The following is a 55,205-nucleotide window of genomic DNA, read 5'->3' on the forward strand; positions in this document are numbered from 1 at the left end:
GGTAGCTCGTCGGGCTCATAACCCGAAGGTCGTCGGTTCAAATCCGGCTCCCGCAACCAAACATCAAAAAAGGCTACTCGAAAGAGTGGCCTTTTTTGTATCTGTGGAAAAAGTCCTTTCGCAACAATGATCTGTCATCGTGCAGTGAACCGTCCAGGATCTCAGGCCCACCAAGTTGCGACTATGCTTCAGGTCGCGGACAAGACGCCTGCAATCCAAGACTGCCCTCGCCGACACCCGGTGAGAGGCGTAATATTTTGTGATTATTTTTTTCTACAGGGATTGGTAACTTGGCTGGATACCTCCATCCTGTCGCGCACAATCCAAGAGGTGATTGATGCGCGCCAACTCGTCTGATCCACAAGACACCGTTACAGCAGAACAACCGATCAAACCCGAGCGTTTACGCTGGCTGGATCGGTTAAGCAAATACCGCCAGCCGATCGGTCTGGCCGTGACGTTGCTGCTGTTTGCCATTGCGCTGATTGCCTGTCGCCATCTGCTCGCCGAGCTTGATCTCGACGCGCTGCACGACTCGATTCTCGACGTGCCGAAACCGGCGCTGCTCGGTGCCATCGGGGCGACCGTGGTCGGCTTCATCATTCTGCTCGGCTATGAATGGTCGGCCAGCCGCTACGCTGGCGTGACATTGCCACCGCGCATGCTCGCCCTCGGCGGCTTCACTGCGTTTGCGATCGGTAATGCGATTGGCCTGTCGCTGCTGTCGGGTGGCTCGGTCCGCTATCGTTTATATGCGCGGCTGGGCGTCGGTGCGTCGGAAGTCGCGCACATGACCTTGTTCGCCAGCCTGTCGCTGGGCTGCGCCTTGCCGCCGCTGGCAGCGCTGGCCACGTTGAGCAACCTGCCCGCCGCATCGCAAGCACTTGGACTGTCCGAGGTGTTACTGGGGTGCGTCGCCGCCGCTGTGCTGATCCTCAGTGCCGTATTGGCGATCGGCATCTATCGCCGTCGTCTGCCGGAACAACCCTACCCCGACAATCTGTTGGTCAAGGCCGGGCGCCGCACCCTGCGTTTGCCCGGTCGGCGCCTGACCTTTCTGCAATTGGTGATCACTGCACTCGACGTCGCAGCTGCCGCCACCGTTCTCTATCTGTTGCTGCCGGAAGCGCCGCCCTTCGCGCCGTTCCTGCTGGTGTACCTGTTGGCGCTGGCCGCCGGTGTGCTCAGCCATGTGCCGGGCGGCGTTGGCGTGTTCGAAGCGATTTTGCTCGCCGCGTTCGCCGACAAACTCGGCGCGGCGCCACTGGCCGCGGCGCTGCTGCTGTATCGCCTGATCTATGTGGTACTGCCACTGCTGGTCGCCTGTGTGCTGCTGCTGATCAACGAAGGTCAGCGCCTGTTCCAGACCCAGACCATGCGTGCCGCGTCCGGTCTGGCCGCGCCGATTCTGGCGGTGCTGGTGTTTCTTTCGGGTGTGGTGTTGCTGTTTTCCGGCGCCACCCCTGAAATCGATACGCGTCTGGAGCACATCGGCTTTCTGATCCCCCATCGTCTGGTCGACGCCTCGCACTTCGGCGCCAGCCTGATCGGCGTGTTGTGCCTGCTGCTCGCGCAAGGCTTGCGCCGGCGTCTGTCGGCGGCGTGGATGCTGACCACCATCCTGTTGCTGGTCGGCGCCCTGCTCTCGCTGCTCAAGGGCTTCGACTGGGAAGAAGCCACGCTGATGACCCTGACGGCGGCACTGCTCGGCGTCTTCCGTCGCTCGTTCTATCGCCCGAGTCGCCTGACCGAGTTGCCGTTCTCGCCGCTGTATCTGGTCGCCAGCCTGTGCGTCCTTGGTGCGTCGACCTGGCTGCTGTTGTTCGCCTATCAGGACGTGCCGTATAGCCATCAGCTCTGGTGGCAGTTCACCCTTGATGCTGACGCCCCGCGCGGCCTGCGTTCGCTGCTCGGCGCTGCCGTGCTGTTGCTGGTGATTGCCCTGACCTGGCTGCTGCGTACCGCACGCCCGGTGATTCATCTGCCGACACCGGACGAACTCGATCGCGCGGTAAAAATCCTCATGGCGTCGTCGCAGCCCGACGGCGGCCTCGCGCTGACCGGTGACAAGGCGCTGCTGTTTCACCCCAACGACGAGGCGTTCCTGATGTACGCCCGCCGTGGCCGCAGTCTGGTGGCCCTGTACGACCCGATCGGGCCGAGCCAGCAACGCGCGGAAATGATCTGGCAGTTCCGTGATCTGTGCGACATCCATCACACCCGCCCCGTGTTCTACCAGGTACGCGCGGAGAACCTGCCGTACTACATGGACATCGGTCTGACGGCGATCAAACTGGGCGAAGAGGCCCGGGTCGATCTGCAGCGCTTTGATCTCGAAGCCAAAGGCAAGGAGATGAAGGATCTGCGCTACACCTGGAACCGTGGCACCCGCGATGGTCTGTCGCTGGAAATCCATGAGCCGGGTCAGGCGCCGATGGACGAGCTGAAGGTGATTTCCGATGCGTGGCTGACCGGCAAGAACGTGCGCGAGAAAGGCTTTTCCCTCGGCCGCTTCAGCGACGATTACCTCAAGCATTTCCGCATTGCGGTCATTCGCTTCGAAGGCCGCCCGGTCGCGTTCGCCAACCTGCTCGAGACTTTCAGCCACGATCTGGCAAGCCTCGACCTGATGCGCGCGCACCCGGACGCGCCGAAGCTGACCATGGAATTCATGATGGTCGGCCTGATTCAACATTATAAGAGTCACGGATACGCGCGCTTCAGCCTGGGCATGGTGCCGTTGTCGGGGTTGCAACCCCGCCGCGGTGCACCACTGACTCAGCGGCTGGGCTCGATGGTCTTCCGCCGTGGTGAGCAGTTGTACAACTTCCAAGGCTTGCGCCGCTTCAAAGACAAGTTCCAGCCTGACTGGGAACCCCGTTATATGGCCGTGCCCGCCGGACTCGATCCGTTGGTGGCGCTGGCCGATACTGCTGCCCTGATCGCGGGCGGCTTGACTGGATTGGTGAAACGCTGATGATTCAACGCTCCCTGAAGTACATCCTGGCTGCACTGATCGTGCTGGCCGTGATTGCCGGCGGCGGCTTCTGGTACCTCAAACGCCCGGCACCGGAACCGACCGTCGAACAACTCAAACCGGCCGACGGCACGACCATGACGCGCGTCATCCCGGGCAGCAAGCCGAAAGCCCAGGTGCTGGTGGCCGTCACCGACGAGCAGAAGCTCTCCGAGAAACAACTGACCACCCTGAGCCGCAGCGCCTCGGCGCAGATCGTTCAGGTGATTCTGCCCAAGGACTGCCTGCTGCAAAGCCGCGCGCTGCAATCGGGCCTGCGTGAACTGAACGGCCCGGCCACGCTGGTCAGCGGTATCGGCCCGGGCGCCGTATTGGCGTGGCGCTGGTTGGCCGAGCAGAAAAACGACAAGGCTCAAGCCATCTCTGTCGACCTCGCGCTGGAAAAACCCGGTTGCACCCACCTGCTGCCGAAGACCGCCGCTCACGGCCACTGGCTGGTGGCATGGAATGACAACCCGGACGACGCCAGCGCAGGTTTCGTGCGCGATCAACCGAACGCCGAAACCAGCATCAGCGACTACGACATCAACCTGCCGCAAGTGCTGAACAACGAACTGCGCAAGATCCTCGTCGGCGGCGACAAGGCCAACGGCGGTCTGGCGATCCCGGTAGTGGAAGTCCCGGCCGGTCAGGCTAACGACACCGTGACCCTGTTCCTCTCCGGCGACGGCGGCTGGCGCGACCTCGACCGTGATGTGGCCGGCGAAATGGCCAAGATCGGCTACCCGGTGGTCGGCATCGACACCCTGCGCTACTACTGGCAGCACAAGAGCCCGGAGCAAAGCGCGCTGGATCTCACCGAACTGATGCAGCACTACCGGCAGAAATGGGGCACCAAACGCTTCATCCTCACCGGTTACTCGTTCGGCGCTGACGTCCTGCCGGCGATCTACAACCGCCTGCCTGAGAACGAACAGCAACGCGTCGACGCCATCATCCTGCTCGCCTTCGCCCGCACCGGCAGCTTCGAAATCGAAGTTGAAGGCTGGCTCGGTAACGCCGGCAAAGAAGCCGCCACCGGGCCGGAAATGGCGAAGCTGCCTGCGGCCAAGGTGGTGTGCATCTACGGTGAAGAGGAAACCGATGAGAGTGGCTGCACGGACAAGACTGCAGTGGGTGAGCCGGTGAAATTGCCTGGCGGGCATCACTTCGACGAGAACTACCCGGCGCTGGCCAAGCGCTTGGTGGACTTGATCCAGAAGCGCCAGAGCAAGGACTCGGTGGCGGAAGAGTGATCTGAGCCCCCCACAAAAAGCCCCTGCAACTTCACGGTTGCAGGGGCTTTTTACATCTCGGACGATGAACACATTCCCCTGTAGGAGTGAGCCTGCTCGCGATAGCGGAGTGTCAGTTAGCAAATAGGTGGCTGACACTCCGCTATCGCGAGCAGGCTCACTCCTACATGGGATGGCGGTGAATTCAGAGTTTGTGCAGAGACCGCAAATTTCTTGACTCTGCACAAAGCAAGAAAAACCGAGTGTCCACATTCCATAAAACGTGGACACCTGCTTGATCGGCATTATCGAATCGTCAACCCCAAACTCTGTATGAACGCACCGCTTAACCCTGTGGGAGCTAGCCTGCTAGCGATGGCGGTGGATCTGGTAAAGATGTGCTGACTGACACTCAGCCATCGCTAGCAGGCTAGCTGCCCACAGGGGATTTGCAGTGGTTTTGAGAGTTGGGCAACAGACACAAAAAAGCCCCCACCAGCACAAGGCCGACGGGGGCTTTTCAGTTGAGGCCAGGCTTACATCTCGACCTGCGTCCCCAACTCAATCACCCGGTTCAACGGCAAATTAAAGAAGCGCAAATTACCATTGGCATTCTTCAACATGAATGCGAACAACGCCTCGCGCCAACGCGCCATGCCTTCGAGTTTCGAGGCGATCACCGTTTCCCGGCTGAGGAAGTAGGTGGTGCGCATCGGGCTGAAATCCAGTTCATCCAGATGACACAGCTTCAACGCCTGCGGCACGTCCGGTTCGTCGGTGAAGCCGAAGTGCAGGATGACCCGGAAGAAGCCTTCGCCGTGGGCCTCAACTTCGAAGCGTCGCGATGGCGGCACGCGCGGGATGTCTTCGTAGACCACGGTCAGCAACACCACCTGTTCGTGCAGCACCTGGTTATGCAGCAGGTTATGCAACAGCGCATGCGGCACGGCGTCGGAGCGGGCGGTGAGGAAAACGGCGGTGCCCTGCACGCGATGCGGCGTTTGCACGCGGATGCTGCTGATGAAGATCGGCAGCGGCAGCGCGCCTTCGTCGAGGCGATCGACCAACAGTTGCTTGCCGCGCTTCCAGGTGGTCATCAGCACGAACAAAGCGATACCGGCGATCACCGGGAAGGCACCGCCCTGAATGATCTTCGGCACGTTGGCGGCGAAGTACAGGCCATCGACCAGCAGGAAGCCCAGCAGTACCGGGACCGCGAGAATCGGCGGCCACTTCCACAGCAGCAGCATGACGGCAGAGACGAGGATGGTGGTCATCAGCATGGTGCCGGTCACTGCCACGCCGTAGGCCGAGGCCAGTGCGCCGGAGGATTCAAAACCGATCACCAGCAGGACCACGCCGACCATCAGCGCCCAGTTCACCGCGCCGATGTAGATCTGGCCCTGCTCGTCGCTGGAGGTGTGCTGGATGTACATGCGCGGGATGTAGCCGAGCTGAATCGCTTGGCGGGTAAGGGAGAACGCGCCGGAAATCACCGCTTGCGAGGCGATCACCGTGGCCAGGGTCGACAGGCCGACCAGCGGAATCAGCGCCCAGCTCGGCGCCAGCAGATAGAACGGGTTGCGCGCTGCGTCAGGGTTGTCGAGCAGCAAGGCGCCCTGCCCGAAATAGTTCAGCACCAGCGCCGGCAGCACCAGCAGAAACCAGGCGCGGGCGATCGGCTTGCGGCCGAAGTGGCCCATGTCGGCGTACAGCGCTTCAGCACCGGTCAGCGCCAGCACCACCGCGCCGAGAATCGCCACGCCCATGCCGGTGTGCACCATGAAGAACCGCACCGCCCACGCCGGGTTCAGCGCATGCAACACTTCCGGTGTGTGGCTGATGCCATACACACCGAGAGCGCCAAGGACCAGAAACCAAGTGACCATGATCGGCCCGAACAAAATGCCGATCCGCGCGGTACCGTGGCGCTGGATCAGGAACAAGGCAACCAGCACGACCAACGACAGCGGCACGACCCAGTGATCGATGCCATCGAAAGCCAGCCCCAGACCTTCAATTGCCGACAGTACCGAGATCGCCGGGGTGATCATGCTGTCGCCGTAAAACAGCGCCGCGCCGATCAGGCCGCAGACCACCAGCAATGAGCGCAACTTGCGCCGATGCCCCGCCGCTCGGCGTGCCAGCGCTGTGAGCGCCATGATCCCGCCTTCGCCCTGGTTGTCGGCGCGCAGCACGAACATCATGTACTTGATCGACACGACCCAGATCAGCGACCAGAAGATCAACGACAAAATGCCGAGCACGCCGTCGTGATTGACCGGTACGCCATAACCGCCGGAAAACACTTCCTTGAGGGTGTACAACGGGCTCGTGCCGATGTCGCCGTAAACTACCCCGACCGCCGCGACCAGCATGCTCAGCGGCCTGGAGGCCGAACCCTCGGCGCCTGCCGCATGACTACTTGCCTGACCCATCCAACACTCCTGATCTCAATACCGGCTTCTTCGAATGAAGCACTATGCTTTGTGGTGCAGCATGCGCTGTTTTACCTGTTGTTACAGACGTTTTGTTGACTGCAAGAAATCGGTAAAGCTCAACGGCGCGAAGCATAGCGCAGCACTCGTCGTATTTCCCTGCATAAAGCTGGTCAAGTGCGTTGCCCGCCGCTAGAATTGCGCACTTTTTGATCAGAGGCGCGCCCTAAGCGCCCATCCGTCGGTTTGCGCATCAAGCAAGCGACGTCACAAAACACCGAGGTTAGACATGTCCACCACTCCTGCGCCGGCCAATCCAAAGGTTGGCTTTGTATCTCTGGGTTGCCCGAAAGCACTGGTCGACTCCGAGCGCATCCTGACCCAGCTGCGCATGGAAGGCTATGACGTGGTGTCCACTTACCAGGACGCCGACGTGGTGGTGGTCAACACCTGCGGTTTCATCGACTCGGCCAAGGCGGAGTCGCTGGAAGTGATCGGTGAAGCGATCAAGGAAAACGGCAAGGTGATCGTCACCGGCTGCATGGGCGTGGAAGAAGGCAACATTCGCAACGTGCATCCCAGCGTGCTCGCCGTGACCGGTCCGCAGCAGTACGAGCAAGTGGTCAACGCCGTGCACGAAGTGGTGCCGCCGCGTCAGGATCACAACCCGCTGATCGATCTGGTGCCGCCGCAAGGCATCAAGCTGACCCCGCGTCACTACGCGTACCTGAAGATTTCCGAAGGCTGTAACCACAGCTGCTCGTTCTGCATCATCCCGTCGATGCGCGGCAAACTGGTCAGCCGCCCGGTTGGTGACGTGCTCGACGAAGCCCAGCGCCTGGTCAAGTCCGGCGTCAAAGAGCTGCTGGTGATCTCGCAGGACACCAGCGCCTACGGCGTCGATGTGAAATACCGCACCGGTTTCTGGAACGGCGCGCCGGTGAAAACCCGCATGACCGAGCTGTGCGAAGCCTTGAGCACGCTGGGCGTCTGGGTCCGCTTGCACTACGTTTACCCGTACCCGCACGTCGATGAGCTGATCCCGCTGATGGCCGCCAGCAAGATCCTGCCGTACCTGGACATCCCGTTCCAGCACGCCAGCCCGAAAGTGCTCAAGTCGATGAAACGCCCGGCGTTCGAAGACAAGACCCTGGCGCGGATCAAGAACTGGCGCGAGATCTGCCCGGACCTGATCATCCGTTCGACCTTCATCGTCGGCTTCCCGGGCGAAACCGAAGAAGACTTCCAGTACCTGTTGAACTGGCTGACCGAAGCGCAGCTCGACCGCGTCGGCTGCTTCCAGTACTCGCCGGTGGACGGTGCTCCGGCCAACGATCTGGACCTGGAAGTGGTGCCGGATGACGTCAAGCAGGACCGTTGGGAGCGTTTCATGGCGCACCAGCAAGCGATCAGCTCGGCACGCCTGCAAATGCGCATCGGTCGTGAAATCGAAGTGCTGGTGGACGAAGTCGACGAGCAAGGCGCGGTTGGCCGCTGCTTCTTCGATGCGCCGGAGATTGACGGTAACGTGTTTATCGACAATGGCAGCAACCTGAAGCCGGGCGACAAGGTCTGGTGCAAGGTGACGGATGCTGACGAATATGATCTGTGGGCTGAGCAGATCTGATCTGAACGTCAAAAGCCCCTCACCCTAACCCTCTCCCAGAGGGAGAGGGGACTGATCGAGGTGCTCTTCAGAATGAAGTCGACTTCAGATATCGAGTCGAACGCAGATTTTGAAAAGCATGCAGATCAGCTCGCTTCCCCCTCGCCCCCTCTGGGGGAGAGGGTTGGGGTGAGGGGGAGAGATCTTGCTGGCGACAAAAGCATCCAGCCAGACACCGCAACAAATACAAAAAGCCCCGCTCTTTTTATGAGATGCGGGGCTTTTTTGCGGCTATCGTTTAGCGGGGGACGGACTCCCTTGAAACGTACAAGAGGCTCACGCACATGCGTCACCATTCGGTCATCCACACGCCGAAACTCAGCGATTATCAGGAACTGACCCGGGTCTGGGAGGCCTCGGTCCGTGCGACCCATGATTTTCTGCCGGACAGCTACATCGAGCTGCTGCGCAATCTGGTGCTCACCCGTTATCTCGATGCGGTCATGCTGGTCTGCACAAAAGACGCTCAGCAGCGCATTACCGGTTTTGCCGGGGTGGCGGCGGGCAAGATCGAGATGCTGTTCATCGATCCGGATTATCGCGGTCAGGGCCTGGGCAAGAAACTGCTGAATTACGCCATGCAGCATTTGAACGCCGATGAACTCGACGTCAACGAACAGAATCCGCAGGCCCTGCGGTTCTATGAGAAGCAGGGTTTCGAGGTGATCGGCCGCTCGGAGGTCGATGGCATGGGCCAGCCGTATCCGCTATTGCACATGCGCCTACGGCAAAACCAGCAACGCTCAAGCCACGCCTGACACACCAAGGAACCCCTGTGGGAGCTGGCTTGCCAGCGATGCAGACGCCTCGGTCTGACAGATCCACCGAAGTGATGCCATCGCTGGCAAGCCAGCTCCCACAGGGAATACGGACACCGTGCAAATGGAACCGGGCTTAACCGGCGCCACACAGGTACAATGCTCACCCCTTTTTTGTTACGGCCCTGTCATGACTGACCCGATTCGCCTCTCCAAACGCCTCATCGAACTGGTCGGTTGCTCCCGCCGGGAGGCCGAGCTGTTCATCGAGGGCGGCTGGGTCACCGTGGACGGCGAAGTCATCGATGAGCCGCAATTCAAGGTCGGCGACCAGAAGGTCGAGCTCGACAAGGACGCCAAGGCCACCGCGCCGGAGCCCGTGACCATTCTGCTCAACGCACCGGCGGGCATGGACGTCGACACCGCCATGCAATCGCTCAGCGCCGAGACCCTCAGCGAAGAGCATCGCTACAGCAAACGTCCGCTTCGCGGGCACTTCCTGCGCCTGACCGCCAGCGCCGATCTGCAGCCCAGGGCCAGCGGCCTGCTGGTGTTCACCCAGGACTGGAAAATCCTGCGCAAGCTCACCGCCGACGCGGCGAAGATCGAGCAGGAATACGTGGTCGAAGTCGAAGGTGAGATGGTCGCCCACGGCCTGAACCGTTTGCAGCACGGCCTGACCCACAAGGGCAAGGAACTGCCGCCGGTCAAGGCCAGCTGGCAGAACGAAAATCGCCTGCGCTTCGCCATGAAAAACCCGCAACCGGGGATCATCGCGCAGTTCTGCGAAGCGGTCGGCCTGAAGGTCGTCGGCATCCGTCGCATCCGCATCGGCGGCGTATCGATCGGCAAGGTCCCGGTCGGCCAATGGCGCTACCTGTCCGGCAAAGAGAAGTTCTGACGCTTCCTCCGCCGCCACACATTTCGGTAGCGCCCGTGAGCGCTGCCCACAACGCATCAGGAATACCGACATGGTTCACAACGACGTACTGCGCAGCGTGCGCTACATGCTCGACATCAGCGACAAGAAAGTCGTCGAGATCATCAAACTCGGCGGCCTGGACGTGACCCTCGCCGACGTAGTGACCTGGCTCGACAAGAAAGAAGAAGACGAAGAAGGTTTCGTGCGCTGCCCGGACGAAGTCATCGCGCACTTCCTCGACGGCCTGGTGATCTTCAAGCGCGGCAAGGACGAAAGCCGTCCGCCGCAGCCAATCGAAGTGCCGGTGACCAACAACATCATCCTGAAAAAGCTGCGCGTGGCCTTCGAGCTGAAAGAAGACGACATGCATGCGATCCTCAAGGCCGCCGAATTTCCGGTATCCAAGCCTGAGCTGAGCGCGCTGTTCCGCAAGGTCGGCCACACCAACTACCGCCCGTGTGGCGACCAGTTGCTGCGCAACTTCCTCAAAGGGCTCACGCTGCGCGTGAGAGCTTAAAAGCAGCCTCAAGCTACAAGCTACAAGTAGCCACACCGCGTTAACTTGTAGCTTGCAGCTTGCCACTCGAAGCTGGCCGCATGGCCCCATATTCCCTCCGAAAATAGTGGCTCCGCTTTGCGCGGCTGACGACTAGGGTGTACTCAACCCCAATCTTCAGGATTTGCCATGCACCCCTACTTTTCCTTGCAAGGCCGCACCGCTCTGGTCACCGGCGGCACCCGTGGTATCGGCAAGATGATCGCCAAAGCCTTTGTCGAGGCTGGCGCCCGTGTCTACGTCTGCTCCCGCGACGCTGAAGCCTGTCATCAAACCGCTGAAGAACTTGCCGCCTTGGGCATCTGCCATGGCGTGGCGGCGAATCTGGCGACCGAAGAAGGTGTGCAGGAACTGGCTGCGCGCCTGGGCGAACAGATCACCCATCTGGATATTCTGGTGAACAATGCCGGCACCACCTGGGGCGCGCCGCTGGAGAGTTACCCGGTCAAGGGCTGGGAGAAGGTCATGCAACTCAACGTGACGTCGGTGTTCAGTTGCATCCAGCAGTTCCTGCCTTTGCTGCGCAAGGCCGGCTCGGCGGCGAATCCGGCGCGAATCATCAATATCGGTTCGGTGGCGGGGATTTCTTCGTTTGGTGAGCAGGCGTATGCCTACGGGCCGAGCAAAGCGGCGCTGCACCAGTTATCGCGAATTCTGGCGCGGGAACTGGTCAGCCAGCACATCAACGTCAACGTGATCGCGCCGGGGCGGTTTCCGAGCAAGATGACCCAGCATATCGGCAATGATGAGCAGGCGCTGGCCGAGGACACCGCCCTGATTCCGATGAAGCGCTGGGGACGAGAGGAAGAGATGGCGGCGTTGGCGATCAGCCTGGCGAGTACCGCCGGTGCTTACATGACCGGGAATATCATTCCGCTGGATGGTGGGTTCAGCCTCTGACATCGGCGGTGTATCTATCGCTGGCAAGCCAGCTCCCACAGGTTTTGTGGAGTACCCAGATGATGCGACCTCCCGCGAACCTTGTGGGAGCTGGCTTGCCAGCGATGGCGTCCGCCCGGACACCACCAGACTTGAAGCGAGCCGGGTTATCATGCCCGCCCTGCCCCGCTTCGATTTCAAACCATGACTTACAGCGTCTCCCCCATCGGCTTCGTGCGCTCCTGCTTCAAGGAGAAATTCGCCATCCCCCGCCAGCCACAGCTGGCCCCCGCCGCCCGTGGCGTGCTGGAACTGGTCGCGCCGTTCGATCAGGGTGACGCGGTGCAGGGGCTGGAACAGGTCAGCCACGTCTGGTTGCTGTTCCTCTTTCACCAAGCGCTGGAAGACAAACCGCGGCTGAAAGTCCGTCCGCCAAGGCTGGGCGGCAACAAGTCGATGGGCGTGTTTGCCACCCGCGCCACACACCGGCCAAACGGCATCGGCCAATCGGTAGTGAAACTCGACCGGGTCGAAGCCGATCGGCTGTTCATTTCCGGCATCGATCTGCTCGACGGCACGCCAGTGCTCGACATCAAACCCTATGTGCCTTACGCCGATATCATTCCCGGCGCCGCCAACAGCATCGCCAGCGCTGCGCCGCAGTTGATCGAAGTGCGGTGGACAGATTCAGCGCTACAACAGGCGCATACCCATGCGCAGCGCCTCGGCGAGCCGTTGGTTGAGCTGATCGAGCAATGCCTGGCGCAGGATCCGCGCCCGGCCTATCAGACCCCTGCGCCGGACCGAGAGTACGGTGCGCAGTTCTGGGATCTGGATGTACGCTGGCATTATCCAACGCCTGAGCGGATTTGCGTGCTCGAAGTCATTCCCGCCTCAGCGTAAAACCCGAAAACGAAAAAGCCCGCGCTGCCTTCTCAGGCAACGCGGGCTTTTTGCTTTTCTGTAGGCCTTCGCCTGCTCGCGATTGCGGTGGACCAGTCACGTCAGATGTCGACTGACAGGGCCCTATCGCGAGCAGGCTCACTCCTACAGGGATGTATTTACTTCTCGACGAACGCGCGTTCGATCAGGTAATCACCCGGCTCACGCATCCGCGCCGAGATCTTCAGGCCGAAGCTGTCGAGCACTTCGCTGGTCTCGTCGAGCATGCTCGGGCTGCCGCAGATCATTGCGCGGTCGTCCTGCGGGTTGATCGGTGGCAGGCCGATGTCGCTGAACAGCTTGCCGCTGCGCATCAAGTCAGTCAGACGGCCCTGATTCTCGAACGGCTCGCGGGTCACGGTCGGGTAGTAGATCAGCTTGTCACGCAGCGCTTCGCCGAAGAACTCGTTCTGCGGCAGGTGCTCGGTGATGAATTCGCGGTAGGCGACTTCGTTCACGTAACGCACGCCGTGAACCAGGATCACTTTTTCAAAGCGCTCGTAGGTTTCCGGGTCCTGAATCACGCTCATGAACGGCGCCAGGCCGGTGCCGGTGCTGAGCAGGTACAAGTGCTTGCCCGGATTCAGGTCATCAAGAACCAGGGTGCCGGTAGGCTTTTTCGAGATGATGATCTCGTCGCCTTCCTTCAGATGCTGCAATTGAGAGGTCAGCGGACCGTCCTGCACCTTGATGCTGAAGAACTCCAGATGCTCTTCCCAGTTCGGGCTGGCGATCGAGTAAGCGCGCATAAGCGGGCGGCCGTTGGGCTGCTGCAGGCCGATCATCACGAACTGACCGTTCTCGAAGCGCAGCCCCGGATCGCGGGTGCACTTGAAGCTGAACAGAGTGTCGTTCCAGTGATGAACACTGAGGACACGCTCGTGGTTGATGTTGCTCATGTACGTTTGACTCCTGGAGATTGGGTCTGCGCAGGCCCACCAAGGCCATAGCGCGCAATTGCATCGCATTCTAATAGCGACGACAATATCTGTTAACTGGATTATTAAGATAAGGGTTATCGGTTATATCGATATGCGATTTACTCTCCGTCAACTGCAAGTCTTCGTCGCCGTCGCCCAGCAGGAAAGCGTATCCCGTGCTGCGGGTCTGCTCAATCTCTCGCAGTCGGCGGCCAGCACGTCGATCACCGAACTGGAGCGCCAGTCCAGCTGCCAGCTGTTCGATCGTGCCGGCAAACGCCTGAGCCTCAACGCTCTCGGCAAACAGCTGTTGCCGCAAGCGGTGGCCCTGCTCGACCAGGCCAAGGAAATCGAGGATCTGCTCAACGGTAAATCCGGTTTCGGCTCTTTATCAGTGGGGGCGACGCTGACCATTGGCAACTACCTGGCCACCCTGCTGATCGGCAGCTTCATGCAGCGCCACCCGGAAAGCCAGGTGAAGCTGCATGTGCAGAACACTGCCAATATCGTGCAACAAGTTGCGCACTATGAAATTGATCTGGGTCTGATCGAAGGCGATTGCAGTCACCCGGACATCGAAGTACAGAGCTGGGTCGAGGATGAGCTGGTGGTGTTCTGCGCGCCGCAGCATCCGCTGGCTCAACGTGGCAGCGCGAGCATGGAAGATCTGACCCACGAGGCGTGGATTCTCCGTGAACAGGGCTCCGGCACACGCTTGACCTTCGATCAAGCCATGCGCCACCACCGCAGCGCGCTGAATATCCGTCTTGAGCTGGAGCACACCGAAGCGATCAAACGCGCGGTGGAATCGGGATTGGGGATTGGCTGCATTTCGCGGCTGGCGCTGCGTGATGCGTTTCGTCGCGGCAGCCTGGTGCCGGTGGAAACGCCGGACCTGGATCTGGCCCGGCAGTTTTACTTCATCTGGCACAAGCAGAAATACCAGACCTCGGCCATGCGCGAGTTTCTCGAACTGTGCCGCGCGTTTACCGCCGGGGTGCAGCGCAGCGACGAGATCGTTTTGCCGACCATCGCTTAAAGCAGAATCACCGCCCACACCAGCGCGATCATGCTCAAGGCCACGAACTGCGCGGCACTGCCCATGTCCTTGGCGTTTTTCGACAGCGGGTGCAGTTCCAGCGAGATGCGGTCAATGGCCGCTTCCACCGCCGAATTCAACAGCTCGACGATCAGCGCCAGCAGACACACGGCAATCAATACAGCTTGTTCGACACGGCTGACATTGAGAAAGAAGGTCAACGGGACCAGGACAACATTGAGCAACACCAATTGGCGAAACGCCGCTTCGCCGGTAAACGCCGCGCGCAGGCCGTCGAGCGAATAACCGGAGGCGTTGAGAATACGTTTCAGGCCGGTCTGGCCCTTGAAAGGTGACATATGGAAGAGACCAACCAAAAAGGAGTGGGGAAGCTAGATCAACGAAAGTCAAAAAAGCGTGAAACCGCCAGCGATCACTGGCTCGGAATTGACTCAAGTTGTTGCAGCAGTAACGCCGCTTGCGTGCGGGTGCGCACATTCAATTTGCGAAAGATCGCCGTGACGTGGGCCTTGATGGTCGCTTCCGACACACTCAGCTCATAGGCAATCTGCTTGTTCAGCAGGCCTTCGCAGACCATGGTCAATACGCGAAACTGCTGCGGTGTCAGGCTGGCGAGGCCATCGCTGGCGGCTTTGGCTTCGTCGGACACGCTCACCGCTTCGAACGCTTGCGGCGGCCAGAACACATCGCCGTCGAGGACCTTGCGCACGGCTTGCTGAATCACGCTCAGATCGCTGGACTTGGGGATAAAGCCGCTGGCGCCGAACTCGCGGGATTTGACCATCACCGAAGCCTCTTCCTGGGCCGAGACCATCACTACCGGAATCTGCGGGTATTGCCCGCGCAGCAAGACCAATCCGGAAAAACCGTAGGCGCCGGGCATGTTCAGGTCCAGCAGGACCAGATCCCAGTCGGCTTTTTCGGTCAGGCGGGTTTCCAGCTCGGCGATGCTTGCGACTTCCACCAGCCGCACGTCCGGGCCGAGGCCCAGCGTCACCGCTTGATGCAGGGCGCTGCGAAACAGCGGGTGATCATCGGCAATCAGGATGTCGTATGTGGCCATTTTTCAAATGATCCTGTTTTTGATGGCCGGCCGGGGCATTCCGACCAGACCAAAGCAACTCGAGATGCCGCTCGCAAGCGATATCCACAGGGGCACGTTCAACGCCAATCAACAGCAAACACGGCGTTTCAAACCTTGGCCGCACCCAGAACGGCGCCAAGCATGCCCAGCGAAGACAGGGTGGTCAAGCAGCGCGGCCGCTGGCTCGTACAGTATGGGCCACTATTGCGCCAACTCCGCCTGCGGCTTTGGTATATAGCGCTGCAACTCGGCATGAGCCGGCGTTGACTCGTTCTTGTCCAGTTGCTGTTTTGCGCCGAGGTAATGCTGGCTGAACACGTCGAAATACGCGTCCAGCGCCGAAGCGGCATCCGCGTCACCGGCCAGTTCCAGGCACAGCGCCGCCACTTCTGCGGTGCACAGATGCTCACTGCGGGTCGAGCGGCGCAAGCGGTAGCGCGAGAGTTTGTCGGGCAACAGGCTCAAGATCGGCAGCCGATCGAAATACGGACTCTTGCGAAAAATCTTCCGCGCTTCGGTCCAGGTCGCATCCAGCAGAATGAACAGCGGGCGCTTGCGGCTATCGGCGGCGACGGTGTTGGTCACTCGCGACGGCTCGACATACTCGCCCGGGAACACCAGATACGGCTGCCATTGCGGATCGTTGAGCAATGCCAGCAACTGCGGGTCTGGCTCGGTGCGCGACCAGATGAACGCATGGTTGTCGCGCACCACATCTGCAATCAGCCAACCGGTGTTGCTGGGTTTGAACACCTCTTTACCGGTCATGATCAGGCACACGCCCGAACGGGTTTCGACAGTCGGCCGCCAGGCGCACAGGCAATGGCTGATGATTACCCGGCAGTCGCGACAACGCTCGGAGCGAAAGCCCCGGGCCTGAATCGGCTTGATGCCTTCATCTTCACGCTGATCGCGCAGACGGGCTACGGCGTTGGGGGCATGGTTCATCGCAGGCGACGTCGGCAGGCAGGGAAACTCGACACGAACAACACTCGGCAGGGCAATAAAGGCCGGCAGTTTACCAGAGCGAGAGGCACAAGCCTGTACCCTCCCGACCGGCTCCCCTATAATTCGCCGCCACTGAACGCACAGTCACGTGACGGGTCGAACCACCAGTCACTGAACCAGGAGAGTTTCATGCTGCGCCTTATCGTTCCCACCGCTGCCATTCTGCTGGCGTCGTCCTTCACCGCTCAGGCAGCGTCCCTGAGTGAGCAGAATCTGAACAGAGAGCTGCGCAATGTCGCCGCCCAGAGCAGCGTCGGCACGCCTCGGGCAATCAATGAAGACATTCTCGATCAGGGCTACACCGTTGAAGGCACTCAGTTGATCAATCACCTGAGCGTGCAAAAGAGCCACGCCGATAAAATGCGCGCTGATCCTAAAGCTGTGTACTTTCAGTTGGGCGCGTCGGTGTGCAACAACCCGTCGTACCGCAAGCTGATGGCCAAGGGCGCGATCATGCGTTACGACTTCACTGAAGTGAAAACCAACAAGGCGATCGGCTCGGCGAGCTATCAGGAATCCGACTGCCCTAAAGCCGCTCCGGCAAAGAAGAAGTAATCACCGCGAATTGGCGCGCCGCTGTTCATCCTCGGCGCGCAATTCGGCAAGCAAGGCCTGCAGATATTGAGAACGGCACTCGCCGCCAGACCACGGCAACACTCCTCTTCGAGACTGGTCTGACTGGTCTCGGCCGCTGCCAATAACATTCGATACAGCTGCGTATCGATTTCCAGTACTACTCTGGCCATCTGTCCCGCCTCCTTGTCACCTGCAAATCCTTCAATAGCCTGTCACTTGCGTACTGATCGCCGCGAAGTTGTCGCATAACGCCTGTAAATCAGTTAATCAGAGGGCTGATTGCTCGGTAAGCGCTCGGACGAGCGGTAGCGCTTCGCACTGAGCCATTCTCGGTTGCTTACAAAAGAAGTCGCAGCGTAATGCCGCGCGACAGTCTAGATTCAGAGTATTCCCGATCATCTGTTGACGGCAGCCAAGGAACTGCCCAGAGGTGTGTTTTTGCAGCGCGGCACTGACGCCGCTCGTCAGGGCCACCCGCTCTGTGCACAAAGGAGACATTGAATGCCTTACCAACCGAATGACCTCTTGAGTCGTCATTTTCAGGAAAGCGGCCCCGACCTCATCAGCAAGGTCGAAGAACAACTCAACCGTGTTTCCCCCAACAGCCCGAACATTCCGATCTACCGCGACATGATCCTCACCGTGCTGCGCATGGCCCAGGACGACCACAACCGCTGGAACGCCAAGATCACTCTGCAGGCTCTGCGCGAACTGGAACAGGCTTTCCGCGTGCTCGAACAATTCAAGGGGCGACGCAAGGTCACGGTATTCGGCTCGGCCCGCACGCCGCTTGAACATCCTTTGTACGCAATGGCGCGTGAGCTCGGCGCCGCACTGGCGCGCTCCGACATGATGGTGATCACCGGCGCCGGTGGCGGCATCATGGCCGCGGCCCACGAAGGGGCCGGTCGTGACCACAGCCTCGGTTTCAACATTACCTTGCCCTTCGAACAACACGCCAACCCGACCGTGGACGGCACCGGCAATCTGCTGCCGTTCCACTTTTTCTTCACTCGTAAACTGTTCTTCGTCAAGGAAGCTGACGCGCTGGTTTTATGTCCGGGCGGTTTTGGCACACTGGATGAAGCACTGGAAGTGCTGACGCTGATCCAGACAGGCAAGAGCCCCTTGGTCCCAGTGGTATTGCTCGATACACCGGGCGGCACATTCTGGCAGGGCGCAATGGATTTCATTTGCCAGCAACTGGAGGCCAACCGATACATCCTGCCAACCGACATGAAGTTGATGCGGTTGGTCTTCAGCGTTGACGAGGCGGTGGAGCAGATCAATCAGTTCTACAGCAACTTCCACTCCAGCCGCTGGCTCAAGCGCCAGTTTGTGATCCGCATGAATCACAAACTCAGCGATCAGGCACTGGAACACATGCAGGACGCCTTTGCCGACCTGTGCCTGAGCGACCGGTTTCATCAACACGCCTATGCCGGCGAGGAACATGATGACGCTCAATTCAGCCATTTGGCGCGGCTGGCGTTCGCCTTCAACGCTCGCACCCATGGCCGTCTGAGGGAATTGATTGACTATATAAACCTGCCGGAAAACTGGGCTCATTCTCAACCACAAACCGCTCAGCGCAGCCGGGAGCCCTCAAAGGCAATTTGAAGGCAAAAAAAACGGCCCGCTATTTTCATAGCGGGCCGTTTTTTATTGAATCATTCTAATCGTCCATCCCTCGACCGCTGAACAAGCGGTTGATCATCTCCATCGAAAATCCCCGATAGGCCAGGAACCGGCCTTGTTTGGCCCGTTCTTTCACATCAATCGGTAAATGTCCGGAGAACTTGCGCCGCCAGGTTTCCTGAAGTTGCTCCTGCCAGTTGATACCGCTTTCGCGCAGGGCCAGTTCGATATCGGCACGCTGCAGACCGCGCTGGCTAAGCTCCTCACGAATCCGCAAAGGGCCATAGCCGGAACGGGCGCGATAGGAAACAAAGCTTTCGAGGTAACGGGCTTCAGAAAGCAGACCCTCTTCCGTCAGTCGGTCAAGGGCTGTTTCGATCATTTCCGCTTCAGCGCCGCGCTGGCGCAACTTGCGCGTCAGCTCGACTCGACCATGCTCGCGCCGTGCGAGCAGGTCCATGGCGGTTCGTCGCACTGCGACGAGTGTATCGAGTACGACGGTGGTCATCGCTGCTATCAGATATCAGCGTCAGCCAGATCGTCTTCGGTTTCCTTGACAGCGGAAGCCTTGGAGTCGGCAATCACTGCTGGCGACAGCAGCTTGTCACGCAGTTGCTTCTCGAGCTTCGCGGCGATTTCCGGGTTGTCCGCCAGGAACTTGGCCGAGTTGGCCTTGCCCTGACCGATCTTGGTGCCTTCGTAGGCATACCAGGCGCCGGATTTTTCAACGAAGCCGTGCAGTACGCCCAGGTCGATCATCTCGCCGTTGAGGTAGATGCCCTTGCCGTAAAGAATCTGGAATTCAGCCTGACGGAACGGCGAAGCGACCTTGTTCTTCACAACCTTGACGCGGGTTTCGCTGCCGACCACTTCGTCGCCTTCCTTCACCGCGCCAGTACGGCGGATGTCGAGACGAACCGAGGCGTAGAACTTCAGCGCGTTACCACCGGTGGTGGTTTCCGGGCTACCGAACATCACGCCGATCTTCATGCGGATCTGGTTGATGAAGATCACCAGGCAGTTGGCGTTCTTGATGTTACCGGTGATCTTACGCAGCGCCTGGGACATCAGACGGGCTTGCAGGCCCACATGCATGTCACCCATTTCGCCTTCGATTTCAGCCTTCGGCACCAGCGCAGCCACGGAGTCGACGATGATCACGTCAACGGCGTTGGAGCGCACCAGCATGTCGGTGATTTCCAGTGCCTGTTCGCCGGTGTCCGGCTGGGAAACCAGCAGGTCATCAACGTTGACGCCCAGCTTGCCGGCGTACTCTGGATCGAGGGCGTGTTCGGCGTCGACGAATGCGCAGGTCGCACCGGCTTTTTGCGCCTGGGCGATCACCGACAGCGTCAGCGTGGTTTTACCGGAAGATTCAGGGCCGTAGATTTCAACGATACGACCTTTTGGCAGGCCGCCGATGCCGAGTGCAATGTCCAGACCCAGAGAGCCAGTGGAGATGGCCGGGATCGCCTGACGGTCCTGATCGCCCATACGCATTACGGCACCCTTGCCGAATTGACGTTCGATCTGACCCAGGGCCGCAGCCAAGGCTTTCTTCTTGTTGTCGTCCATTAAAGTCCTCACGTAATCAATAAGGCCTGACGGCCAACACCTGTATAAGTAGCCAGTATTATTCCACAGCGTTCGAAGATCGCCTACCCCTGATTTTCGATTTCTCGTGCCGCTAGTCGCAACAGCCCCTCTAGCGCAGCCTTCACCGTTTGTCGGCGGACCTCGTCGCGGTTGCCGGGGAAGTGCTGAACCTCGCTGGAAATCGCATCGCCCACTCCCCATGCCAGCCACACCGTGCCGACCGGTTTGTTCGGCGAGCCGCCGTCCGGCCCGGCCACGCCGCTGACCGCCACGGCAAAACGCGCCAGGCTTTTATCCTGTGCACCACGCGCCATCGCCTCGACCACCTCGCGACTGACCGCGCCCACCGTCTCGAACAGCTCGGCCGGCACATTCAGCTGCTGGGTCTTCTGCCGGTTGGAGTAGGTCACGTAACCGGCCTCGAACCACGCCGAACTCCCTGGAACCCGGGTAATTGCTTCGGCGATACCGCCACCGGTACAGGACTCGGCAGTAGTTACATGAGCATTGAGCACTTGCAGACGACGGCCAAGTTCGGCGGCCAGTTGGGTGATCTCTTTCACGGCGCACTCCGGATCGTGTGGAATGCGTACCACCGTACACGAGCCGGTTGCATCTTCACTACACAGAATCATTCAAAATGTGCAGGCGCCAGCGCTCTGACATAGGCCTGACAGGCCTGCAAGGCAATCAATCCGCGGTCGCCGGTGTCGGTGATGGCGACAATTCGTTGAGCATGCGCCGGGTCAAGTCGGGCGCGTACGGCTGCATGATCCACGCGGCCGGGGCCGGCGGTGGCTGGCACGTTGCAGCCTGGGGCAACGTCGCCGGCGTCGAGAAGGACTGACAGGCGCACATCAGCAGTAGCAAGACGATCGCGCAGGCGATCCTGATCACGTTGGGCATCGCTCAGCGCTCGAAAATGGGTTTGTTCACTGCTCGCGAGCCGCTGCTCCAGTGCCAGGCGTTTATCCTGTTCAGCCTGTTGCGCGGTGGCGGCGGCGAGATTCTGTTGATTGACGGCTTCAGCGTTTAACCGTGACTGCTCCGCCAGTTGCCGCCCGTAACGCCAGTCCTGAAACTGCCAGGCCGCCGCAAAAGCACCGGCGGCCAGCCATACAATGCCAATCACTCGCCAAGGGATTGGCATAGCACCGCCCTCGCCCGCGCCCAGATTTCCAGTCGATCCTGCAAACCGTTCAACCCGCCGTTTATGCGTCGGGTGATGATGTTGAACTGATCACGATCGGCCAGCTCATTAAGGCCCTTCTGTTCCCAAAACCATGCCGCAGACTCGGCCGCCCACTGTGGCTGCTCTAGCAGTTCGGGCAGGGACAACAGGCGTTCATCGCCGAACAATCCAAGGCTGCACTGGCGATAGTTGCTGCGGCCGGTGATCTGGATCAGGCCGCGGCCGCGATACTTCTGCCCGTCACCGTCAGCCTCCGGCGTGTTGCCCAGACGCAATGCCAACGTACCCGTGTCGTATTTGCTCAGGTACTGGTTGTTGCCCAGTTCGCGCACGTAACGCAACTGTCCCGACTCGTGGCCGATCTGCGCAAGAAACGCGGCAATGCGCTTGGGCGAGTCGATGCGACGACGCGCCATGGCGTTGTTCAGTGCAGAAACAAAAACGCCCGCTTGGGAGCGGGCGTTGGGCATGATGTCGATAAGGTTGTTTTCGGTTATTTGCATAATGCTTGATCCTCCCTGGATTGCCCCGATTGAATCATGGCTGGCGGTTGCTGCGTGCCAACCATTTATTTGCCAGAGTTTTCAGGGTTCCGGTCGCGCCAGTTTCTGCGGGTACTCCATCCACCGGCAGCACCTGCCCCCCCGATAGCTGCCATTGTTGAAATTCCAGCCAGTCGCGATTGCCGGGTTCCTCGGGGATAAATGCACAGTCAGCCAGGCGCAGCACGCCGCAGGCGCTGAGTTGATAAGCCATGAATGTCGCTCCTAGATTTCAGCGTCCGCTGTCCATTCAAGTTGCAAGGTCTGCCCCGGTGCGCTGCCGACCGGCGTGACAGTAGCAAAAGAAACACTACGATCGGTTACGCCCTGAAGAAGCGTACCGGTGCAAGCCTTGCTGATTGTTTGATTCCATACCTGATTACTGCTGTCTGCCGGGCAATAGGCGGTAACAGTCGGCTGAACTCTTTTCTGCACCAGAAAGCCGATCGTCATCCCGTATTGGCCGGTGTTTCCTGCCGGGACCTGGGTGAAGGTCGAGATACAGGTATTGGTGCCATTGTTGGCTTTGACCGGCAGCCCGGACGCGAAAGACTTTTCGTAGTAGCGCTGACACAACGCCAGCTCTTGCGCGATGGACCGATGCTCAAAGGGAGTGGATACCGGTCCCTCCTCCAATTGAACCTGTGCCAGGTCCACCGTTTGCAGAACGTTGAGAGGCAAGTCGAACGCCAATATCAGGCAGTCGCCGCTGCCTTGCATCTTCCCGGCAATGGCAGGAACCTGGAACGTTGCGGTGTAGCGAGTCCATGCCGTGCTCAATTGAAACGCATCGACCAGCTTGCCAACGGGGGCCGATCCGCCCGCGCCGAATTGTTGCGCAATGGTTACTTGTAATGATCGCGCGGCATCGGATCGGGCCCAAAACGTCAACGTCGCGGTTTTACCCGCGAGCGTTCTGACCGACTCGATATTCTGGGAGATTTTGTGAACGGTCGCGCCCGCGCCCGCAGCAGTTTGCTGCCAGCGCAGGAAGCAGGCCGGCTCATCGGAGACCTCGCCTTGCCCGAGAGCAAAGTTCTGACGAGTGATGCTCACGCCCGCATTACCGTTCCAGTCGCAGCGAAATCGGTCCGCCACATAGCCGCCGGTATTGGGCCCCTGGTTGGTTGTGCCACGCTGCCAGATCCGGAAATCACCGTTGATCAACAAATTCCTGCGATAGACCTGCACCGGGAATTGTTGCAACGGGTCAGGCCTGGAAAGCTGTCGAATGGCGTGGGCCAATTGATCGGTCTGTTCTTCGTCAGGCGTCAGGCCAGCGGCTGTAATTGCATTGAGAATTTCCTGGGTAACACTGTTGCCCCAACTCGCCGGAATCAGCGACCCCGGCTTTCCTGCTATCGGGTCTTCGTCGACAAACCTGCCGTTTTCCAGACCTGAGCCCGGAATGCTTTTCGGATAATCCATATCACGTCCCTGATGATTTAAAGCGCGGCAGCCAGCCAGCGCGGTGCCACCGGCCGATGCTCACTGAATGGGAAGAATGAACCTTGCGGCCACTCGCGCAACGCCCGTCGATACGTTTGCAGTTCGGCGTATTGCTCAGTGGTCAATGTCGTGCCGCCGCCGTCCTCCAGTTCATCGCGGTCGCGTGCGACCAGGCCGTCGGTGGTGGCGAGTTGCGCTGTACGCCACAAGCGCTCGATGTCAGCAGCTTCATCCGGTGAAGGCGGCGGTGGATCGACCAGAACCGGATAGCCGGTATCGGCACGCACACCAATCACTTTCGGGATGACCGCCATCTGCTGCAGCAACGAGATCCAGTACCCCTGAGGAATTTCGATAACGTCGTCGGGAATGTCCGACGAATTGATACCCGGTACATAGGCGCCCCGGGTACTGGCGCTGAACAAAATATTGAACGGATTCATTCAGTAGCCCTTTGCAAGGTAAAAAACACCCCAGTTCGCACTGACGTCACCGGTGTAGCTTCGCACCTTCAGCCGGCAGCCCTGTTTCGTCGCAGAGTTGGAGTACATGGTAACCATCGCGCCATCGCCCCCCGAGTGGATGGCCACGATCGATGAAAACGCGTTGGGAAAAGAGATAGGAAAGCTGACATTAACGTCGCCTTTGGCATCCGTGGTGCCAACACCCCACTGGTCGATGTTACCGCTGGGATAGCGTTGATAACCGACGTTGCCTACGACACCGGAATGCGCTGTGGCGTACCTGTCGCTGACCGATCCCCCATACAATCGCCACTGATTGCTCAGCTTGATCAGATAAGCGGAATCACCAAGATCCAGCTTCAGCGGTCCGAATGTGCCGTTACAGGTTTCGATCTGTTCATTGGCTGCCGGACTGATCGTCAAGATACCGGTGCCCGCATTGATCACGTGAAGGGTACTGGCGTGAGCAATTCCGTTGGTTGAAGGCAACGTCGCTGTGATCGGCGAGTTATTCGCGAAGCTGGCGACTCCACCGATATTGGCAGCACTCAGAACGGTGCTCACTCCATAGGACACGAAACCGGAAAACTGCAAACCTGTTCGGGTTACGAATTCAGTCGTAGCAACCGATTTGCCACTGTCAAATTGCGGCGCAGTCACAAATAACTTGTTACTGCGTAAAGCCACTAACAGCTGATCATTGGCCGACTCTGTAGGCGTAAGACCGGCAGCCTGGATGACCTTCAGCAATTCCTGCGTGACGCCGTTCCCCCAACTCGCCGGAATCAACGATCCCGGTTTACCCGCTACCGGATCCTCATCGACAAACTTGCCGTCCATCAGGCCCGCACTGGGCACACTTTTTGGATAATCCATTACTCATCTCCTGATCTGAAAACACACAACCTGATGGCGTTAGCCAGCATCAGCGGCGAGCCAATCGGGGGCCGAGGGCCGGGAAACTGACGAAGGAAACTGGCTTGAATCAGGCCAGTCACGCAGTGCCTGGCGGTATTCCAGCAACTGCAGATACTGAGCGGGCTTGAGCGTTGTCCCACGCCCCAGCGCCTGCTCGTCGCGATGCCGCGCCACCCACCATTCCGTAGCCGACAGGCTGGACTGACGCCAGGTGCGTGCTGCTGTCAAAGGCTCTTGCTCCTCGACGACAGTTACAGGAATGACGACAGGGTTGCCCGTGACTGGTAACGGCTCGACCTCGTGGCGCAATTCACTGACGGGTGCGCCGATCTCAACGTGCATGCCCTCCGGCACCCGCACCATCGCCTCGACAAAAGCCGGTGCATACAGTTGAGTGATTGCGTACTCACCGGTATCGATCAGCTCGACCGCGACACCGTTTTCCAGCCGTGCATAACGGGCCATTACTCGTACTCCCAGATTTCACAGAAGGCATTACCGCCGACACCGCTAAGAACAGAGGCGGACGCACTGGTCGAACAAGAACCACTGCCACCCGAGCCTCGATTCCCTGAAGTGCCGGGGCCACTAAGGCCCATCAACGGGCCGCCGCCATCAAACGGACTCGCCCCACCGCCGCCGGCCAATACGCCCCAATTGGCGTTGTACATGGCATAACCACCGCCAATTCCACGTGCGTTAGCCAGGTTTCCACCCGTCACGGCTTGCCCTCCGGCGCCACCCTGGACGAAGCCGACTGCCGTGGCTGTCACGGGGAATGTCAGGATTTGCCCGCCCATGCCTCCCGCTGCGCTCATGTAGCTGCCAAAAGAAGCACCACCACCGGCCTGCCCCATCGCGTTACGTGAAGCGCCACCTGCTCCCAGTGAAACCGGTACGCCGGCCATCATTTCCGCGCTCACGTCATACAAACTCTCGCTATAGGCGCCACCGCCACCGCCACCGCCGATACTGTGATAACCCGCTACCACCGGTGCACAGCCGCCGCCCGAACCACCGGCACCTACCAGACGCACACGAATGCGCCTGGCCCTTGGGTTAGGCTTGTAAACCGTGATCCCAACCGTCTCGATCTGCCGGACTGCCAGCAACCGCCCCACCGCATCGGTGATGCCATAACCAGCCAACGTGGTTGGGGTATTTTTCAGTCTGGTGAAATCAACAAGGGCGCCGATGGCTGTGGCCAGTTGATCGGTTTTGGCTTCATCCGGCGTCAATCCGGCAGCCTTGATCGCGTTGAGAATTTCCTGCGTGACGCTGTTGCCCCACGCTGCGGGAATCAACGATCCCGGTGTTCCGGCGAGCGGGTTTTCATCGACGAAGCCGCCGTCGACGAGGCCCACGCCGGGAATAGTTCTTGGATAGTCCACGTCAGAACCTTTTTTCAGTTTTACAGGCAGCCGAATGCCGGCAGCACAAGGCCGCCTGTCAGTATTTCAGTGAGTAAGTCGCGTATTAAACGGTCGGCGAATTCACGAATCTGGCCGGTGCGGTCGGCCACTCAATGACCGATGGATAATCCGCTTGCAGCTCGATACGCGCCAGGTTCAGGGCGTAGCGTTTCCAGGCTTGCAGCGAAGCCGACTGCTCTGCGGTGGCCTCACCCACGTCATAGGCATATTGCAATGGTGCGACGCGAATGATCACCTCACGCAGACGGTTGTCGCGTTCACTATCGGCTTGCGCTGCCAAGCCTGCACGCTCGGCTTCGATGTCCAGTACCCAGTCGTCATCCTTCCAGAAGTAGTAGCTGTTTGGCCGTCCCTTGACCGTCAGATAATCAGGCAGCGGGCCCAGTTCGCTCCAGTAGACATAGTTGCCATTGTCCTTGCGATAGACGAACCGGTTGCGCAGGTCGATCAATTGCGAGGCCTGTGCATTACGCCAAACCCAGACATAACCGACCTCGGGAGTCGGCAACAGCTCCGTCAGCACAATCACATTACCGGGTATCTGAACGCCGATGCCCGGCGTCACTGGCAAGTCGATCGGGCCGGTGAGGATCTGGTTGGTTTCGTCTACTACGTAGTAGTAATCCATTGTTGAACTCCTTTGCTGATGAAAGAAGCCGCAAGCGGGCCTCAAATAATTTTTATCCGGCCTGGATAAGCCGTGTTGCGCGGACGGGTTTCAATTCCACCGGTGTTTTCGGTGAAGCCGAGACTGATGTTGGCTTGGTTGAACAAGGCATCAGGTGCCGCGTTCTGTGCCGACACCAGCGGTACGCCCAGCAAGTCGCTTTTGAGTTCATGGCGATGGGAGCGGAACATGTCTACCTGCCAACTGCCGATCGAACGACCGGCATCCACGCCTCGACCCTCGTCGCTCAATCGAATGAACTCACCGCGACCTTCCGGCCCGCGAAAGGTCAACGTGCCGTCGCCACTGGTCCAGCCTCCTTCGGCCCCGACTCTTGCGGCCTCGGCGGTCAGCGCGCCGGACTGCTGCGCGTGATCCCACAACCATGGCCAGTCGCTGCGACTGAACACCGCCCCGTTAAGCGGACCGTATCCGCCGGGGTTGAGCAGCGTAGTTGTCTCGAATACAGCCCGGCCCAATGGCGTGCCGTCGAACCGTCCGATCGGCCACCAGTTGCCCGCGCCGTCACTGCGCAGATGCCACCAGTCCCCCGAACCCATCAGCACGAAAAACGGATAGCCGGCAGCGACCAGATGGGTATGAAATCTGATTCTGTCGGTGCCCGAAGCTCGCACCACCAGGCGCGACGTCGAGTTGTCGACCCGACGCACAATGGCGTCACGGACCCCCAACGCGCGGTCCGATGGCGGCAGGCTGATGGTGGTCGCACCACTGCCCGCATTGACCAGTACCAGACCGAGCTCATTTGCCGCCAACGCGTGGGAGTCCGACACACTGATCACTGACGTGCCCATCGGACTGGCCAATGCCAAGAGGGCCTGCAAGGCTTTGAGCAACTGCCGATTGTCCCCTTCGGCAGGCGTCAGTCCCGCACCGGTGACAACGTTGAGCAGCTCCTCCGTGACCGCATTGCCCCAAACGGCGGGAATAAGTGAACCCGGCGTGCCCGCCACCGGGTTCTCATCAACGAAACGACCATCGACCAGGCCGACGCTGGGGACGCTTTTTGGATAGTCCATGGATTACTGGTTCTCTGGTAAATGACAAATGAACCGCGCCGGGCCGGTCGCCATGGCGGCCTGTGCGAAATAAAAAAAGCCCACGTTGAAGTGGGCTCGGTTGACGCAGAACTGAGTCGTGGGTCTAGCCGGAAACCCCGCTGACAAGGTCACGAATCGCCACCAAGGCATCATCGGCAGCGCTGCGCGCCAGATCGATCTTGCCCTTGCTCGCCTGTGCACGGATCTGCGCCTTGGCCTTCAGGCGCAAGGTGCGCAGGCTCAGCAAGTGGTCGGTGAGTTGATCGGCCTTGGCGAGAATCTGCTCCGCTGCCTGCTTGGCGGTGCGGCCCTTGACGACCCAGGCTGCGACCGACAACGGGACTTCCTTCTTCGGGTAGCCGGCATCCTGATAGGCCTGCGCGTCGGCGGCGGCCTGGGCGTATTCCATGGCCTTGAGCGGGTCGCCGGCCAGTGTGGCGCGGGTGTTGTCGGCGGCGGTGTCGACTTTCGCGCAAAGCCGCTCGACTTCTTGCGAATCCAGCACGACCTGTTTTTCCGCGTTCAATACCCACTTCTCGCCGTCCCAGTCATGGGCTGCCGAAGGTTGAGGCAGACGCATCTCGCCGTCGAACTGATGAAGTTCCTGAATAACGATCATCGAATAAGCTCCCAGGACAGTTGCACGTTCACCGCGTCGGCGAAGTTGACCGCGATGCCGACACTGTAATCGGTGATTGGATGCGCCTTGATGCCCATGCTCAGCAACAGCTCATCGCTGTCGGCGTTTGATTGGCCGAGGTTGTGTTCTGCCTGATAGCACTGCCAGAGCGAGCGAAGATTGGCATGGTCGAAACTGGCGACCAGCGTGGAAACCGTAACGTCATTAACGGTGTTATTGGTGAACAACACGCAAGGGGAGACGGTCGCCGGGCTCCAGCCAAGGGCATTATTCGAGACGCCAGTACTGACGGGCGACAGATAGCTGTAATTGCCCCCGGCCCATCCGGTTGATGGAAAAGCCACAGTCGTCACTGCCGTCGAGGACGGTGTCGGGTTACCCGCCACAAGGCGTGCCGAACGCGCATGAGGGTCCAGCGGCAGAAAAATTGCCCCGGTGCCGTTAACCGTTTGCGTCCAGGTCAAACGGGCGCGGTTGTAGATCGTGCGCACCGTCGGCACGGAGCCGGGCGCCCCGGTGATGACCCAGGCCAGGCACATGTCCAGTGCCGTTGACTGAAACCCGCCACCCGCTGCGGCGTTAGCCGTACCTTTCAACGACTCCGGGACAACGTCATGAATGTTGCCGCGCTGCACGTAAAAGGTCAGCGCACCACCCACGGCTTGTGCACGTAAAAAATAATGACTGTTGGGCAACAGATCGACGCTGCTCCAGGCGGATGTCACGAACGTACGCGAACGTCCCAACTGGCCGCTGACGATTTCCTGACCCAGGCTGATAAACGTACCTGCGGCAATCGAAACCCTGCCACCGCTGGTAGACGCTGCGGCCGGGCTGACGACCAGTCGGCCATCGGCGCTGGCCACGGTCGGCAGCGGCAAAGCCACCAACGGCAACGCCAGATCCTGATTCCAGCCCTTGGCCGTCACCGACTGAATCGCCTGCAACAACTGATCGTATTTCTTCTCGTCCGGCGTAATCCCGGCCGCATTGATCACGTTGAGAATTTCCAGCGTGACCCCATTACCCCAATCTGCCGGAATCAACGAGCCCGGTGTCCCCATCAAAGGGTTTTCATCGACAAACTTGCCATTCACCAGACCGGCGCTCGGCACACTGTTCGGATAATCCATCTCTCATTCCTTCCTAGTCATAATTGATGTGCACCTTGGTATGCGCCGGCGCGCTGCGGTGGATCAGGCATTCAAGCGCCGAGCCCGGGTTGACGCCGAAGCGCTCGCCCCAGTAGCTCGCGCCGTAACGCCGGCCGAGCAGCAGGCGGCCGCCGGTGTTGAGCGTCCACATGAATTGCGCTTCCCAGGTGCCCCAATGGGCCGAGCCGAACCGGGCACGGCCCATGCGCGGGGCTTCGTGTTCGGTGATGGTGGCGTTGGGGTAGCCCTGGCTTTTGGCGATGTCGAGGTAGTAGCCGACAGCCTGGCTGCCGACCGCGAGCAAGCGGCGGCGTACGGCGAGGCGACGGTCGTCGAACAGCGGCGTGGCGCCCAGGCACGGATCGGGCAGGTTCATCACCTGTTCCCAGTCCGGCACCAGTTCGCTGACGCCGGCCGGGTCCATCTCGTTGAGCAGGTCAGCGGCGCGCGCATCGAGGCGCGCCAGTTCGACGGCGACGCCTTGCAGCACGTCTTCGAGCTCCGGCACACGTTCCGGGTCCCACGCCGGGCCGCTGGGCAGCAAGGCGCGCAGTTGCGCCTGATATTGCGCGGCGGTTCTTATGCCCCCCATACGCAGCCCCCAAACGTCAGCAGCTCGCTGTCCTTGGCGGTGACGTTGGCGACCGGCGCGCTGAGCACGTGATCGGTTTCACCGGCAGCGCTGCTGATGGCTTCGCGAATGTGGCTGATCAGCAGGTCCTCGCCGAGGTCGGCCTCGCGGTTGTGCAGATCGCGCAACTGGGTTTCGACCGCCGCGCGTACGGCGCTGGTGTCCGGCGTGAGCTTCAGGCGGTAGGTCACCGGCACCTGAATCGGCGCACGCACATGCACTTCGGCGGTCACTGGGCGCAACGGCTCGATGTACGCCTGCACCTGCGCCAGTTGCTCGTCGTTGGGCACCGGTTGTGGATCGTCGTCACGCATGATGTACACACCGACGGTGCCGGGGCCGAGAAAGCCGCCTCGGCACCAGGCCCGGGTCACGCCGGGCACTTCCAGCGCCCAGGTTTCGTAATCGTCGGCCGAGCCGCCGTGGGGAATGATCCGGTACGAGCGAATCACCCGCGAACGCAGCGATTCGAGACTTTCCCGCGCGACGCCGCCGCTGAGACCCGGCGCCAGGACGACGAAGCTGTTGCCGACCACGCCGGCAATCGGCTGCACCGGCGTCAGCGCCAGCCCGGCGTCGGCATTGCCAAGGCTGCCGGCCTCCAGCGCTGCAATCGTCGTCGTGTTGCTGCCATTGATTGCAGTGCGTGCGCTGGTGACTTTGTAGGTGCGGCCATCGCTCGATTGCAGCAGCGTGTCGACGTCCAGCAGCGCGCCGGCCGTGGCGCTGAAACTGACGCTGCCGCTGGCGACTTGCGCGGGTTTGCGCGGCTGGTTCAAACGCAGTGCGGCGATGCGCTCCAGAGTCGACTCATCGGCGGTGTCCGGCAGGATCTGTTCGGCGATCCAGTCGAGGTAACCATACAGGCCATAAGCGGCGCCGCTGAGGGTGCGGGCCAGCACTTGCGCATCGGACTGGCGCAGCGAATCGCCGGCCAGGTCGCTTTGGGTGCGCTTGATCAGCACCGGCAGCGAAGGGGTTTCAAACGGCATAGATCACCTGCCAACTGTTATCGGGGTTGATGTCCAGACGTTCGCCGTCAGCCAGGGTCAGGACCGTGCGCAGGTTCAGGCGCTGGGCGTCGAGGCGTTCACTGAGGATGTCGATGACGCTGCAGTGGCCGTCGTCGATCAGCCATTGCAAGGCCTCGCGGGCATAGAATTCAGCGTCCATCTGGGTCTGTCGGGTCAGCTTGACCCGGCGCAGCAGCCACAACCGTGAACCGATGCGATCGTCGGCGACGGTGGGAAAGCTGTCGCCCCACCAGCCGAAACGTTCTTCGTCGTCGAGGGCGTCGTCATCGGCGGCGCGGCGCCAGGTGAACAGGCTGATCAGCACCGCGCGGGTCAGCGCGGCGTGCAGGTTCGGGCTGATGAGCATCACTTGCCTCCTGCCGGCACGCCGGTCTGACCGTTGCCGGCCTGAACGCCGAGGTGCACATGGTTGATCTGGCTGACGCCGCCGGCGAGCTGGTCGCCAGTGGAAACGATCTTGCCGGTCTGGTTGATGACGGGCGTATCGAAGTTCACCGCGCTGCTGGCGCGGATGTTCAGCGTGGCGGTTTCAATGTCGATGATCCGCCCGCGCTTGAAATGAATCCGGTCGCCCTCATCGGTGTAGATCGCCACTTCACCGGCGGCGAGCGATTGCAGGCGATAGCGGCGGTCGGCGATGACCAGGGCGATCGCATGGGAACGGTCACCGCCAATGAAAGTGACGACTCCTTCGGCGCCAGCCAGTGGATGGCTGGTGAAACCGTAGGGTTCGAAGTGTTCGAGGTCGTCGTTCACTTCGCCGGCGGTGAGGCGCATTTGCAGCGATTGCAGCTTGGAGGCCGAATTGGCGAGCACGACAGTGCCGCGCGCCAGCAGGCGTGTCAGTAGGCTCATGGGGGTGTCCTGAAGAGTTTGTCGACACGGATCCTGTGGGAGCGGGCTTGCCCGCGATGGCGGCGTGTCAGGCAAAGAAATGTTTGCAGTAACCACCGATATCGCGGGCAAGCCCGCTCCCACAGGGGCGGGTGGTGTCAGCCGGATTCGGTGTCAGGTCTGGGATTTTTTCGCTGGCGTTGGATCAGCATCGAAGGTATGCGGCGGTGCCACCTGCAAGGTGGTCACCGAGCCCTGCGCCGACAGCGAATAGGTGACTTTGGAAATCAGCATGTCGCCGTCGAACCCCAGTACCGGATCTTTCACCCGCACCAACGTGTTGTGCCGCCACAGATCGCCGTTGGCCTGACGCCAGCCCTGCACCTGATAGGTAGTGGTTTGCGCCCGGCCCATGCGGGTGGCGCTTTCCCATTGGGCACGCTGCTGCGCCAACTCAAAGGTCAGTTGCGTGCCTTCATTGATCACCGTGGTGCGCCGTCGTTTGAAGGTCAGGTCGGCGGCCGTCGATTCGACTTCGCTGACCGCCGCCCCGCTCTGCTTGTCCGAGCCTTTTTGCTGGCCGATCACCCGGTATTCGGAGAACACCTGGCTGTAATCCATCGGTGCATTGGCGGACAGAATGTTTTTACCCAGCTCGAGCACATCACTGGCCCGACCGCCGCTGCCGGGCTTGGCCAGCACCAGCCGGCCCTGCTCGTCATCGGTGGAAAACACCCGCAGCAGCGAGAGCAGCCGATCGATCGACTGAAACGCCGTTTCCCCCGGCACGATCGTGTGCTTGGCCAGCCGCGCGGTTTCGGGGATTTCATTAACCACCAACAACCCATATTCCCTGGCCAGATCCTGAACGATGTTCAGCAATGGCTGTTGCTGCCATTGGCTGGGCAGGTTGCGGGCGGCACAATCGACCAGATCCTGGGTTTTCGAGCTGCCTTCGATGGTCAGGCTGATCTGCCGGCCGTCATAGCGGATCGGCGCCTTGAACACGTAACCGGTCAGCACCAGATCCTGGCCGATTTTCACTTCGCACGGGTCACCCGGTTTGATCCGCTGATCCACCGTCTGCCCCGGCCACTGCCAGGTGATGTCGAGTTTGAAGGTGCGGAACTGGCGCTCCAGATCAGCGCTGATTTCCACGCTTTTCCAGCCGCCGTATTCCATGTTGTTGACGGTCAGCGTGACAGTGTTGTCCATCTCGCTCATGGCTTACTCCCTGGAGACTTTGACGTCGTTGGGGGCAAAGCCCGGATGGTTCATGGCGTTGCTCTGCGTCACTTCAGTCACCCGCGTGGCATCGGCAAATTGCTGATAAGCCACCACCAGCGCGGGCAAGCTTTCCTGAAACGATTTGCTGACCTGTCGCACACCGGAAGACGCCACGGCCTTGAGGTGCGCAATCAACGCTTCCTTCACGTCATTGATGGCCTGGTGGTGTTTGGGATCGGCCTTGTCGAGCATCGGGTCAATCGCCGCTCCGACCGCCTTCTGCAGCGCTTTCATTTCCTCGGTCACCGGCACTTCCTGACGGGTCACCGGCTGATCCGCCTGATGCGCCACCGAAGGGGTCGAAAGCAGTTTTACCGCAGGGCTGGCGACCGGCATCGACGCGACCCATTGCGCCACTTTCACCAGCAGCGTGTCCTGCACCAGATCGGCCATGGCTTGCGCCGCCGCGTTGGTGTCCTTGCCGGTGGTGATCTTTGGCGCATCGGCCTTGCGAATGGCTTCGAGTTGTTGCGACACGTCGGCAATCACGCCACGGTAGCCCTCCTTCGCGAATGCCTTCAGCTCCTTGATATCGCCAAGCAAGCCTTTGAACTCTGCCGCCACTTCCTTGGGCAACTCCTTCACGGCCTTGACCAGTTCGGTGATCTGTCGGTACTGCTCGATCAGCGGTTTGAGCTGTTCCTTGATCACCTCATAAACTCCGGTGAGGCTGTTGCGCAGATTGGCGATGCCGATCCGCGCAGCCTTGATCAGCGTCATCGCCTGTTCAAAGCGCGCCACGGCCGAACCCAGCAAGGTGTCGGCCTTGGTCAAGAGGACTTTCTGGGTACTGACCGTCGCGGTCGGAAACGGCAATGGTTTATCGGGATAGAACTTCAGCGCAAAGGTCACCAGCCCGCCGTCCTGGCGGGTGTGGGTCATGTCGCATTCGCCGACCTTGACCTGCAAGCGCCCGAGCCACGGATGCACCAGCTCGCCACTGCCCGCCTCTAATGCCTTGAGCAGCTTGTCGCGCTGCTCCAGGCAATCGGCGCCGACGATGAAGGCGGTGATGTCGTGAATCTTCGCCTGCTGGCCGAGGTCTTCGAAATACGGCAGGTCACGTTGCGGGTATTCGTGCAATTGCCCCTTGCGACCGACCGGGGTTTTCGCCTGGTCGATCCAGAAGCCGACACCGCGAAAGGATGCCGGCAACAAACGGTCACGCCAGTTCATTGAGAACCTCCCATCGACAGCGAGCGATAGCCGATGCGCGACGCCACGGCCAGGCCCGGTTGATTGGTTTGCGGTTGTTCGGTGCGCAACCCTGCCGGCGCATTCTCGAAGCGCACGGTCAGGCCGCCTTCGAGTTGCGTGCGGTTGTTGATTGCGCTTTGTTGGATCAGCGCGCCTGAACCTTGCTGCAACGAGCCGCTTTGCAAGGTGCCGTTGCCGGCAGCCATCGAGCTGGCCCCGAAGAACGCCGGTGCGAGTTCACCCTTGCCTTCGGCGTTGGTCTGGCGTTGCGCCTGGGTCAGCGTTTCAACCTTGCCGGTGACGTTGGCGATCAAGCCGGCAAAGCCACCGTCGAACAACTCCTTGATCGGCGCAATGACGGTTTGCAGCTTTTGCCACAACTCGCCGAACCACTCGGTGACCGGCCCCCAACTCTCGATGATCTGATCCAGAGGTTTCCATTCGAACAGGCCGTGCAGAAAATCCACGACCGGCGCGGACAGCGCCAACACAACACCCCAGATCGCCGAAAAAACCTCACCGATCGGCTGCCAGTACCGGGCAATCTGCTCCAGCGGCGACCACTCGAACAGGCTGGTGAAAAAGCCTTTGACCCGTTGCACCGACGTTTGCAACGCCATCCAGATCGGTTCGAAGAACCCGACAATTCCACCCCAGGCACTGGTGAGCATTTCCATCGGGAAAAAATCGAACAGCGTGCGCAAAATATCGCGGGTGCTTTGTATGGCCGACTGCAGCGCCGTCAATATCGGCTGGAAATACGCAATGACACCTCCCCAGGTGCTGGTAATCATCTGCATCGGCGAGAAGTCGAACAGCGACACGAGGAATTCTTTAGCCGGTTGCGCCACTTTTCGCAGGCCGCTGAACATCGGTTCGAAGAACGTGACGACACCACCCCACGCCTCGGTAATCATCTGCATCGGCGAGAAATCGAACAGGTTTCTGAGAAACGCCATCACCGGCACACTCAAGGCCTCGAGCAATTCCCAGATCGCCGAAAACAGGCTGGTCAGCGGCCCCCAATTTTCGATGATCATGCCGGCCGGGGACCAGGAAAACACCGATTGCAGGAAATCCGTCAGCGGCGCGGTGACGGCTTTGACCTTGTCCCAGACGCCCGCAAAGAACCCGCCGAGCGGTTCCCACAGCGCCGCCAATGTGGCTAGTGGTCGCCAGTCGAGCACCGAGCGCAACGTGGCCATTGCCCTCGCCCCGACGTTTTTGATGCCTTCCCACATCCCGGTAAAGAAAGCACTGATCGGCGTCCAGTTGGCGACAATCAAACCGGCCGCCACGGCAATGCCCATGGCAATCAGCATGATCGGGTTGGTCTTGAGCACCATGCTCATCACGTCGAACACCTGCGTGGCGCCGCTCACTGCGGTTTGCATCGCCGAAAAGGCGATGGCCCCCGCCGCCAGGCCTTCGACCAGTTGCGGATTGTCGGCGAGCAGGCTGCCGACCTGGGTCAGCACCGGTTCCAGACCGACCACCAGCGCCCCAACGGCCGGCACCAGGGCGGCGTCGACCGAGGCCGAGACCTTTTCCATCGAGGCACTGAACACGTTCATGTTCTGCGCAGCGGCTTTCGGCGCGGCGGGCAGCTCAACGGTTTTCGCCGTGTCGCTGACGTCGTTCAATTTGCCCTGAAACGCCGCCGCCGATTTGATCCCTTCCACGAACGGCGTAATCACACTGCCGCCCTTGAACAGACCACTGATGTCCAGTTTGCCAAGGCCAGTCTGTTCGAGATTGTTTTTGAAGCTCTCGACCTTCACGCGCAGGGCGCCGAGTTTGGGCGAGAGTTCATCGATGCCGGTGATCAGCACCGGTTTCGGGGTTTTCTTCTCTTCGTCTGCCATCACTGCACCTGCTGCATCGCATTGATCCGTTGCGCGTGCTCCAGCGATTCGCGGAGCACATCCAGTGGCCTGGCCATCATCTGTTCGGGGTCAACCTTCCAGAACCAGGCCAGGTCATAGGCGACGGCGATCAGGTCGGTGATGGCGCCGACGCCGCACTCATGAAAAAACTCGCAACGGCCCAGCTCAACGCGTTGAGGTCAGCCAGATCCAGCTGGTTGACCGACGACGGCGGAATGCCGGCGCAGACGGCGATGTATTTGGCCGCCACGTCCATGTCGAGGCTGACTTCTTCGCTCTTGTCGATCTTGTACGGCAGCGCCTTGATCGCTCGCACTTCCTGCACCGTCGGGCGGCGCAGGACGAGTTCGGTCAGGGGCTCGCCGTGAGCTTCGATCGCAACCTGAAGCTTCACGGCGCCGCTCATTGCCAGGTCCCCTTGATGCCTTCGAATTTCAGTTCGATGGTGGCGTCATCGCCTTTGGAGACCGGCTCTTCGACCAGGTAGGCACCGGCCAGTACGTAGACTTTGCCGTTGCTGAATTCGCAGGTGACGGTGATGTCGGTGCCTTCGATCAGCTTCTTCAGCGGAAAATCGGCGGTGTGCAGCGCAGTCACTTTGAACGACGGCGCGATGTCGGTTTCCTTGTAGAAACCGGGCACGACGGTTTCGCGTTTGACTGCCATCAGCGGGGCTTCGCAGCCGCCGTTGATCGTCAGTTGTGCGCCGTCGACCTTGACGTAGCAGGTGCCTGCAATCAGTTGACCCATGGTGTTACTCCCTTGAATGAAAAAGCCCACGCGAGGTGGGCTGAAAGCGTGGCGAAAATGACCGCGATCAAGCCGCGTCGTCGTATTGCAGGCGGAACTGGTTGAGCAGTGCGAACACGCGCAGACCGTTGATGTAATCCGGCGGGAACAGCACGTTCACGCGGCTCGGGTCCTGCACGTCACGCTCGACGATCAGGTGCTCGGCGAACAGTTCGGCGTTCTCCACGTGGCCTTCCAGCTCGAGCTTGGCGTACTGCGCAATCAGCTCGCCGCGAATGGTCGCCGGGGTGACGATCGGCTGGCCGGCGCCGAAACGGGTGCCGTCGGAGGCCAGTTTGTGCCGCCCGTATTTGCTGGTGATCACGCTTTGCAGACGGCGCACGATGAACGCCGACTGGTGCATGGTTTCGCTGTCCAGATAAGAGTTGTCGGCCTGGCCATAAGCGTTTTTCTGATAGGTGGTGATCGAGCGCTGGATGCGCACGTAACCGCCTTCGTAGTACGCGGTGGCGATGCCGTAGTTGAGCAGCGACTGCCGCTCGGTCAGTGTGAAACGCTCGCTGGCCGGCGCCGGATCGACACCCGGCAGGCTGCCGCTTTGCGTCGGACGGCTGGCGTCCGCCGAGATGAACACGGCGGTGCGCGCAGCCAGTGCCGCCGCTTGTACCCAGAACGGTTGCGGAACGCCCGGCTCCAGCGCCTGAATGGTCATGTGCTGGTCGTTGCGCGCCTGGCCTGCGGCGACCAGAGTGCCGACGGTGCCGCGCTTGGCGCTGTAGACATGACCGAACAGTTGCTTGGCCCACGACCAGCGACCGGTGCTGTCATCCATGACTGCTTGCCAGGTGTTGAGGGTCGACAGATCGGACCACGGCAGTGCGATGAACTCGAAGGGCTCGTCGCCCAGTGCCGCCACCGCAGCCACTTGATCCGGCACACCGGCGCCGCCGGTCATGGCGGTGATCGCAGTGGTCAGGCCGGCCGGGGTTTCTTCGCCGTTGCTCTTGCCCAGGCGATTGAATTGCAGGCTGATGTCGTTGCCGCTGTCGCCCGTCCATTTGGCGCTCAGGGTGACCACGCCTTCAGCGGCAGCAGCGCTGACCGGCAGATCGGCCGTGGCGTTGATTTTCTGCGCCAGGGCGGTGGCCGCTTGCGCCGCGGTGGCACCGTTGACCACGGTGGCCTGCACCCGCACGCCGCCGACATACAGGTTGAGCACTCCGGCCTGAGTAGCGGTACCGGTCAGGGTTAGCACGCCTTTGGCGATCGCGCCTTCAGCGTTGTGCAGCGGCAGGCACCAGATCTCACCGATCGGGTCGGCCTTGCGGAAAGTCTCGTACATCGAGGCGAGCATCGAGCCCTGACCACCGATGCTTTTTGCCAGCGCCACGCTGGACACCAGCACCAGCTTGCCGACTTCGCTCGGGGCGATGTTGTCATTGACCTGCGCAACAATGAGACGACGCATGGCCGAGGTTGCACTGTTGGCAGCCGAATTGTCCATTTCGGCATAGAACAGCGGTACACGAATGTCCGCCGGGATGTTGCTGAATCCGATCGCCATTATTTGGCTCCCTTTGGTTTGGCTGTTGCGGTTTTGAGGGTGATGTCGCCGTCAGCCAGACGGCGGCGCCACCAGGCGCTGTCCGGCACTTCACGGCCTTCAGGCGGCAGCAGGTCGCCGGCCTCCGGGTCAGGTACGACGCGGCCGGCGGCCGGCAGCACGGTGATGCGGTTGCTCATGGGGTTACGTCTCCAGAGAAAGTCATTTCCACGCGCCCATCGGGGCCCGGGCGTTGCAGGTTGGGGTCGGCCGGATCGATCGCATCGACCCGCACGGTGGCCCCGGTAAAGGACGACAAACCGTCCAGTTCGCGTTCATGCCAACTCTCCGCAGGCTGACTTGGCAGATTGCGGCCGAGCTGGAACTCGGCAAAAAAGCGCAGCCGATAAAACGCGCGGCTGCTGTTGAGCGAGACCAGTTCGCCGCCGTCATAAACGATGGCGCTGTAGTCGGAATCCACTTTGAAACCCACCAGTGCGCGCCACACTTCGGCGCGCAGCTCATGCAACAGATCCAGCGCTTTTGTCGCGTCGCTGGCGTCAAGCACGAGGACGATTTCGAAGCGGTCGCGGATCGGTTGGCTGGTGAGGTTTTGGGCGGTGCTGTTGCTGGCCAGATCGGCCAGTGCTGTGATGCTCGCGCACGGAAGTTGTAGCGTCGCATCGGCTTGCAGTGCAGCGACGTCAATGCCCACTGCGATTCGATTGCCCAGCGTTGGGCACTGAGCACGCAGTTGCGTGACCAGAGGGGTCATTTTCATGAAGAGCTACCGAGTGGGGCCGTCACAGGTCAGCGCCTGCACTCAACCCGGATTAACGATGTGCCTCAGCCGTTGGCTGTCGGTCAGAGTTTCGTTAGAACCATCTGCCGATGGCGAAGCAGTCAAAAGAGACCATTTGCTCGTCGTTCTGTGCGAACTGCCCGAGGCTGAATGCACAGATACTGGCGAAGCCGAGCCCCCGGCTATAGGCGCCGACGCTGGTCACCTGTCTTGACACACCGAGTACGCCAACCAGGTTCCCAATCACAAATCCCGGCGCTGCGAATGGCATTGGATAGATCCAGTTGAAGCCCATGTTGGACGGGTTGTTGAACGGGATGCCACCTCGACCGTAGAGCGTGCAGATCAGCGTGCCGTCGGCAAACTTGACGTACTCACCATTGGCATTGGCGCCACGTTCAATGACGGCGCCGGTTGGAACGCCCTTGTCCTGGCCGACCGTTCCGACCAACGCGGCAACGGCGGCACTGCCCAGTCCGAGGCCCGCCCGAGCGGTTGCCGGGGAGTTTCCACCCGTGCCACCTCGTACTACCGGTACAACAGTGTCCGTTGCCACAGCACCGAGTCCGAGCGCCAGGCGTGCCGAGGCGACATCCGTTGTGCCGGTTCCGCCATTTCGCACCGGCAGGACATCGAAAGCACTAGCGTCCCCCAGTGCTGCCAGCTTCGGGCCGTACTGAACGTTGAGGTTGTTGAATGCATCGGCCAGTGCCTTGGGATAGCCCTGCACGGGCATGATCGAATAGGCCGCAGCGTTGGCCGTCGTCCCTTGGTAAGCCGGGATGATCGACAACATCGTCGGGCTGGCGATATTGCTCACTTCATATTGTCGTCCATCAGGTCCGACGAAGGCGTCGCCCACCCGAACGTTAGTCACGAAATCAACGTTAACGCCAATAACCGCGGGCGAATTATTGGTGACATTGACCGTACCTGTTCTAAGCCATGGCATGGTTAAGTCCTTTTTTCGAAAAAAAAACCGCACTCGGCGGTATACGGGACTACGGAGCGTTGATAACGCTCAGGGCTGCGGGCGATCAGCTAATTTCAAACTATCGACCGGTATTCCCGGGTCAGCCGCAATCAGCGGAACAGCCGGCTGGACAGGCCACTCGATAGCCGCCGGCCAGGAGGACTGTGCACTCACTTTACCCAGGCTGAACTTGTAGGCTTTCCACTGCTTCACGTTACCAAGCAGTACTTGCTGCTCTGCCTCATCTTCAGTTGTCGCCTCCCCTGAATCAATTCCGTAACCGAGGGTGTCGATCCGATCCTGAATTCGCGCAATCTGTGCTGCAGCTGCCTCGTTTCTGCTCTTGAGCAACGCTTGAGCTTCCGTCAATCGTGCTGCGGCAGCCGCTGCCTCTTTCATGGCTTTGGTGATCAATTGCGACCAGTCGATACTCATGCTTCGACCCCCTTTTGCGGCAAGGGCTGTGGCAACGCCACGTCGCCGTCAGGAATATTGATCAGGTCCGCGGGAAAGGCTTGCGCCTGGCTGTAATGAGCGGGAATTGGCAACAACAGATGAAGCGTCAGTTGTCCCTGCTCGCGGGTAACGTCACCCACGAACCATTCGGAGTCGATCGCGCTTTGCGGCAACGTGTCGCCGTCGGACAACCGCGAAAAATCGAAGGTTTCGCCGTTCACGGTAATCAGCGCACCCGCCTTGTACAGTGTCAGAGAGTCGTCTCTGCGCTGCGGAGATAGAATAATGTTCATCAATACCATCTGCCTATTGCGATCAAATTGATTTGCGCAGCCGAGGCTGCATTCGTTGTTGCGATAGCGCGCCAGGCGCCCCAGTTGGCAATAGACGGGGGAATCCAGACACTGGCCATTACACAGTCGGCGTAAACCTTGCCAATCGCTGCCGACGTCACAGTGGGTATCGATGCGAAGACTGAGGGATAGGCACCCGGGGCATACGCATCACTGCCGAACAATGCGCCCACTGCGTAGGTACCCGTCGAGTTGGTGGCAATTACCTTCCAGCAGACCAGCGTGCCATCAGCGAATTTGGTGTATTCACCATTGGCGTTGGCCCCCCGTTCGATAATTGCTCCGGTAGGTGCCCCGGCACCTGAAACGACGCCGATAACGTTGTTCTGCCGGTAAACCATGCGCCATGGTCCGAAAACGCCCGTACCGTATTGATCTCGCTCCCACGTCCGTAAAGTGCCACCGCCAACGATGCCGTTGACCTCGTGCCAGGCCTGATGAACCGGCTGACCGGCGTACTTGATGGTGTCCATCAAACCGTAAGATGATCCCGTCGGTTTCACACCAGTTGCGGTATTAATGACAAAACAGCGTCCAGCCGGAACAGCCGCCGTGTCGTCGATGTTGCCGTTGTAAACCGGGGCGTCACCGCCGATACCAAACGCTCCGACCCGCATGACGCGCCCGGCAGTTGCATCGCTGAGAGTGCTTTGCAGGGTAGCTGAGGCGGCATCGCCCAGTTCCAGAGCAGCGCGAGCTGCGGCCGGCGTTGTGCTACTGGTTCCCCCTCTGGAAACTGGCAGTACATCGAAATTAGCGGTTGCGCCAAGCGCCGCAAGCTTCGCTCCATACTGATTGACGAGGGTGCGTAATTGATCCGCAGAATCTTTGACGTAGCCTTGCATAGGCGCCAGTGCATACGGCCCGCTCGCAGAACTGCCGCGGTATTCCGGTGCAATGGATAGTGCCGTGTCGCTGGCAATATTAATGACTTCGTACCATCCGCCATCGGGGCCTCGAAAAGCATCACCCACACGGCTATTGGCAATGAACGCAGTGCCGTTGCCAGTGACGGTGGTTGAATTCTGGACGACAGTAACTGTTCCAGTTTTATACCAGGGCATATGTACTCCAGGAATGTTAGAAAAGTTCAGGACGCGGCAACGCCCTGGCAAAAGACATAAGTCGTCCACTTACCAAGCGAGAGAAACTTACTCTTTGATAATCGGAATAGCCGGCATCGAATAGTAGATAGCTTGGGGAATCCCCGGATAATTCGTGTTGAAGCCGGTGCGTGAATCGAGCATCAATCTGGGTTCGCCATTGGCAGCGAACCCCCATCGGATATAAGTGATTGCATTGACCGTCACGCCATTGACTGCCACTTGTCCCAACTCCACATCAAGCGCCATACCGACGGCCAGATAGGTATTCGAGCTGGTAATCCATGTGGCTGGGCGATAGATATCCATGCGTGCCGCGCCGGCAATCGGTTGTCCCGAAACCAGTATCCAATCCTGAGGAGCGCCGCCCAACTCTCTTTCAAAGACCGGGGGGCGCAGCAAGGAGTCAAACACGACTACCCCGAGTTCATTGCGCACGCGCATTCCGTAACCGCTGACGGAGCGAAGGTTATAGGCGTAAACGCGTATGGCAATGTTTTGGGATGTATGTCCGCCGTTACCGATAAAGGCCAATACCGCTCCGGTCCAATTTCCCGGCCCGCCCAGATACTGGACGCTGTCATAGAACAGCGCTGGATTGTCCCATGCCCTGACAGCCAGAATGGGCGGCGCTGCCGAGGTCACCGGATATGGAAAGGCCAACTGATACACGGTACTCGTAGTGACCGCTATGTTTTGCTCCAGCAAAATTCCGAGATTATGAAACTTGCTGTCGATAATAGTCGCGCCGCCAGCATTACGTACAAGCAGTCCAAAATTACTCATGATTTCGCTATCACATAGAGTGTTCCGGCGGTGTGGTAAGCATTGCTCCACCACCCGTAGAATCCCCACTCGACATAGCCATCGCGCATAAACGCCCACACCGGACGCTTATTGACCTCGTTGCCGACCACATAAGCAGTAGCATTGTTTGAGTTGAAACCAGGCAAAGCAAAAGTTCCCGAATCAGCAAACCCTACGGGCCTCGAATAAATAACTCTCAATGCCCGATCAGTCACATCAATCGACATTTTTCCCTGCGCGTCGAACGTTCTGAATCCGAAAGTCATGATGAGAGCATCCCCATTTCAACGCGTACCGTGCCGGCCTGGTCTACCACCGTCCATCTTCCACCTTTGTCCAGTGTCCAGATGGGCGTGCCATTGCTGGCCAATGCGGTGGACTGGATGACGTTGCCAATTTTTGCGTTGGTGATCGTGCCGTCCTGGATGAAGGCAGAATCGATGAAGGTCTGATTACCAGAGACCGTGAACGGTGACGTCGGTATTCCTTTGGCCAGGTTCAACAACATGAAGGTGTCCGCACGCACGACGAACTGCGATGAAACACCGGATGGATCGACCTGGAGGCCTAGTCCGAAAGACGCCGCGTATTTCTGGCCGCCTGCAGTCGTGTCCATTTTCACCGACCACAAAGTCGACAACTTGCCGCTGGTATCCGCCAGTGCAGTTGCAGTCTCTCTCACGGTCGCACTGTTTTGCCCGACCTGTGCGGTCAACTGGTCAATTTTCGAGGCTGTCGCAGCGTTAGTAGTCGTCACCGCTTTTTCGAGCGAAGTAACAATTGCCGTGTTCAGATCAGTGGCGACCTCAACAGTTGAAAGACGCTGCGCCGTGGCTTCATTCTGAGAAGTCCTGACGCTGCTTTCCGTGGCGATGGCCGCCGTACTGGTCCAACCCTTGAGCGCATCTGCCAGCTCGCCTTCACCATTGTCGTCTCGAGACGCTGCGCGCAGCGCCTGAAATGCGGCGGCCTGAGCCGTTATTGCGCCGTCGATCTTGCTGATATCGGCGGTATTGGTCCCGACCTGCTGAACCAGACCGGTAGCGGTCTCGACTGTTTGCCCGACGTCGACCCAATACTCGATGTTCGGTGGTGGCGAATTGACGGGGACTGGGGCCTTGGCCTGATACAACCGATCGGCCTGACGCACAACGGCGTATTTCGCATAAGTCCTCGTTGGCTCATAGCTTTCGTCCAGGGCATCAATCTGGCTTTGCAGTCCGGGGATTTTTTCAATGTCACTGAGCAGGTCTTTACCCAGTTCGGTCTGCGAGATCTTCCCGGCGAGCATGTCGAGTATCGGTCCTGCCTCTGAACTGGCTTGACCCAGCACACCATTGCCAGTCGGATACCAGGGCCCCATATTGCCCGTACGATCAACCAGCCTCGCCCAGAAGAAGAACGACGTGCCGGCCAACAGGCTCTGCATCGCGTAATCACTTTGCGGATATGCCAGATCCGCCAGTTTGGTAGCGGCCTCAAGGTTTGCCGTCGGCCCGTACCAGATTTCGGTTCGCTGCGTGTCTTCAGCACCTGCCGGGAACTCCCATTTCAAGCCGATACCGAACAGCAGGCTGTCCGCCTTGAGGAACGTCACCGATGGCGGTGGCGTGGTTTTCCCGGACAGTTGCGTTTCCACCGAAGTCGCATAGATCGAACCGATGTCCAGCGCGTTGATGGCTCGCACTTTGGCCACGTAACGCCCGGCATAAATGCCGCGTACCTCCATCGACGAACCGCCGGTTCGACCGGCATATACCCATTCACTGTCGTTCTTGCGCCAGTAAACCTCATAAGCGATAGCGTTGGCCGGACGCGCCCACTCGATGGTCATGACACCGATTGCACTGCCTTGATCGACGAAGTGGTTGTTACTGATCGTGACTGACGTCGGTGGCGCCTGAACGCCTGGCGGTATGACTGTGACAGGCGGGCGTTCAATGCGGGAGCCGTTGTCGATTGCGCCGTACTTGCTCGGCACATGTTTGACTGCACTGATGCTGTACTTGATTTCAGTGTCGGTGAAATCTTCAGCAATCGACAACACGCGAAATTGCTGTGCAGCCAGAGAAACGGAATCAATGGCCCACATCGACTGCGCCGGCGGCAACTCGCTCAAAGGCTGAGTAAGGACCACACGCTGCGCCTCGTCACTGATACTCACTGACTTGATCACACGTGACACGGCTTTGCCGGTCGGCATGACCAAGGTGAGAGTATCGCCAGCTTCGGCGGTCACGTGGGCATCCAGGGTCAGCGTATCGAGTGTTGCATCACGCAGGCGTCCACCAATCCGTCGCCCGGCGCGGTCGTTGTCAGCCACGCGGATAATTTGCCCCGGACGCGCCAACGTCCCGTCCAGACCGACCGAGAAAGTGACACTTTCAGTTTCCAGGCGATTGGTCAGTAGTGCCCACTTACCAATGCGTTGGGCCTGGGCCTGAGACGTGCAACCGGTAGCGGTGATCTCCGTCTGCTGTACACCATAGCGGGCGATACCATCAGCATCATCGACGTACTGAACCTTCTGCCGGTAGAAGTCCGTCGGATCATTCCAACTGACCAGCGCCACGGTGAACCGGGTCTTTTTCGCCGACCCACTATAGACGAACTTGCCATCAATGACGTTACCGTTGGAGTAGGTGTACACCGGATCTTCCGGCATGTCGGCCACCGCCATGACCGAACCCGCCCCCCAATACGACATGCCACGAAACGTGGTCGCCAGATCCTGCAAAACCTTCAGTGCATCGGCACGCACCGACAGATACAGATTGCAGGTGAAGCGCGGTTCAGTCCCGCCCTTGCCGTCGGAGACAGGCTGGTCGCAATACTGACCGATGCGGTACAGCTCCCATTTATCGACCTGACCGGCATTGAGCAAATGGCCCAGGCCATAACGCGGATGCAGCAGCAAATCGTAGTAAATCCACGCCGGGTTGTCGGTCCAGGCCGATTTGAACGTACCGTCCCAAATGCCAATGTACGTGCGGCTCTGCGGTTCGTAGTTGCTGGGCACCCGAATGATTCGTCCGAGCAATTCAAACGAACGCGACGGTATCGACTGAAACTGCGAAGCATCAAATTGCAAACCGATGATCGCTGAGCCGGGATAGCGCAACTTGGCGTCGATCACCTCAGTACTTGATTCGACACTGGTGGTGTCGGCAATGGCGCCGCTGGTGGAATTGGGGGTCAACCGGCGTACTCGCACGGTCCAGCCACTTTTGGCCGCAGGCAGATCGATACGGTGCGATCGCTCGTACTTGGTGGTGGTTTTGCCACTGAACGCAGACGTCAGCACTTCGACGAAGGCACCGCCATCGGTGGCCAGATCGATCGCGTATTTGACTGTATAACCGTTAGTGTCGCCGTTGCTGGTATTGGTCTGCGCCAGTCGCGCCACCGCCAGACGAATCCGCACAGCCGACAGTTGCAGGTTGCTAAAGGCCTTGATCCACGGTTGATCACTACGCAGTTCGACCGCTGCGACCGTCTCGTTTTCCACTGCGGGAAAACCGGGGATATGTGCCTGATCCTGGCTACCGGTACGAACATCCAGCGTGACACCATTGAAGTTGAGGCTGCCGTCGTCGTTGGCCAGCGGTGTTTCATCCAGAAACACCGAGCGGGCATCATTTTTCAGACCGACAATCTCGCCTTCGCTGACGAGATCGAGGATACGAGCGTAAGCCGTGCTTTGCAGGCTGTCTGGCGCCTCCACGGAGGGGCGCGGCTTGGCGCCGCCGCCTTTGCTGCCAGCGAGAATGAGGTCAGTCATGGCTTTCCTTCAGGCGAAATAAAACCCGCACAGGGCGGGTTGGGTGGACGTCAATAAAAGATCGAACGCTAGAGTTGATCCTGCGCGTAGATACCTGCGCTGATCACGGAACTGCCGACGACCAACTGGCCATACAACAGACCTACCGGATTACCTTGGGCGCCGGTGTTGACCGGGCCGTTGAAGCTGTAGCTGGCGCGATGGGCTGGGCTGTCCTGAGACCCCAGGCCTTTCGCTTGGGGGGACAGCATTTGCAAAACGCCACCGATCACCATCGCGGTTCCCATTTGATACAGAAAAGGTGAAGCACCGGCGAATGGCGTAAACGACAGTACGAATGCGGCAGCGATCATCACACTGCCGACAATGGTTTGAAGTGATCCTGCGCGCTTTGACCCTGCGATGACCGGCACAATTCGCAGCACTTCTTTGCCGGTAGGCTTACCCAGTTCATCTTGCGAAAGATTTTCTCGACCGTTGAACAGCGCAAACCGAAGCCCTTTGCCAGCGCTTTCGTTCATGTACCTTTCGAAACCGGGGAACTGCTTGAAGTAACCCATGACGTCCCGCAACCCGCCGGAAGTTGTCACACGATGCTTGCGCCCAAACAATCGCGCCAGGGATCCGGATAACAGCACCGTCTGAATTTTTTGTTGATCTGTTTGCATTGCCATAGATTTCTCCGGCAGTAAAAAAGCCGCTCGCTACAGTTGATCCTGCGCGTAGATCCCGGCACTGATAACTGCGCTGCCGACAATGGCCTGGCCGTAAAGCAGACCTACCGGGTTGCCTTGAGCACTGGTATTGGTGGGGCCGTTGAAACTGTAGCTGGCTCGATTGGCAGGGCCGTCCTGGGCGCCCAGGCCTTTGGCTTGTGGAGAAAGCATCTGCATGACGCCCCCAATCACCATGGATATGCCTACAGACCCCACCGCTCCCCAAGTACCACCAGCGGCAATACCAGCAAAACCACCGGTGAAAAATGTTGCTGCGGCGATCAATACGACACCGACAACCGTCTGCAATGAGCCCGCTCGCTTGCTGCCAATAACCATTGGTGCAATACGAATATCAATTGCGCCACTCGGTGCTTTGAGCCGGTCCTGGCCAACGTTGTCGCGGCCCAGGAAAATCGAGTACGTAAGCCCCCGGTCCCGGGACTCCATCAGAAAGCGCTCGAACCCCGGAACCAGAATGCACAAGGCATGAATGGCTTCCGCGGCGTTGTTCACAGCCAGCCGGTGCACGCGACCAAAACTGGCACCCAAGGTGCCGTAAAGGCGAATAGTCCTAAGTTTTTGCTGATGCATTTCACAGCTCCAGGAGAAGACCTCCAGTCAGGTTTCAGTCATTGAATCAGGGGCTGGTGATGAGTAACTTTCGATTGATGCCGCCAACAGCTCACCGTCACTTCTGCCCAATATCCGCCATAGGTATCTCGCCGGCTGTCTCGCCCATAAAGGTGATGCAGGATTGAACCCGGCGCGGGGAAGTGATCAGGCTCAGCCTTGAGTACGCCATCTTCGAGATAAATGGCGGCATGGTTGGGCACCGGGGAACGAATCTGCATCAGCACGATATCGCCCTGCTGCAATTGGCTGACCTGTTCAAAACCTGCGGCGGGCAGGTTCTCCAGATAGAGATTTGCGCCTTTATCCCACCAGCCGTCCTCGCGGTCATAGTCACCGAGTTCGATACCCATTTCTCGTCGGTAATAGTCAAGAATGATGCTCAGGCAATCATGTACCCCATGAACGAATGCGCGCCCAATCAAGGGCGCCAGATATCCACTGGGTGTGATGGTGACCAGTTCACCCTTGCAAACCCGCCCCGCATCATCCTTGCGCACTTCGAGAATGTGCCAAGGTAACCCAGAGGCTTCACAAGAAACCCGGTCTGCCTCGCTGGCCGTCGCCGGATAATCCGGATGACTGTGAACGACGGCGAGGATCTCGCCGCACTCCTCGGCCGCTGCGTAGTCTTGTGGTGCCAGACGAAAGTGTTCACTGGGCGTCGTCGCAGTATTGCGGCACGGCACATAACGTTGTCTGCGTCCCTCGCGAATCAGCAAACCGCAGCATTCGTCGGGATACTGCGCGATGGCATGACGCTCGATAGAGGCCAGTGTGGTCTTGTTCATGATCAGCTCCGAATCAGACCCGCCGCCGGAAACGAGCCGTATGGCAGTGGATTGTTTTCGCCAAAACGCAGCTTGCAGCTGCTCAGGCGTCCACCGCACTTGTCCCTGGCCGCGTCGCTGACGATTACATCACTGGCGTCCGCCACGGGGCCGCCGTTGTAGCCGCAGTACGGACCGCGATAACCACCACAACTGAGCCACCAGCAGACGTTGGCAACGATTTGCCGACGCGGCAGTTGTACGCCGTTGAAGTCCAGTGCACTGGCGAGTTCGAACTTCACCACTTCACTGTCTTCACTGACCTTGCGCTCGATGTACCAGACATCTGGCGGCAGTTCTTCTTCGGGATCGGCTTCAGGCTGACCATCGAGATACTTGCCCAGCGTGCGATGACGGATCAGCCGAGCCCCGACCAGATCATCGAAATACAACACCAGAGCAGTGATGAAACCACCGACGTTACCGACCGAAAGCGATGGAGTCGGTTGTGTGCCCTGCCCGGTCATTTCAAAGCCTTCGGCCTGAATGGGCCAGGGTGAATACTCCAGGCCTTGCCAGAAAATCGAGGCTTGCTGTGGATAGCCGTGGAATCGGTATAGCTCGGCGCCGAGGCTGGTGGCATCGAGTTCAAACAGCTCGACCCAGGCGCCCGGTTCCAGCGCCTGGATATCTGCAGTAATGGACATTTGAATCTCCGGGCAAAGAAAACCCCGCACCAGGCAGGGTGGGTTTCGCGTCAGGCGTACCCCGATTTACGGGTGAAATGCCTGCTCAAAGGTGGCTACCAACGTGTAGAGACCTGCTCCCATCGGAGTCGGTTGATAACCTTTGCAGCGATACAGGGCCGGCTCGCCCAGCGGTGCCGTCCAGTAAAAAGGCGCGGCTCCAGCATGACGATCAAGAAACTGCACAATGGATTTGATCCGCGCCTCGTCACCGACGAAGGTCAGCGGCCAGGATTGTGATTTGTTGTTGAGGCCGTCTGCGGCCACCTGTTGATAGCCGTCGCCAAACTTTGCCGACTTGAGGCGAAACTCGACATTGCCGACAGGCTGTACTTTTGGAAGCCAGCTGAATGTTTCCGTGCTCATGTTTTCTCCGGGTGCGAGTGGTTGCAGCCGCTGATGGTCAGCGGCCGTTAATGGCGGACCAGATTTGCCCACCCGGTTTAAGGTCACGAGCAATCTGTTCGGCGGCGCCCTGTTTGGCGGCACCGGCGTAGGCCTTGGCGACGGTTTGCGAGTTCATGTCGCCTGCTACGCTCCCCCCCGAACTGTCACCCACATTGATGGTTTGCTGGATGACTACTTGATGGTTGCTGTTACCGCCCAATGCGCCGCCCTGCACCTGCACGCCGAGGGAGCCATCGGAACCTCGACTGAGCGGCATGATGGCCTCTGCTCCGGCTTCGCCAAACATGGCCATCGGCGCCAGGATCGGCCCCGTAGCAACGCCGTTTGTAAAGGCACCGCCCTTGGCGTATCCGGTGTATCTGAAATCCGACCCAAGCGATAAAGCCGGGTTGAAGATGGTGGTGTCCGCCCCTACTTTGGCGGTCGTCACCCCAGGTGCGCTACCACCACCAAACAGCGACGTCGCCGCCGTTCCGACCAGACCGAACAACGAACTCAGACCTTTGGACATCGCTGTCTGAGCCGCCAGTTTGGCCATGTCTCCAAGCACCGATTTGGCAAAATCGGAAAACGAAAACTTGCCTGTCAGCGCAAATGTCGAAACCGCATCGCCCATGGTGTTGAACGCATTGGTAAACACTGTCTTGGATTTGGCTGCAACATTGTTGGAGCTGGTCAGGTAATCATCCCAGGCCGAAGTGGCCCCGTTGATCCAGTTACCCTGAGCCTCGGTCATCGACTCGTAGTTGCTTTGAACCTGAAGAGTCATCTGCTCATGTTCGGCTTTCAACTTGTCGAGCGACGTGCCGTAATCGGCACCTTCCTGAGGTGCGATGCCTCCAGCCGTGGGCGTGTCCAGCGCCTTGCGTGCCAACGCATATTTTTGGTCGATGTCATTCAACGCTTTCGCACGCTCACTTTCCCGTGACCCCATTCCGAGTTGCGCGGCAGCAAGAGCACCATTACTGCGCAGCTTGTCGAAATCGTCTGAATAGTTGATTTGCTTGGCAGCTTGCTGCTGAACATCGACATAGGTAGCGATGTTCGCTTGCGCAATCGAGTTGGCCGACGCATGCAGCGTCACGCCGATTTTCTTTGCGGCATCCTCGATCTGCTTTTGCATCTGACGCAGTTTTTGTTCGGTAATACGTGACGCCTGAGTCCAGGCTTGTTCAAGGCCGTCGAGGTTCGGCGTCAAACCTGCAGAGGAAGTAACTGCCATGTGCGTTTCTCCGGGCTATGAAAAAACCCGCCGAAACGGGTCATATGAATTTCTGGCTATTGCCACTCCTGAATCGCACGTTCCAGGGAAAGCCCCTGACGCTGCTCATGAGGCATGAAGTCCAGCATTTCCGCCAGACCGCCGCCCAGCCGGTGGGTCTGTAGCGCAACCATTGCGCTACTCGCCTCCAGCCGCCTACCGGTATGAAGCGATCCATATCTATCGATGTATCGACCCCATGCCAACGCTTCCTGGTAGGTCATGCGTTCCTTGGCTTCGGCAATCGTGCGGCCGCCGACTCCGTTCAGCACCAGTTCGTGCCAGAACTCATCGGCGGCAGTCAGTTTTTTACTGCGCTACCGCCTGTGCCATTCACCTCATTGACTGCGTTGAGCAACAGAAACCCTAACGAAGGTTCGAGGTTGTAGGCGTCGTCGTAGGAAAGTGCCTCCGCGCCTTCGGCTCCCAACGAGACCGACGCCGCGATGTAACTCGCGTTCCGGCTCTGTTCGTTTTCACCTTGGGCGAACAGTCGCTCAATCACGCCGAACGACTGGCGGCGAATGTGCAAAGTGAAAGTGTCAGTGACTTCCTTGCCCGATTGACTATCGAGATGAGTCCAACTCACTTCTTTTTTAACCGGCTGACCGTCGACGATGCCGCCCTTGGCTTTCAGTTGTTTGAGGTTCATGGCTGATCTCAGGCTTTCTTGATCCAGGCGGACCCACCGGTACGCTGAATAGTGACGGTAGTGGTGACAACGGCATTAAGTGCAAAGTTGAACGGGAAGTCCGACACATAACCGTCGAAAGTGAACCAGGTGCGTGTCGTCGGCAACTCAAAATCATCGCCCTTACTGTTCACTGCAGGCGCGACACCTTTTCCGTCGGACCAACCCACAACCCATTTGATGCCGGTATCGCCATTGGCCTCAGACAGTTGATGCAGACGAATGTGACTGGCGTTAGTTGGGTCAGCGTTGAGGCCCAGGCTCGCGGTGCCTGGTGTACGCAACCCTTTTTTATAGGTGCGCTCTTCGGCATTGAGACTGGTGTCTTCAATCTGCTCTGCCGGAGCGCCGCCCGGATCGAAGGATGTAGCGTGCTCAATCTCCAGCACGGTGTAAGCACCGGTGCCAGTGGTCGGCGGTACTAGGGCGAAAATTTGGGTACCTTGGGTAAGGATCGACATCTAGCGTTCTCCATGAACAAAAAACCCGCAAATGCGGGGTTGGGGGTGAAACTCGGTTGGTATTGCCTCAACGGCTTGAAGCAGACGAATCAGGGTGCGGGCGTACCATCCAGATAAGGCGGTGCGTTGGGGTCCGGCTCCCGACTCTTGATAAGGTCTACCAAGGCTTGGTTACTCTGAGCGAGTACGCGTATGGAGGCATTCAATGCCGCCTGGCTGTCAGCCTGTAATTGCAGTGCTCCGATCAATCTATTAAGCGCGGCCAGATCTTCGTCATTCATAGTCAGTTTTCTCTTCGCATGGATTATTGATCAGTCGGAGGACTCTCGCGGCGGCACTTCGCAGACGCCAATGCGCTTGGCAGCCCAGCGTTCGTAAAGACCGATGGCCACGTCGGCGCCGGCCATGGCAGTCAGGCAGCCGAATGCGCCGGCAGCCCATATGGATAGTCCCGCGGCATACAGCAGCATGATCGCCGACACGCCGCAGATCATGCAGGCGCCGGAGCGCAAGGCCAGGCGCCGTAGCAATGACCAGCCGCGGGCGCCCTCCTTGTCCGCGCGCCACATTTCGCCGGACACTCCGCCGACCACGGCCAGGAGGATGACCAGCCAGATCGGCATGTCCGCCAACGCTTGTTGCTCGTTTGTCATGTCACGCCTCCGTTGGTAGTGGGTGATGGATGAGAGTTGAATTCAAACAATGTCTATTCCAGGTAGGCATTCCAAAAAGCCCGGCGATCAGGCCAGGCTTTTCAGTAATACAGACCCGAACAGGTGGAGCATCGAGAGCAAACGATGCGCTGACCTGATCAATAAGGCGCGGTTGGCCAGACGATATTGGCCGGATAACCCGGCTGCTTGTCGATGTCGCTGACTGCAATCGAGTACTGCTTGTGCGCCAGCAACTGCGCTTGCTCTTCAGGCGTGGCCACGCCAGTGTCAGCCTTGTATTGAAAGGAGTTGAGCAGCAGCCAGTAGGCGCCATTGTTCAGCAACTGCCATTTTTGCTGCTGAGCCTGAGCGATCAGCTCTTGCTCGGTCGGCGGCGGTGGTACGTATTCGGCAAAAGTCCAGACACCGTCGGTTTTAGTGGCTACCCAACCGAGTTGAACCTCTGGGTTGTTAGTCACTTCCGCCCAGATGATGCTGGGGTGAAACATTTGGCTGATGTCGCCGTCCGTTTCGAAAAACTCGACGATTCGATCCTGATCAACGCGTCCATATCGGCGCATGGTGGTTTCCTTTTCTTTAAGTTTGGTGAGCGGTGTATCGCCCTGCACCGTCAAAGACCGTTAAGGCAACAGGTGAGCCTCGGTTGGCATTCCAAAAAGCCCGGCGCTTGCACGCCAGGCTTTTCAGTAATGCGCTCCTTCGCCTTCCTTCAAATCCTGTGTTCAAGAAGGAAGCTGACTTTTCGGCGCTACTGGCGCGGTACGAGTCCATTCAGATTGTTTTTCCGACCGCGGTCCCTGCCCGCCGGATAACTGCTTCTGGTGCTTTACGCTGCACACCCGGGTCAGTTGCCAACCCTCTGAACCGTTGAGGCCGGTTCATCGCTGCCTGTGCTTGTGGAACTAAAGAGCTTGTCTTGCCAGCCGCTTTGTCGAGCGGCTTGGTGGCAAGAATATGCATGAATGCATATACAGTCAATGCGTAAATGCATTTATTTATGCATCAAGAATGCACGGATGCATGGAAGCCCTGATATCAAAGGGGTTTGCCGGTTTTGTGCAGGCGAAAAAAAACCCGCCGAGGGGCGGGTTTATCTGAAAGTGGTGGGCTTAGCGGGCGTACATGCCCCACCAGAAGACATGGCCGAGGATGACGATCTGCTCTTCCTGGATTTCCTGGAAGCTGTAGTCCTCGTCCGGGTGCTCATCGCGATTGAAGCTGCGCAGACGGATCCCGGTCGGCAGACGGTAGAGCTGTTTCACTCGCAACTGGCCGTTGTGGTTGATCGCATAAAGGTCGCCATCGATGATGTCGCCAATACCGCACTTGCCCGCATTCACACCGACGGTGGCGCCATCGCGCAGCACCGGCAACATGCTGTTGCCACGTACCGTCACGCATTTGGCCTGGTCGAACTGCACACCGTTATGGCGCAGGCTGCGCTTGCCGAAGCGCAGGCTAGAGCGCTCGCTCTCTTCGATGACGAATCTTCCTGATCCAGCAGCCAATTCAACCTCACGAAGAAAGGGTACCGACACCTCGTCGTCATCGACAGGGGTGTCGTCGTCCCACAGGCTTATGTCCTTGAGTTCCG

At 59.5% G+C, this 55,205-nt stretch carries 61 protein-coding genes and 2 pseudogenes (1 of these 63 running past the window's edge); 11 read left to right on the plus strand and 52 right to left on the minus strand.

Annotated features, from left to right (window positions below; all coding sequences use genetic code 11):
• Positions 1–337 precede the first annotated feature (337 nt).
• Both mprF and ACYYKW_RS08920 read left to right on the plus strand, forming a co-directional pair.
• Complete coding sequence (mprF, locus tag ACYYKW_RS08915; RefSeq protein WP_464989936.1) at positions 338–2,977, plus strand: bifunctional lysylphosphatidylglycerol flippase/synthetase MprF; 2,640 nt, start codon at positions 338–340, stop codon at positions 2,975–2,977.
• A complete protein-coding gene (locus tag ACYYKW_RS08920) occupies positions 2,977–4,272 on the plus strand; it encodes a virulence factor family protein (protein WP_336355016.1) in 1,296 nt (431 codons plus the stop codon). Before mprF ends, ACYYKW_RS08920 begins: the two co-directional genes overlap by 1 nt.
• Positions 4,273–4,787: 515 nt before the next feature.
• On the opposite strand, the gene ACYYKW_RS08925 is transcribed toward ACYYKW_RS08920, so the two are convergent.
• Complete coding sequence (locus ACYYKW_RS08925) at positions 4,788–6,629, minus strand: potassium transporter Kup (protein ID WP_464989980.1); 1,842 nt, start codon at positions 6,627–6,629, stop codon at positions 4,788–4,790.
• Positions 6,630–6,978: 349 nt separating this feature from the next.
• Between ACYYKW_RS08925 and rimO the strand changes: the two genes are divergently transcribed.
• The 6 genes from rimO (at position 6,979) to tsaA (ending at position 12,373) form a co-directional block, all read left to right on the plus strand.
• The gene (gene rimO / locus ACYYKW_RS08930) at positions 6,979–8,316 is read left to right on the plus strand and encodes a 30S ribosomal protein S12 methylthiotransferase RimO (RefSeq protein WP_464989937.1); all 1,338 of its coding nucleotides are present in this window, start codon (positions 6,979–6,981) and stop codon (positions 8,314–8,316) included.
• A 323-nt stretch (positions 8,317–8,639) separates the two neighbouring features.
• Positions 8,640–9,113 carry a GNAT family N-acetyltransferase gene (locus ACYYKW_RS08935; RefSeq protein WP_464989938.1) on the plus strand — a complete coding sequence of 158 codons (474 nt, stop codon included), beginning with the start codon at positions 8,640–8,642 and terminating at the stop codon, positions 9,111–9,113.
• Between the two features lie 190 nt (positions 9,114–9,303).
• Positions 9,304–10,014 (plus strand): rRNA pseudouridine synthase, encoded by a 711-nt coding sequence (locus ACYYKW_RS08940; protein WP_464989939.1) that lies wholly within the window; start codon positions 9,304–9,306, stop codon positions 10,012–10,014.
• Positions 10,015–10,084: 70 nt separating this feature from the next.
• Complete coding sequence (locus ACYYKW_RS08945; RefSeq protein ID WP_090282075.1) at positions 10,085–10,552, plus strand: YehS family protein; 468 nt, start codon at positions 10,085–10,087, stop codon at positions 10,550–10,552.
• Between the two features lie 168 nt (positions 10,553–10,720).
• Positions 10,721–11,491 carry an SDR family oxidoreductase gene (locus ACYYKW_RS08950; protein ID WP_336355013.1) on the plus strand — a complete coding sequence of 257 codons (771 nt, stop codon included), beginning with the start codon at positions 10,721–10,723 and terminating at the stop codon, positions 11,489–11,491.
• 183 nt (positions 11,492–11,674) lie between these two features.
• A complete protein-coding gene (gene tsaA, locus ACYYKW_RS08955) occupies positions 11,675–12,373 on the plus strand; it encodes a tRNA (N6-threonylcarbamoyladenosine(37)-N6)-methyltransferase TrmO (protein WP_464989940.1) in 699 nt (232 codons plus the stop codon).
• Between the two features lie 158 nt (positions 12,374–12,531).
• Here tsaA and fpr read toward each other — a convergent pair whose 3' ends face one another.
• Positions 12,532–13,311, minus strand: coding sequence for a ferredoxin-NADP reductase (fpr, locus tag ACYYKW_RS08960; protein WP_464989941.1), 780 nt, complete (start codon positions 13,309–13,311; stop codon positions 12,532–12,534).
• 133 nt (positions 13,312–13,444) lie between these two features.
• Here fpr and ACYYKW_RS08965 point away from each other — a divergent pair, with 133 nt between their 5' ends.
• On the plus strand, positions 13,445–14,371 hold the full coding sequence (locus ACYYKW_RS08965) for a LysR family transcriptional regulator (protein WP_464989942.1): 927 nt from the start codon (positions 13,445–13,447) through the stop codon (positions 14,369–14,371).
• Here the strand turns inward: ACYYKW_RS08965 and ACYYKW_RS08970 are convergent.
• The 3 genes from ACYYKW_RS08970 to ACYYKW_RS08980 form a co-directional block, all read right to left on the minus strand.
• Positions 14,368–14,730 (minus strand): diacylglycerol kinase, encoded by a 363-nt coding sequence (locus ACYYKW_RS08970; protein WP_090282071.1) that lies wholly within the window; start codon positions 14,728–14,730, stop codon positions 14,368–14,370. The genes ACYYKW_RS08965 and ACYYKW_RS08970 overlap by 4 nt on opposite strands.
• Before the next feature lie 74 nt (positions 14,731–14,804).
• Positions 14,805–15,455, minus strand: a complete 651-nt coding sequence (gene erdR, locus ACYYKW_RS08975) for a response regulator transcription factor ErdR (protein WP_090282070.1) — start codon at positions 15,453–15,455, stop codon at positions 14,805–14,807.
• Between the two features lie 222 nt (positions 15,456–15,677).
• A complete protein-coding gene (locus tag ACYYKW_RS08980; protein WP_464989943.1) occupies positions 15,678–16,424 on the minus strand; it encodes a tRNA-uridine aminocarboxypropyltransferase in 747 nt (248 codons plus the stop codon).
• Between the two features lie 189 nt (positions 16,425–16,613).
• Between ACYYKW_RS08980 and ACYYKW_RS08985 the strand changes: the two genes are divergently transcribed.
• Positions 16,614–17,039 (plus strand): PA3611 family quorum-sensing-regulated virulence factor, encoded by a 426-nt coding sequence (locus tag ACYYKW_RS08985; protein ID WP_007908738.1) that lies wholly within the window; start codon positions 16,614–16,616, stop codon positions 17,037–17,039.
• Here the strand turns inward: ACYYKW_RS08985 and ACYYKW_RS08990 are convergent.
• A pseudogene (locus tag ACYYKW_RS08990) lies at positions 17,040–17,230 on the minus strand (hypothetical protein).
• Positions 17,231–17,561: 331 nt separating this feature from the next.
• Here ACYYKW_RS08990 and ACYYKW_RS08995 point away from each other — a divergent pair.
• On the plus strand, positions 17,562–18,680 hold the full coding sequence (locus ACYYKW_RS08995) for an LOG family protein (protein WP_093104109.1): 1,119 nt from the start codon (positions 17,562–17,564) through the stop codon (positions 18,678–18,680).
• Positions 18,681–18,735: 55 nt separating this feature from the next.
• On the opposite strand, the gene recX is transcribed toward ACYYKW_RS08995, so the two are convergent.
• From recX to ACYYKW_RS09225, 46 genes and pseudogenes are all read right to left on the minus strand, one after another.
• Positions 18,736–19,206 carry a recombination regulator RecX gene (recX, locus tag ACYYKW_RS09000; protein ID WP_464989944.1) on the minus strand — a complete coding sequence of 157 codons (471 nt, stop codon included), beginning with the start codon at positions 19,204–19,206 and terminating at the stop codon, positions 18,736–18,738.
• An 8-nt stretch (positions 19,207–19,214) separates the two neighbouring features.
• On the minus strand, positions 19,215–20,273 hold the full coding sequence (gene recA / locus ACYYKW_RS09005; RefSeq protein ID WP_090282065.1) for a recombinase RecA: 1,059 nt from the start codon (positions 20,271–20,273) through the stop codon (positions 19,215–19,217).
• An 83-nt stretch (positions 20,274–20,356) separates the two neighbouring features.
• On the minus strand, positions 20,357–20,857 hold the full coding sequence (locus ACYYKW_RS09010) for a CinA family protein (protein ID WP_093104115.1): 501 nt from the start codon (positions 20,855–20,857) through the stop codon (positions 20,357–20,359).
• A gap of 68 nt (positions 20,858–20,925) precedes the next feature.
• Positions 20,926–21,444, minus strand: a complete 519-nt coding sequence (locus tag ACYYKW_RS09015) for a lysis system i-spanin subunit Rz (protein WP_093104117.1) — start codon at positions 21,442–21,444, stop codon at positions 20,926–20,928.
• Positions 21,423–21,989 carry a glycoside hydrolase family 19 protein gene (locus ACYYKW_RS09020; protein ID WP_464989945.1) on the minus strand — a complete coding sequence of 189 codons (567 nt, stop codon included), beginning with the start codon at positions 21,987–21,989 and terminating at the stop codon, positions 21,423–21,425. Before ACYYKW_RS09020 ends, ACYYKW_RS09015 begins: the two co-directional genes overlap by 22 nt.
• Positions 21,990–22,023: 34 nt before the next feature.
• Positions 22,024–22,242: a hypothetical protein gene (locus tag ACYYKW_RS09025; RefSeq protein WP_090282061.1), complete on the minus strand. Its 219-nt coding sequence runs from the start codon at positions 22,240–22,242 to the stop codon at positions 22,024–22,026.
• 11 nt (positions 22,243–22,253) lie between these two features.
• Complete coding sequence (locus ACYYKW_RS09030) at positions 22,254–23,456, minus strand: carbohydrate-binding protein CenC (RefSeq protein WP_464989946.1); 1,203 nt, start codon at positions 23,454–23,456, stop codon at positions 22,254–22,256.
• A 17-nt stretch (positions 23,457–23,473) separates the two neighbouring features.
• Complete coding sequence (locus tag ACYYKW_RS09035; protein ID WP_464989947.1) at positions 23,474–23,920, minus strand: tail fiber assembly protein; 447 nt, start codon at positions 23,918–23,920, stop codon at positions 23,474–23,476.
• Positions 23,921–24,817: a gp53-like domain-containing protein gene (locus ACYYKW_RS09040; RefSeq protein ID WP_093104126.1), complete on the minus strand. Its 897-nt coding sequence runs from the start codon at positions 24,815–24,817 to the stop codon at positions 23,921–23,923. It lies immediately after the preceding gene.
• A 39-nt stretch (positions 24,818–24,856) separates the two neighbouring features.
• The gene (locus ACYYKW_RS09045; protein ID WP_464989948.1) at positions 24,857–25,324 is read right to left on the minus strand and encodes a phage tail assembly chaperone; all 468 of its coding nucleotides are present in this window, start codon (positions 25,322–25,324) and stop codon (positions 24,857–24,859) included.
• Positions 25,324–26,250: a glycine-rich domain-containing protein gene (locus ACYYKW_RS09050; RefSeq protein ID WP_093104132.1), complete on the minus strand. Its 927-nt coding sequence runs from the start codon at positions 26,248–26,250 to the stop codon at positions 25,324–25,326. The genes ACYYKW_RS09045 and ACYYKW_RS09050 overlap by 1 nt, the downstream gene beginning before the upstream one ends.
• An 85-nt stretch (positions 26,251–26,335) precedes the next feature.
• Positions 26,336–26,920: a tail fiber assembly protein gene (locus ACYYKW_RS09055; RefSeq protein ID WP_093104135.1), complete on the minus strand. Its 585-nt coding sequence runs from the start codon at positions 26,918–26,920 to the stop codon at positions 26,336–26,338.
• Between the two features lie 41 nt (positions 26,921–26,961).
• Positions 26,962–27,999, minus strand: coding sequence for a phage tail protein (locus ACYYKW_RS09060; protein ID WP_464989949.1), 1,038 nt, complete (start codon positions 27,997–27,999; stop codon positions 26,962–26,964).
• A gap of 124 nt (positions 28,000–28,123) precedes the next feature.
• A complete protein-coding gene (locus ACYYKW_RS09065) occupies positions 28,124–28,639 on the minus strand; it encodes a phage tail protein (protein ID WP_464989950.1) in 516 nt (171 codons plus the stop codon).
• Positions 28,636–29,793, minus strand: coding sequence for a phage tail protein (locus ACYYKW_RS09070; protein WP_464989951.1), 1,158 nt, complete (start codon positions 29,791–29,793; stop codon positions 28,636–28,638). Before ACYYKW_RS09070 ends, ACYYKW_RS09065 begins: the two co-directional genes overlap by 4 nt.
• 13 nt (positions 29,794–29,806) lie before the next feature.
• Positions 29,807–30,406, minus strand: a complete 600-nt coding sequence (locus ACYYKW_RS09075) for a YmfQ family protein (protein WP_464989952.1) — start codon at positions 30,404–30,406, stop codon at positions 29,807–29,809.
• Positions 30,394–31,437 carry a baseplate J/gp47 family protein gene (locus ACYYKW_RS09080; protein ID WP_093104148.1) on the minus strand — a complete coding sequence of 348 codons (1,044 nt, stop codon included), beginning with the start codon at positions 31,435–31,437 and terminating at the stop codon, positions 30,394–30,396. Before ACYYKW_RS09080 ends, ACYYKW_RS09075 begins: the two co-directional genes overlap by 13 nt.
• Positions 31,427–31,825: a phage GP46 family protein gene (locus ACYYKW_RS09085; protein WP_464989953.1), complete on the minus strand. Its 399-nt coding sequence runs from the start codon at positions 31,823–31,825 to the stop codon at positions 31,427–31,429. The genes ACYYKW_RS09080 and ACYYKW_RS09085 overlap by 11 nt, the downstream gene beginning before the upstream one ends.
• A complete protein-coding gene (locus ACYYKW_RS09090) occupies positions 31,825–32,334 on the minus strand; it encodes a phage baseplate assembly protein V (protein ID WP_464989954.1) in 510 nt (169 codons plus the stop codon). Before ACYYKW_RS09090 ends, ACYYKW_RS09085 begins: the two co-directional genes overlap by 1 nt.
• Before the next feature lie 153 nt (positions 32,335–32,487).
• Positions 32,488–33,537: a phage baseplate assembly protein gene (locus tag ACYYKW_RS09095; RefSeq protein ID WP_464989955.1), complete on the minus strand. Its 1,050-nt coding sequence runs from the start codon at positions 33,535–33,537 to the stop codon at positions 32,488–32,490.
• A gap of 3 nt (positions 33,538–33,540) precedes the next feature.
• A complete protein-coding gene (locus tag ACYYKW_RS09100; protein ID WP_464989956.1) occupies positions 33,541–34,776 on the minus strand; it encodes a DNA circularization protein in 1,236 nt (411 codons plus the stop codon).
• Positions 34,763–36,662: pseudogene (locus ACYYKW_RS09105) on the minus strand (phage tail tape measure protein). The gene ACYYKW_RS09100 and the pseudogene ACYYKW_RS09105 overlap by 14 nt, the downstream one beginning before the upstream one ends.
• Before the next feature lie 130 nt (positions 36,663–36,792).
• Positions 36,793–37,089: a phage tail assembly protein gene (locus ACYYKW_RS09110; protein ID WP_007908778.1), complete on the minus strand. Its 297-nt coding sequence runs from the start codon at positions 37,087–37,089 to the stop codon at positions 36,793–36,795.
• On the minus strand, positions 37,086–37,433 hold the full coding sequence (locus tag ACYYKW_RS09115) for a phage tail tube protein (RefSeq protein WP_007908779.1): 348 nt from the start codon (positions 37,431–37,433) through the stop codon (positions 37,086–37,088). The genes ACYYKW_RS09110 and ACYYKW_RS09115 overlap by 4 nt, the downstream gene beginning before the upstream one ends.
• Before the next feature lie 67 nt (positions 37,434–37,500).
• On the minus strand, positions 37,501–38,997 hold the full coding sequence (locus tag ACYYKW_RS09120) for a phage tail sheath subtilisin-like domain-containing protein (protein WP_206416086.1): 1,497 nt from the start codon (positions 38,995–38,997) through the stop codon (positions 37,501–37,503).
• Positions 38,997–39,176: a DUF2635 domain-containing protein gene (locus ACYYKW_RS09125; RefSeq protein WP_208938508.1), complete on the minus strand. Its 180-nt coding sequence runs from the start codon at positions 39,174–39,176 to the stop codon at positions 38,997–38,999. Before ACYYKW_RS09125 ends, ACYYKW_RS09120 begins: the two co-directional genes overlap by 1 nt.
• On the minus strand, positions 39,173–39,757 hold the full coding sequence (locus tag ACYYKW_RS09130; protein ID WP_464989957.1) for a phage tail terminator protein: 585 nt from the start codon (positions 39,755–39,757) through the stop codon (positions 39,173–39,175). Before ACYYKW_RS09130 ends, ACYYKW_RS09125 begins: the two co-directional genes overlap by 4 nt.
• A 94-nt stretch (positions 39,758–39,851) precedes the next feature.
• Complete coding sequence (locus ACYYKW_RS09135) at positions 39,852–40,730, minus strand: hypothetical protein (protein ID WP_093104173.1); 879 nt, start codon at positions 40,728–40,730, stop codon at positions 39,852–39,854.
• Positions 40,731–40,799: 69 nt separating this feature from the next.
• On the minus strand, positions 40,800–41,186 hold the full coding sequence (locus tag ACYYKW_RS09140; protein ID WP_093104175.1) for a tail fiber assembly protein: 387 nt from the start codon (positions 41,184–41,186) through the stop codon (positions 40,800–40,802).
• Positions 41,183–41,509, minus strand: a complete 327-nt coding sequence (locus tag ACYYKW_RS09145; protein WP_464989958.1) for a hypothetical protein — start codon at positions 41,507–41,509, stop codon at positions 41,183–41,185. The genes ACYYKW_RS09140 and ACYYKW_RS09145 overlap by 4 nt, the downstream gene beginning before the upstream one ends.
• On the minus strand, positions 41,500–42,624 hold the full coding sequence (locus tag ACYYKW_RS09150; protein WP_464989959.1) for a hypothetical protein: 1,125 nt from the start codon (positions 42,622–42,624) through the stop codon (positions 41,500–41,502). Before ACYYKW_RS09150 ends, ACYYKW_RS09145 begins: the two co-directional genes overlap by 10 nt.
• A gap of 87 nt (positions 42,625–42,711) precedes the next feature.
• A complete protein-coding gene (locus tag ACYYKW_RS09155) occupies positions 42,712–43,449 on the minus strand; it encodes a hypothetical protein (RefSeq protein WP_093104181.1) in 738 nt (245 codons plus the stop codon).
• Positions 43,446–43,736: a hypothetical protein gene (locus ACYYKW_RS09160; protein WP_093104183.1), complete on the minus strand. Its 291-nt coding sequence runs from the start codon at positions 43,734–43,736 to the stop codon at positions 43,446–43,448. The genes ACYYKW_RS09155 and ACYYKW_RS09160 overlap by 4 nt, the downstream gene beginning before the upstream one ends.
• Positions 43,733–47,251: a TipJ family phage tail tip protein gene (locus ACYYKW_RS09165; RefSeq protein ID WP_464989960.1), complete on the minus strand. Its 3,519-nt coding sequence runs from the start codon at positions 47,249–47,251 to the stop codon at positions 43,733–43,735. Before ACYYKW_RS09165 ends, ACYYKW_RS09160 begins: the two co-directional genes overlap by 4 nt.
• Positions 47,252–47,319: 68 nt before the next feature.
• On the minus strand, positions 47,320–47,925 hold the full coding sequence (locus ACYYKW_RS09170) for a tail assembly protein (RefSeq protein ID WP_093104186.1): 606 nt from the start codon (positions 47,923–47,925) through the stop codon (positions 47,320–47,322).
• A 30-nt stretch (positions 47,926–47,955) separates the two neighbouring features.
• Positions 47,956–48,561: a tail assembly protein gene (locus ACYYKW_RS09175; protein ID WP_464989961.1), complete on the minus strand. Its 606-nt coding sequence runs from the start codon at positions 48,559–48,561 to the stop codon at positions 47,956–47,958.
• A gap of 38 nt (positions 48,562–48,599) precedes the next feature.
• Positions 48,600–49,391, minus strand: coding sequence for a C40 family peptidase (locus ACYYKW_RS09180; RefSeq protein WP_093104191.1), 792 nt, complete (start codon positions 49,389–49,391; stop codon positions 48,600–48,602).
• Between the two features lie 2 nt (positions 49,392–49,393).
• Entirely contained in the window at positions 49,394–50,077 is a 684-nt protein-coding gene (locus ACYYKW_RS09185) for a phage minor tail protein L (RefSeq protein WP_093104194.1), read from the minus strand.
• A gap of 66 nt (positions 50,078–50,143) precedes the next feature.
• Positions 50,144–50,482 carry a phage tail protein gene (locus ACYYKW_RS09190; protein ID WP_093104197.1) on the minus strand — a complete coding sequence of 113 codons (339 nt, stop codon included), beginning with the start codon at positions 50,480–50,482 and terminating at the stop codon, positions 50,144–50,146.
• A gap of 37 nt (positions 50,483–50,519) precedes the next feature.
• Positions 50,520–51,746 (minus strand): phage tail tape measure protein, encoded by a 1,227-nt coding sequence (locus ACYYKW_RS09195; protein ID WP_093104200.1) that lies wholly within the window; start codon positions 51,744–51,746, stop codon positions 50,520–50,522.
• Positions 51,747–51,802: 56 nt separating this feature from the next.
• Positions 51,803–52,057, minus strand: coding sequence for a hypothetical protein (locus ACYYKW_RS09200; RefSeq protein WP_093104203.1), 255 nt, complete (start codon positions 52,055–52,057; stop codon positions 51,803–51,805).
• A 29-nt stretch (positions 52,058–52,086) separates the two neighbouring features.
• Complete coding sequence (locus ACYYKW_RS09205) at positions 52,087–52,437, minus strand: phage tail assembly chaperone family protein, TAC (protein WP_093104205.1); 351 nt, start codon at positions 52,435–52,437, stop codon at positions 52,087–52,089.
• A gap of 8 nt (positions 52,438–52,445) precedes the next feature.
• Entirely contained in the window at positions 52,446–52,937 is a 492-nt protein-coding gene (locus ACYYKW_RS09210) for a phage tail tube protein (RefSeq protein WP_464989962.1), read from the minus strand.
• 311 nt (positions 52,938–53,248) lie between these two features.
• Positions 53,249–53,590 carry a phage holin family protein gene (locus ACYYKW_RS09215; protein ID WP_093104213.1) on the minus strand — a complete coding sequence of 114 codons (342 nt, stop codon included), beginning with the start codon at positions 53,588–53,590 and terminating at the stop codon, positions 53,249–53,251.
• A 158-nt stretch (positions 53,591–53,748) separates the two neighbouring features.
• A complete protein-coding gene (locus tag ACYYKW_RS09220) occupies positions 53,749–54,171 on the minus strand; it encodes a tail fiber assembly protein (RefSeq protein ID WP_332762513.1) in 423 nt (140 codons plus the stop codon).
• A gap of 549 nt (positions 54,172–54,720) precedes the next feature.
• Positions 54,721–55,205 carry the 3' portion of a LexA family transcriptional regulator gene (locus tag ACYYKW_RS09225; RefSeq protein WP_336355205.1) on the minus strand. Its footprint extends 250 nt past the window's final position, so 485 of the gene's 735 nt are visible here — the last part of the coding sequence; its start codon lies beyond the right edge, outside the window; the stop codon is at positions 54,721–54,723.

The organism is Pseudomonas sp. 15C (genome assembly GCF_055484735.1).

What these genes read in the sequence shown, in the direction of transcription:
- mprF (WP_464989936.1), top strand. Translation starts at nt 338, where the DNA reads ATGCGCGCCAACTCGTCTGATCCACAAGACACCGTTACAGCAGAACAA.
- ACYYKW_RS08920 (WP_336355016.1), top strand. Translation starts at nt 2,977, where the DNA reads ATGATTCAACGCTCCCTGAAGTACATCCTGGCTGCACTGATCGTGCTG.
- ACYYKW_RS08925 (WP_464989980.1), bottom strand. Translation starts at nt 6,629, where the DNA reads ATGCTGGTCGCGGCGGTCGGGGTAGTTTACGGCGACATCGGCACGAGC.
- rimO (WP_464989937.1), top strand. Translation starts at nt 6,979, where the DNA reads ATGTCCACCACTCCTGCGCCGGCCAATCCAAAGGTTGGCTTTGTATCT.
- ACYYKW_RS08935 (WP_464989938.1), top strand. Translation starts at nt 8,640, where the DNA reads ATGCGTCACCATTCGGTCATCCACACGCCGAAACTCAGCGATTATCAG.
- ACYYKW_RS08940 (WP_464989939.1), top strand. Translation starts at nt 9,304, where the DNA reads ATGACTGACCCGATTCGCCTCTCCAAACGCCTCATCGAACTGGTCGGT.
- ACYYKW_RS08945 (WP_090282075.1), top strand. Translation starts at nt 10,085, where the DNA reads ATGGTTCACAACGACGTACTGCGCAGCGTGCGCTACATGCTCGACATC.
- ACYYKW_RS08950 (WP_336355013.1), top strand. Translation starts at nt 10,721, where the DNA reads ATGCACCCCTACTTTTCCTTGCAAGGCCGCACCGCTCTGGTCACCGGC.
- tsaA (WP_464989940.1), top strand. Translation starts at nt 11,675, where the DNA reads ATGACTTACAGCGTCTCCCCCATCGGCTTCGTGCGCTCCTGCTTCAAG.
- fpr (WP_464989941.1), bottom strand. Translation starts at nt 13,311, where the DNA reads ATGAGCAACATCAACCACGAGCGTGTCCTCAGTGTTCATCACTGGAAC.
- ACYYKW_RS08965 (WP_464989942.1), top strand. Translation starts at nt 13,445, where the DNA reads ATGCGATTTACTCTCCGTCAACTGCAAGTCTTCGTCGCCGTCGCCCAG.
- ACYYKW_RS08970 (WP_090282071.1), bottom strand. Translation starts at nt 14,730, where the DNA reads ATGTCACCTTTCAAGGGCCAGACCGGCCTGAAACGTATTCTCAACGCC.
- erdR (WP_090282070.1), bottom strand. Translation starts at nt 15,455, where the DNA reads ATGGCCACATACGACATCCTGATTGCCGATGATCACCCGCTGTTTCGC.
- ACYYKW_RS08980 (WP_464989943.1), bottom strand. Translation starts at nt 16,424, where the DNA reads ATGAACCATGCCCCCAACGCCGTAGCCCGTCTGCGCGATCAGCGTGAA.
- ACYYKW_RS08985 (WP_007908738.1), top strand. Translation starts at nt 16,614, where the DNA reads ATGCTGCGCCTTATCGTTCCCACCGCTGCCATTCTGCTGGCGTCGTCC.
- ACYYKW_RS08995 (WP_093104109.1), top strand. Translation starts at nt 17,562, where the DNA reads ATGCCTTACCAACCGAATGACCTCTTGAGTCGTCATTTTCAGGAAAGC.
- recX (WP_464989944.1), bottom strand. Translation starts at nt 19,206, where the DNA reads ATGACCACCGTCGTACTCGATACACTCGTCGCAGTGCGACGAACCGCC.
- recA (WP_090282065.1), bottom strand. Translation starts at nt 20,273, where the DNA reads ATGGACGACAACAAGAAGAAAGCCTTGGCTGCGGCCCTGGGTCAGATC.
- ACYYKW_RS09015 (WP_093104117.1), bottom strand. Translation starts at nt 21,444, where the DNA reads ATGCCAATCCCTTGGCGAGTGATTGGCATTGTATGGCTGGCCGCCGGT.
- ACYYKW_RS09020 (WP_464989945.1), bottom strand. Translation starts at nt 21,989, where the DNA reads ATGCAAATAACCGAAAACAACCTTATCGACATCATGCCCAACGCCCGC.
- ACYYKW_RS09025 (WP_090282061.1), bottom strand. Translation starts at nt 22,242, where the DNA reads ATGGCTTATCAACTCAGCGCCTGCGGCGTGCTGCGCCTGGCTGACTGT.
- ACYYKW_RS09030 (WP_464989946.1), bottom strand. Translation starts at nt 23,456, where the DNA reads ATGGATTATCCGAAAAGCATTCCGGGCTCAGGTCTGGAAAACGGCAGG.
- ACYYKW_RS09035 (WP_464989947.1), bottom strand. Translation starts at nt 23,920, where the DNA reads ATGAATCCGTTCAATATTTTGTTCAGCGCCAGTACCCGGGGCGCCTAT.
- ACYYKW_RS09040 (WP_093104126.1), bottom strand. Translation starts at nt 24,817, where the DNA reads ATGGATTATCCAAAAAGTGTGCCCAGTGCGGGCCTGATGGACGGCAAG.
- ACYYKW_RS09045 (WP_464989948.1), bottom strand. Translation starts at nt 25,324, where the DNA reads ATGGCCCGTTATGCACGGCTGGAAAACGGTGTCGCGGTCGAGCTGATC.
- ACYYKW_RS09055 (WP_093104135.1), bottom strand. Translation starts at nt 26,920, where the DNA reads ATGGATTACTACTACGTAGTAGACGAAACCAACCAGATCCTCACCGGC.
- ACYYKW_RS09060 (WP_464989949.1), bottom strand. Translation starts at nt 27,999, where the DNA reads ATGGACTATCCAAAAAGCGTCCCCAGCGTCGGCCTGGTCGATGGTCGT.
- ACYYKW_RS09065 (WP_464989950.1), bottom strand. Translation starts at nt 28,639, where the DNA reads ATGATCGTTATTCAGGAACTTCATCAGTTCGACGGCGAGATGCGTCTG.
- ACYYKW_RS09070 (WP_464989951.1), bottom strand. Translation starts at nt 29,793, where the DNA reads ATGGATTATCCGAACAGTGTGCCGAGCGCCGGTCTGGTGAATGGCAAG.
- ACYYKW_RS09075 (WP_464989952.1), bottom strand. Translation starts at nt 30,406, where the DNA reads ATGGGGGGCATAAGAACCGCCGCGCAATATCAGGCGCAACTGCGCGCC.
- ACYYKW_RS09080 (WP_093104148.1), bottom strand. Translation starts at nt 31,437, where the DNA reads ATGCCGTTTGAAACCCCTTCGCTGCCGGTGCTGATCAAGCGCACCCAA.
- ACYYKW_RS09085 (WP_464989953.1), bottom strand. Translation starts at nt 31,825, where the DNA reads ATGCTCATCAGCCCGAACCTGCACGCCGCGCTGACCCGCGCGGTGCTG.
- ACYYKW_RS09090 (WP_464989954.1), bottom strand. Translation starts at nt 32,334, where the DNA reads ATGAGCCTACTGACACGCCTGCTGGCGCGCGGCACTGTCGTGCTCGCC.
- ACYYKW_RS09095 (WP_464989955.1), bottom strand. Translation starts at nt 33,537, where the DNA reads ATGAGCGAGATGGACAACACTGTCACGCTGACCGTCAACAACATGGAA.
- ACYYKW_RS09100 (WP_464989956.1), bottom strand. Translation starts at nt 34,776, where the DNA reads ATGAACTGGCGTGACCGTTTGTTGCCGGCATCCTTTCGCGGTGTCGGC.
- ACYYKW_RS09110 (WP_007908778.1), bottom strand. Translation starts at nt 37,089, where the DNA reads ATGAGCGGCGCCGTGAAGCTTCAGGTTGCGATCGAAGCTCACGGCGAG.
- ACYYKW_RS09115 (WP_007908779.1), bottom strand. Translation starts at nt 37,433, where the DNA reads ATGGGTCAACTGATTGCAGGCACCTGCTACGTCAAGGTCGACGGCGCA.
- ACYYKW_RS09120 (WP_206416086.1), bottom strand. Translation starts at nt 38,997, where the DNA reads ATGGCGATCGGATTCAGCAACATCCCGGCGGACATTCGTGTACCGCTG.
- ACYYKW_RS09125 (WP_208938508.1), bottom strand. Translation starts at nt 39,176, where the DNA reads ATGAGCAACCGCATCACCGTGCTGCCGGCCGCCGGCCGCGTCGTACCT.
- ACYYKW_RS09130 (WP_464989957.1), bottom strand. Translation starts at nt 39,757, where the DNA reads ATGAAAATGACCCCTCTGGTCACGCAACTGCGTGCTCAGTGCCCAACG.
- ACYYKW_RS09135 (WP_093104173.1), bottom strand. Translation starts at nt 40,730, where the DNA reads ATGCCATGGCTTAGAACAGGTACGGTCAATGTCACCAATAATTCGCCC.
- ACYYKW_RS09140 (WP_093104175.1), bottom strand. Translation starts at nt 41,186, where the DNA reads ATGAGTATCGACTGGTCGCAATTGATCACCAAAGCCATGAAAGAGGCA.
- ACYYKW_RS09145 (WP_464989958.1), bottom strand. Translation starts at nt 41,509, where the DNA reads ATGGTATTGATGAACATTATTCTATCTCCGCAGCGCAGAGACGACTCT.
- ACYYKW_RS09150 (WP_464989959.1), bottom strand. Translation starts at nt 42,624, where the DNA reads ATGCCCTGGTATAAAACTGGAACAGTTACTGTCGTCCAGAATTCAACC.
- ACYYKW_RS09155 (WP_093104181.1), bottom strand. Translation starts at nt 43,449, where the DNA reads ATGAGTAATTTTGGACTGCTTGTACGTAATGCTGGCGGCGCGACTATT.
- ACYYKW_RS09160 (WP_093104183.1), bottom strand. Translation starts at nt 43,736, where the DNA reads ATGACTTTCGGATTCAGAACGTTCGACGCGCAGGGAAAAATGTCGATT.
- ACYYKW_RS09165 (WP_464989960.1), bottom strand. Translation starts at nt 47,251, where the DNA reads ATGACTGACCTCATTCTCGCTGGCAGCAAAGGCGGCGGCGCCAAGCCG.
- ACYYKW_RS09170 (WP_093104186.1), bottom strand. Translation starts at nt 47,925, where the DNA reads ATGGCAATGCAAACAGATCAACAAAAAATTCAGACGGTGCTGTTATCC.
- ACYYKW_RS09175 (WP_464989961.1), bottom strand. Translation starts at nt 48,561, where the DNA reads ATGCATCAGCAAAAACTTAGGACTATTCGCCTTTACGGCACCTTGGGT.
- ACYYKW_RS09180 (WP_093104191.1), bottom strand. Translation starts at nt 49,391, where the DNA reads ATGAACAAGACCACACTGGCCTCTATCGAGCGTCATGCCATCGCGCAG.
- ACYYKW_RS09185 (WP_093104194.1), bottom strand. Translation starts at nt 50,077, where the DNA reads ATGTCCATTACTGCAGATATCCAGGCGCTGGAACCGGGCGCCTGGGTC.
- ACYYKW_RS09190 (WP_093104197.1), bottom strand. Translation starts at nt 50,482, where the DNA reads ATGAGCACGGAAACATTCAGCTGGCTTCCAAAAGTACAGCCTGTCGGC.
- ACYYKW_RS09195 (WP_093104200.1), bottom strand. Translation starts at nt 51,746, where the DNA reads ATGGCAGTTACTTCCTCTGCAGGTTTGACGCCGAACCTCGACGGCCTT.
- ACYYKW_RS09205 (WP_093104205.1), bottom strand. Translation starts at nt 52,437, where the DNA reads ATGAACCTCAAACAACTGAAAGCCAAGGGCGGCATCGTCGACGGTCAG.
- ACYYKW_RS09210 (WP_464989962.1), bottom strand. Translation starts at nt 52,937, where the DNA reads ATGTCGATCCTTACCCAAGGTACCCAAATTTTCGCCCTAGTACCGCCG.
- ACYYKW_RS09215 (WP_093104213.1), bottom strand. Translation starts at nt 53,590, where the DNA reads ATGACAAACGAGCAACAAGCGTTGGCGGACATGCCGATCTGGCTGGTC.
- ACYYKW_RS09220 (WP_332762513.1), bottom strand. Translation starts at nt 54,171, where the DNA reads ATGCGCCGATATGGACGCGTTGATCAGGATCGAATCGTCGAGTTTTTC.